We start from the raw sequence: 56,364 nt of genomic DNA, 5'->3' as shown, positions 1-56,364 counted from the left end.
CCTCCGCTCACCGCCCGGGTAATCCCACTGGGACGCATGCGATCGGATGTGGACCAGCAGCGATCTACATCCGGGCAATCCATCCTAATCGGAACAACCTAGGTGATTTCAGTTGCATACGGAACCGGTCGCACCCGATCAACCGTATGAGGCGTCGGCTCACTCTTCGTCGCCGGGCGGCGGCGTCGACGTGGTCGCGGTGGGCGGCGCTCACGCCGTGGGCATGTCGTCCGTCCGCTCGCCCTCCGCCTGGGACGGCTCGGTCCTGGGGACGTCCGGGTGTTGCTCCATGGCCGCCCGCTCGGTCGGCTCCTCGCGCTCCCCCTCGGCCTGGGAGGGGGTGTGGGAGTACAGCCAGGCGTCGTAATCCGAGGCTCCGGTTTTCATGGCGGGCCTCCCTCGGTCGCTCATGTCCCATGCTCCTCCGCGGATGGCGGCAGCGCCAGGTCGGCCCCGGTGCCCGTCAGACGCCGCCGGCCACTGCCGTACCGAGAATCAGCAGTACGACGCCGGTGACGATGCTCAGCCATCGACGAACCCCCGGCCTGGACACCAGCGCGCGGTCCCTGCCGAGGGCCCAGGTGAACAGGACGTACCAGCAGGCGTTGACCAGGGCCCACATCACCCCCAGGGCGATGCTCGACAGCATGACCGGACCGTCGGCCGTGACGAATTGGGGCAGCACCGAGACCGCGAACACGCCCGCCTTGGGGTTGCCGAGGTTCGTACCGAGTCCCGCGGAGTAGGCGCTCCACCAGCCCAGTTGCCGTGTCGGCGCGAACTCGGCCGGCGCGGTGGACGTCCGTCGCGCCGCCCGCAGCGTGCTGATGCCGAGGGCGACCAGGACGATCCCGCCCGCGATGCGTACGACCGCGTAGGCACCGGGATTGGCCAGCAGTACGGCCGACAGCCCGGCCGCGGCGGCGGTGGACCAGATCACCAGTCCCGTCGCGTTGCCGGCGATGGTCGCCCGGGCCAGGCGGGAGCCGCCTTCCAGGGTCTGCCGGACCATGAGCGCCTGTCCCGCGCCCGGAAGCATCGCCAGCAGCCATGTGGTGATCACGAATACGGGCAGGTGGGTGGGCACGTCGATCAGACCTTTCTGAAGTTGGTTGCCTTGCCCCACCAGGCTGGCGAGTTCGAAGAATTCAGAGAAGCCGGAGATCAGCGCATCAGCATTAAGATAATTGAATGCCAGACCCTGGACAGCTCCGGCTGCTCGCGTTGATCGAACGCCATGGCTCCCTCACCGCGGCCGCCCACGTCCTGGGCCTCAGCCCCGCGGCGGTGACCCAGCAGGTCGCCCGCGCGGAACGGGACTGGAAAGCCCCCCTCGTCCTGCGCGGGCCACGCGGAGCGGCCCTCACCGCCGCCGGCGCCCTGCTCGCCCAGCATGGACGCGTCATCGGCCAGCACATGGACGACGCCGCCGCACAGTTGTCCGCCCTGCTCGGTCATCTCGCGCTGCGCCTGAAAGTCGGAGCCTTCCAGGCCGCCGCGCTCCACGTGCTCCCGCCGGCCCTGACCGCTCTGCGCCACCGCCACCCCGACGCCGACGTGTCGGTCCAGGACGTACTGTCCGAGCACGGGATCGAGGAGATCGCCGCGGGCAGGCTCGACCTGGCGGTCATCGCCTCCTGGGGCGCGTTCCCCGAGGCGCCCGCGCACATCACCCTGCACCCGCTGCTGCTGGACCCCATGGTCGTCGTCCTCCCCGACGACCACCCCCTCGCCGCACGGACACCCCACGACACCCCGCTGCGCCTCGAAGATCTCCGCGACGAGTCATGGGTGACCATCCTGGCCGGCCACGCCGCACGGGAGCAGTTCGACCAGGCCGCGGCCGACGCCGGCTTCACGCCCAGGATCAGGTTCCAGACCGCCTCGTACGACGTCGCCCAGGCCCTGGTCGGCACGGGCATCGGCGTCGCACTGGTCTCCCGTCTGGCCCTGACCGGGGTCCCCGGGACCACCCACCGCGAGCTTGCCCGACCGCGGCTTCACCGCCGACTCCACGCGGTCACCGCGACCGAGACCACCCTCACTCCCTTGGTGGACGTCTTTCTGACTCTCCTTCGGGACGTTGCCGAGGACCTGACCGCGACATGGACACGTCCGGCGGCAGATTGAACGGCGTGACCACCTGGATCGCCGAAGGGAGGGTCGGCCCGTCGTCGGGCAGCGCCTTCTTGGCCCGCATGACGGTCTGGCAGGCGCGGCGCACGTCCTGGCGCAGGTCGTGGTGAAGCACTGCGGAAAGGCGGCGCTCCCGCAGCAGCCGCGTGTTGTCGTGGTCGAGGTCGTGTGCGACGAACACGGCACATGACCTCCCCAGGGCGTCGAACGCGTCCAGGGTCGCGAGGTTGCCTCCGCCCATCGAGTAGACCGCGACGATCTCCTCGTCGCGCTTGAGCGCCTCCAGGACCAACTCGCGCTGGGTGGCGTCCAGTCCGTCGCTGTCCGTCACCTCCACCAGGGAGCGCTTGGGGTCCGCGAGGCGCATCGCGCTGCGGAAGCCCATCTCGCGCTCCTCCTCGCCGCGGAAGGAGCCCCGGCTGATGGTGGTGAGCACGTTGCCGCGCCGCTCGCCGAGCCATTGCTGAAGGAGGTAGGCGGCGGTGGCGCCCGCCGCGCGGTTGTCGATGCCGACGTATGCCAGGCGTGCACTGTGGGGCAGGTCGGTCACCAGAGTGACGACGGGGATGCCGGCCGCGACCAGCCGCCCCACGGCGGCTCCGATCTCCGGCAGGTCCGGGGCCTTCAGGAGCACGCCCTGTGTCCCGCGCTTGGCGATCTTGTCCAGGATTCCGATCAGTTCGCCGGGCGGACAGGCCTCACGGAAGTGGAAGCGCGAGCGCACCACCGCGGGCTGCAGGGAGGGCAGTTCGGCCTCCAGCGCCTCGCGGACGGCGGTGGAGAACCGCTCCGGTGCCTGCATCACGATGTCGATCATGAAAGTACGGCCCCCGATACGGACCTGGCTCTGCTGACGGTCCAGGTCCTTGATGGCTTCGTACACCTCCCTGACCGTGCCCTCCCGCACGTTGCCCCTGTTGTGGAGAACACGGTCGACCGTGGCCGTGCTCAGCCCGGCCTGGCGGGCGATTTCCCTGATCGGATAGGGGTGGCGCATGAGTGATCCCCGGAGACGGTGATGGACTTTTGATGTATTGCTGAGGCTTGAATGATGGGTTCTGGTTCCCAAGACTGGCAGAAAGGCAGGCACTGCGAAGGGACCCGAATGTCCTCCACGACTGCGGGAGAGCCGACCTGGTTCACCGAGGCCGACTGCGATCTCGACGCGTTCCGCTCGCTCGTCGAGCAGGAGACCGACGCCCATGACCACCCCTCGGCCGAGCGGGCGGAACAGGGCGTGCTGCTCTACGACAGCGACCGGCTCCGCGGCCTCACGGACACCGCCGAAGGCCGTAGGAACGTACAGAGCGAACTGGTCCGGGCGCTGCTCGACGGTCCCGGCATCGTGGTCCTCAAGGGCGCCTTCGCCGACACGGCCGTCGTGGACCGGACATCCGAAGCCTTCAACGCGCTGATCGAGGAAGAGCGCGCGACTGGTGCCGCCCGTGGCGACCACTTCGCCGCGCCGGGCGCCAACGACCGGGTCTGGAACGCCCTGGAAAAGCTCGCCGTGCGCGCGCCGGAGGTGTTCGCCGACTACTACGCCAACGACATGCTGAACCTGATCGCCGAGGCCTGGCTCGGCCCCGCCTACCAGGTCACCTCACAGGTCAACGTCGTCAATCCGGGCGGGGCCGCGCAGCGCGTGCACCGCGACTACCACCTCGGTTTCCTCTCCCAGGAGCGCGCCGCCGCGCATCCGGCGCACGTCCACCGTCTGTCGCCCGTACTGACCCTGCAGGGCGCGGTGGCCCACTGCGACATGCCCGTCGAGTCGGGCCCGACGCTGTACCTCCCGCACTCGCAGAAGTACGGCCCCGGCTACCTCGCATGGCGACTCCCGCAGTTCGTCGAGTACTTCGAGTCCCACCACGTCCAACTCCCCCTGGACAAGGGCGATGCCGCCTTCTTCAACCCCGCGCTCTTCCACGCCGCCGGGCACAACCGCTCCACCGGCATCCGACGCATGGCGAACCTGCTGCAGATCTCGTCCGCCTTCGGGCGGGCCATGGAGACCGTGGACCGGGAGACGATGACGAACGCGCTCTTCCCGGTGTTGCTGCGCCGCAGGGCAGAGGGCGCCTCGGAGGACTGGCTGCGCCGCGTGGTCGCCGCCACCGCCGAGGGCTGTCCCTTTCCCACGAACCTGGACCTCGACCCACCGGTCGACGGCCTCGCGCCTCCCTCCCAGGCGGACACGGTCTGGCAGGCCGTCGTCGGGGACTGGCGCCCCGAGCGGTTGCGCAAGGAACTTCAGGAGGGTGCCAGGCGCCGTCGGAGCTGAAGGGACACGGTGTTCACGCGTGGATGTCAGGTGGGCGTGTCCGGACGGGGGGCCGGGGTCGGGGCCCAGCGTGGGGGGTGGGTATCTGCGTGTACCAACTGGTCGACGTCAGCGGCTCGGGCGACCCCGTGACATCCGCGTCCACGCCGCGGGCCGCCAGAACTCCGCTCAGGACCGGAAGACACAGGAACAGATCGGCCGAGTACCACCCGGCCGGATGGCCGCGGGATCCGGACGCGCCGGCACACGCGAGTCGGGGAGGATGGGCCCGTGACTGACATGGGCGGGGACCGGGACATACTTGGCGGCGACGTCGACCAGTTGGCCGCCGAGTGGCTCAGTGGACTGATGATGAACCCGGCACTGCCGGGCACGGCGCTGGCACGGCTGCTCACAGTCGAGCAGTTGCCGGGTCACAACCCGTCGTGGCTCACCTGGCGCCCTCTCGATGCCGAGTCCACCGCCATCTTGGTGAACGCCACGGAGGTCGAGCGTCGGATAGACGCTCTGGCGAACCCGAACGCCGACGTCGAGATACTGGCGCGGCTCGTTCATGACCCCGAACCCCGGGTGCGCCGCGTCTACGCCGCCCTCGTCGGTGAGTTCGGCCGGCGCATCCCGGAGGGGGTCCTGGAGACCCTGGCCGCGGACAGTCATCCGCGAGTCCGGCGGATGGTGGCCACTCAGCAGGAGCTGCCGGTGGCCACTCGGGCACGGCTGGCCGAGGACGACGACGACCCCTCGGTGAGGGCAGCCGCCCTCAGCCGGGAGCTGTGGCTCTTTCTCCCGGCCGACGTGCGCGAAGCCCTACTGGCCGACCGGGAGCCGGAAGTCCGGCAGGCCGTGGCCGAGCTGCTCGCCCCCGAGAGCGAGCCCGGACCCGATCTCGAAGCCGATCCCCATCTCCGCGTCCAGGATCCCGATCCCTGGGTACGCCACTCCGCGGCCGAAGACCCTCTCGTGCCGACCGAGGTGGCACTGCTGCTCGCGGACGATCCCGACGACAACGTCCGGCTCGCCCTGTCCATGCGTGAGGACCTCACCGAGGAGCAGCGCTCCGCGATCCCCTACGTCGTACCGGGCGGCTACCACACGCCCCCGCGCTGGGTGGTGGAACGCGGTCACGAACCGGAGGTCGCCCGCCGGGCGGCCGCGTCCGGTCATGTCCTGCTGCGGCGCAGCATCGCCATGCACAAGCATCTCCCGTCCGATGTCGTGGACCGGCTGGCCGAGGACGAGGACTTCTTCGTCAAGCTCACACTCTGCCAGTCCTGCGCCGATGCCCCTCATGAGCTGGTGGTCGAGATGTACACCTACTGGCACGGTCTCAAATGGAGTTTCCTTCGCGCACACCCGAACTTCGCCAAGCCTGGCCTCGCCCGCTTCGCCGACCATCCCAACCCCCGGCTGCGGCAAGCCGCGCTCGACGACCCGGAGGGCGGACCGGATCTGGTCCTGCGGCTGGCCGACGACCCGGTGGTCGGCGTCTGGGCGGTACGCGACCCACGACTGCCCGCCGGCGAACTCATGCGACGGCTCACCGACCCCGACAGCGCGTCGGCGGCCGCGGCAAACCCCACCCTGCCTCCTGCCGTGATGCACCGTCTGCTGGACCTCGCCGGTGTGGCCAAGGGGTGACTGGAGCACCGCCGGGCCCGGAGGATCGTAGGGTGCGGGCATGACCTCGCAGGCGTACCTCTCCGAACTGTTCTCGCTGGACGACCGGGTGGCCGTGGTGACCGGCGGCAGCTCCGGCATCGGCCGAGCCATCGCGGGAGCTCTCGCGCGCGCGGGTGCGAGCGTCGTGGTCGTGGCGCGCAAGGAGGAGGAACTGGCGGCAACCGTGGGCGAGTTGGCGGCCCATGGCTGCCGAGCGGCCTGGGTGAGCGCCGACCTGAGCACTCGGAACGGTGTGCGTGCGGCGGCCGAAGAGGCAGCCGAGGCGTTCGGGGAGCCGGACATCCTCGTCAATTCCGCCGGGGTCAACCTGCGCCCTCCCATGGGAGAACTGGGCGAAGAGGTGTGGGACACCACCATGGCGGTCAACCTGGAGGCGCCCTACCTGCTGGGACAGCGGTTCGGACCCGGCATGGCCGAGCGCGGCTTCGGACGCATCATTCACATCACCTCCCAGCAGGCCCATCGGGCGTTCGTCCAGAGCGGTGCCTACGGCGTCTCCAAAGGCGCACTGGAGTCGCTGGCCCGCTCGCAGGCCGAGGCGTGGTCGCCGTACGGCGTCACCTGCAACACGCTCGTACCGGGCTTCGTCATGACGCCGCTCAACGCACGGCTGTCGTCCGACCCCGAGAGGGTGGCGGCGCTCGCCGCACGCACGATGATCGGGCGCAACGGCCTGGCCGAGGACTTCGCCGGCGCGGCGGTGTTCCTGGCGAGCCGTGCCTCGTCCTATGTCACCGGGCAGGCGATCTTCGTCGACGGCGGACTCTCCGTTCACTGAGCCCATTCGGCGATCGGGTGCTCAGATGAGCACCCCTGGATCTCACCGTTGACATTATGCAGGCAGATACCTGCATAATGAGAAGGTGAGCGACGAAGCGACGGCGATGGACTCGGCCTTCAAGGCGCTGGCCGATCCCACCCGACGACTGCTGCTCGACCGTCTGCGTGAGCACAACGGCCAGACGCTGCGCGAGCTGTGCGAGCGCCTGGACATGGCGCGCCAGTCGGCGACACAGCATCTCGACATTCTTGAGCGGGCAAACCTCGTGACTGTCGTACGGCGCGGGCGGGAGCGGCTGCACTACCTGAACCCGACGCCCATCCACGAGATCGAGGAGCGCTGGATATCGGGGTTCGACAGGCCCCGCCTACAAGCGCTCAGTGCCATCAAGCACCAGGCAGAGGAGTACGCCATGACCAACGAACCCACATCGGTGCCGACGTATGTCTACGTCACCTACATCCGTGCCGCCGCGGAGCAGGTGTGGCAGGCCCTGACCGACGCGGACCTGACCGCGCGCTACTGGGGACACGCCAATGTGTCGGACTGGCAGCCGGGCTCACCCTGGGAGCACCGACGCGTGGACGGATCGGGCGCCGTCGACGTCGTCGGCCGGGTACTGCAGGCTGAGCCTCCGACGCGCCTGGTCATCACCTTCGAGGACTCCCCCGACGCCGAACAGCCGAGGGAACCGTCGGTCGTCACCTTCCTCGTCGAACCGCACCAGGACATCGTCCGCCTCACCGTGACCCACGAGAACCTCGCCAACTTGGACATGTACAAGGGCATTTCGCAGGGATGGCCGGCCGTGTTGGCGAACCTCAAGTCGCTGCTCGAAACCGGCGACGTCCTCCCGCAGGCGCCCTGGGAAATGCATCGCGCGCACATGTGAGACGGCAGTGGGACGCCAGACACAAGGAGTCATGAAGGAGTCATGATGGACACCAACCCCCTCCGGGACGCCTACCGCACGCTGCTGGACGCCGCCGCCACCGTGGCCGACTCCGGCGCCCCGAGCCCCGTTCCGCCGGTCGGCGAGTGGAACGCCGACCAGATTCTGGCGCACGTCTCCCTCATCAATGCCGCCACCATCGCCACCGTCTGCGTCGTGGCCTCGGGAGCGAACACGACGTACGACAACCGCATCGCGCTCGACCCCTGGACCATCGAACGCGTCATCGCGCGCGCCGGCGGCAACGCGGGGCTCCGGGACCGCATCCGCGCCCAAGGAGACGCCCTCTGCACACTCGGCGGACCGATGCTGAGCGAGGCCGAACTCGACACACTCGTACCCACATTGCTGCTGTCCGACGACACCCTCATGGTCGATCAGCCCATGCCACTGAGGGACCTCGTCACGGGCCTCGCGGAAGTGGAGCTGCCCGGCCACACCAAGCAGCTCCTGTCCCTTCTGCCGGACGGTGCCGGGGCCGGGGCCGGGAAGGCGGCCACGGCGTGACATCCCGGTCCGCCACCGGGACACGCACAGGTCGCTACGACCGGGCGAAACGGCGCTGGACGTCCGGCCGCGTCCGCAGCCGCTCCGGGTAACCGGGCCCCATCCGCGGGGAGGTGTCCTCGGAGCGCATCGGCTCACCGCACGCCGAGCAGACCGTCTCGGCGTGGGCGTCGTGGCCGCACACCTCATGATGGAGGGTGACGGGCACGCCCTCCTCCCCCGCGAGCCATCTGTCGCCCCACCGTGTCATCGCGGCCAGGACAGGGAAGAAGTCCCGCCCCTTCTCCGTCAGCACATACTCATGACGGGGCGGCTCGCTCTCGTAGGGCCGCTTCTCCAGCAGTCCCTCGTCGACCAGGCGCCGCAGCCGGTCCGCCAGGGTGTTGCGGGCGATGCCCAGCTCCTGCTGGAACTCGTCGAAGCGACGGATGCCGTAGAACGCCTCCCGCAGGACCAGGGCGGTCCAGGCGTCACCGATCACATCGACCGTGCGGGCGATGGAGCACGGCCAGTTCGCGAACGAGGGGCGCGCCGGACTCATGACTCTTCGCTCACTTCGCGGACCAGCTCGATCGCCCGTCCCAGAGTGTCGAGTTCGGCTTCCATGGTCTCCCCGGCCGGATAGAGGCGTACGGTGTCCACACCCGCGTCGCGCCACACACGCAACCGCTGCCGCACCATACCCTCGGTGCCGATGAGCGTGGTGGCCAGCACCATGTCGTCGGTGACCAGCACCATGTCGTCGGTGACCAGGCCGGCCGCGCCCTCCCGGTCGCCCGCCCGCCTGCCAGCGTTCGCGTACCTCCGCGGCCACCTCCGACCAGCCCTGGCGGCTGTAGGCCCGGTTGTAGTGGTTCGTCGACGCCGATCCCATTCCGCCGAGGCTGAAGGCCAGTTCCTTCTTGCGGCCGGCGACCATGGCGCCGAGCGCCTCCTCGTCCGGCGCGAAGGCGACCTCGGCGCCCTGGCACACGTCGAAGTCGGCACGGGTGCGGTTGCCGCGGCCCAAGCCCTCGTCCAGCGGGGCGAAGTAGGCGTCGCCGGCGCCTTCCGGTACGAAGCTGGTGCCGAGCCAGCCGTCCGCGACCGTGCCGGTGAGCCGGAGCATGGCGGGTGACAGCGCGGCCAGGTAGACGGGGACCGGGTGTTCGGCCCGCATGGACAGCCGCATCGGCTTGGCTTCCCCACCGGGCAACGGAATCCGGAACTCCTCGCCCGAGTAGGAGATCCTGTCGCCTGCCACCACCTGGCGGACAATCTCCACGGTCTCACGGACCCGCACCAGGGGGCGGGCGAACGGCACGCCGTGCAGGCCCTCCATCACCTGGGGACCGGAGGGGCCGAGGCCCAGCAGGAAGCGTCCACCCGAAAGATTGGAGAGGGTGATCGCCGCCTGTGCGAGCGCCACCGGGGTGCGTGTGCCGACCTGCATCACGGCGGAGCCGAGCAGCATCCGTCGGGTGCGGGCCGCGTAGAAACCGAGGGCCGAAGGTGCGTCCGAGCCCCATGCCTCGGCCACCCAGCACACGTCCATGCCCAGCTTCTCGGCCTCGACCACGAAGTCCGCCTGCCGGCTCCAGGAGTCGAAGCCCGACGCCTCGACCGTCGTCGCGGTCCTCATCACGCCTCCGCCAGCTTCTTGATGTGCTCCAGGGTCACGCCGATGTTCCGCTCGAACTCGCGCATACGGACGAACACGATCTTCTGCTCCTTGTCCGGCATCGCGTCGATCGCGAACGACAGGCCCGACCGCCCCGGGCCCATCTGCATCCACTGCGTCAGCGACGTCCCGCCGTTCTCCGGTTCGCGCCGGAATCGCCAGACCGCGCTGGGCTCGTCCGGATCCTGCACCGCCCAGGCGAACACCTTGGGGGGTTCGCACTCGATGACGGTGGAGGTGGTCTCCCACTCACCGAACGACTCATGCCTGTTGCGGCCCACGAACCGGCTGCCGACGGACGGACGGCCGACTCCGTCGACTCCGTCGAGTCCGCGCCTCCTCGCCCTCAAGGGGTTCCGAGGGGGATAGTTTCGTAATGAGACTTTCCTGCTCAATAGCTGGACTCGACTGTGCGTCGGCACCTTACACCCCATAAGCACCCACCCCGGGAAAAATCGTCCACCACAGATCGCCGACCGGAGCGGACAGATCAGCCGCAGGTTGATGCATGGCACGGACGCCCGTCTCGCCGTACGAGCAAGTAATAGGCGCTGACACGTGAAACGGATAACGATCTCGGTGCGCACCTTGCGGAACCGCTCCTCCCATCTAGCCTCCGTGCATGGCATTCCTCTCCAGTCGTCGCAGAAGGGCACGCCTCGCCCCCGAGCTCGATGACGCTGCCCTCAGCAAGCTGCTCAAGTCCCTCCAGGCGACGATGAGCACGGGCACGATCGCGACGACGGATCTCTGCACAGCCCAGATCTCCCGCCTCCTGGACGCAGACACGGAGGACTGGGACCGCCGCACGCACCAGATGTCCGTCCTGGCGTACCGCCTGTCGGAATCACATGTGCCCCGGGCCTGGGCCACGCGTGAGCCGCGCAATGTGAGCGCGCTGGTGCTGCACGCATGGGCGAAGCTCATACGCGGACGCTCGCAGGGGCACCTGGAGGACGCCGCCGCTGTCGCCGACTCCTGTCTGCGGGCCGCGGAACTCGCCCCGGCGGATCCCACCCCCTGGGTGGTGCTCCTGGGTCTGGCACGGCTGCAGCGCCTCAATCAGTCAGAGGTGTTCGGCCTGTGGAACGAGGTGCTGACGCGTGACCGCTGGAATCGCGAGGCGTACCTGAACATGCTGGCCTATCTGGGTCCGGAGGAGATGGGGTCGCGCATCCAGGTACTGGACTTCGTCGACGCCGTCCGCGCCCGCACCCCCGAGAACGCGCCCTGCGCCGCGACGGAACTCACCGCCCAGGTCATGCAGTACCAGTCCGTCCTCACCCTGGGCGGGGTGGAGGCGCTGATGGCGCGCAAGCACTGGGACCACCCACCGGCCGCCGAGGCCCTCGACCGTGCGGCCCGGACGTGGGCCCAGCCGGGGTTCTTCCAGCACGCCGGCGCCGTTGCCGACCTGAACCTGCTCGCGTACGCGCTGCTGGCCGCGGAGCGGCGCGTCCTGGCCCGTCCGGTCTTCGAGGCGATCAACGGCGCGGTCGCCGCCTGGCCCTGGCGCGTCGGCGGCGATCCCGTCTCCGAGTTCGAGAAGGCACGGAACAGGTCCATGGCCGGCATGTGACCGGGAGATGCCGGGGCATGCCGACCGCGAACTCACCGGCGCGCGTGCTGGGCGCACAGGGGTGAGTCGTGCCCGTGCCGTGCCTCTGCACGCTCTTCGCCACGGGTGTCCCCCGCGGGACGATTCCGGGGCCACCATGATGCGGACGAGGAGCGGAACATGGCCGTAGTGATGTCCATGAGCTGGGCCGGGGTGACCCCCGAGCAGTACGACACGGTGCGGGACGCGGTGGGCTGGGAGGAGACCACGCCGGCAGGCGCACAGGTACACGTGGCCTGGTTCGACGCACAGGGGCTCCACGTGGTCGATGTCTGGGAATCGGAGGAGGCCTTCCAGACCTTCTTCGCCGAACGGCTGGCCCCGGCAGTCGAGAAGGCCGGCATCACCGGCGAGCCCGAGAGCGAGTTCTGCCCGCTGCACCGGCGCTTCATCGCCCCCGGAGTCAGCGGCGCCGAGTGAATCGGCCACGGGGCGCTCCCTGTGGAGGAGGACCCGGGGCATATCGGCTCCGGGTCCTCCGGCTTCGGGTACTCCGGCTTCGGTGACCGAGATATGGCGACAGTGCGCCGACATCGCCGGCCCGGCGTGCGGAGTTGCGTGCCGCGCTGCCCCTCCGACGGGTCGTCGGACCGGCGGACGTCGCCGCTCTGGGCCTGCACCTCATGTGCAACGGCGTTCCCCTCGGCGCACGTGGCGACGGACGAGGTCCGGCTACGGCTTCTGCCACACGGAGACATGTGCACGGCTGTCCGCCGTGAACGGCGCGGCGTTCCAGTCGGCCCACCGCTCGGTCGGTTCGAGTCCCGCGAGTCGGGCCATCAGGTCCAGCTCGGAGGGCCATACGAACCGGTGGTGGGAGTGGAAGATCTCGGCCCGGCCTTCGGTGATGCGATAGTGGTGGGAGACCAGGCGCTGGTTCACCAAGTCGTAGGTGTCGAAGCCGACATGGTGCTCGCCGACGTGGAACGGCCGGGCGGTCTCCCCCGGCGGCAGCCGCTGCAGATCCGGCACGCCCAACTCGATCACGAAGCGGCCACCGGGGCGCAGATGGCTAGCGGCGTTGCGGAAACAGGCGACCTGTTCGTCCTGCGTGAGCAGATTCCCGATGGTGTTGTAGACCAGGTAGACGAGGCTGAACTCGCCCGGCACCCGCACGACGGCCATGTCCCCCAGCGTCACCGGGATGCCGTTCCCGCCGGGCTTGCGGCGCAACTCCCGCACCATGGGCTCGGACAGCTCGATCCCGGTGACGCTGACGCCCCGCTCCCGCAGCGGCAGTGCGACCCGGCCCGTCCCGATCGCGAACTCCAGCGCCGGACCGCCCTCGGCACGCCGGGCGAGGAATTCGACCGTCGGCTCCAGCACCTCCGGCGAGAACATGTACGCGGACGAATCGTCGTACGTCCGGGCCACTTGCTCGGTCCACACGTCCTGTTCCATGACGCAACACGCTGACACGCCGGCGGGTGCTCCGCCAACGAATTACGTCTCCACCCGCCCAAGTCGTCGGGCGCGCCGGCCTCACAGGCTCAACGTGACGGCAGCGCCAGCACCTCCCAGGCCGAGGGCGAACGCGGCCTCGCCCCAACCGCCCGTGCCCCACGGCAGGAACCGGTCGACGGCGAGTCGGCCCGGTCCGATGGCCGCGACGGCCAGGGCGACCACGGTGATGCCGACGTTGTACTCCACACCGCCGTCCGTATCCCACAGACCGTGGGCGCCGGTGACGGTCGCCATGGCGTTGATCATCACGCCGATCAGCGCCGCGGACGCCAGTGGAGTGAGCAGTCCGACGGCCAGGCCGAGGCCACCGAGGAGTTCGGACAGGCCGGCCATCAGGGCAAAGAGCTTTCCCGGGCGGTAGCCGAGGCCGGCGAACGACTGACCGACCGCCGTAAGACCATGTCCTCCGAAGATCCCGAACAGTTTCTGCGCGCCGTGCGCGGCCATCAGCAGTCCAAAGGTCAGTCTGATGAGCAAAAGGCCCCAGTCGGCAGCGGACGACGTCGGTGCGGTGGTGACGTCTCCGTCCTCCGTGGGGCTCGAAGAACGACGCAAGATGTGCTTCACATTCATGTCAGTGCTCCGGTAACAACGCCGGGAAGGGCGTCACCCCCAGCTCGGACGGACGCCGAGGCACCGGTCGGCGGCGAGCCCCGCGCAGCACCGCAGGGCGCGGACCACCCCTGCCGATCCTTCCGCAGCGGCCATGATCATGCATCTGGGCGGGTGCGGGGCCGTACCGTTCCCCGAGTCCCGGATCGGGTCCGGCGGTAGCCTGCTCGGGAGGGCAGCCATGGCCGAAGAGGTACGTATCCGGCTCCTCGGCGGCTTCGCTGTGGCGGTCGAGGGCCGCCCGGTCGCCGCCGGGGCGTGGCGGCTGCGCAAGGCCCGGAGCCTGCTGAAGCTGCTGTGTCTGTCACCGGGCCACCGGATGCACCGGGAGCGGCTCTACGACCTTCTGTGGCCGGATCTCGACGGGACGGCCGCGTCGAACAATCTGCACCAGGTGCTGTACGCCGTGCGGCGCGCACTGGCCTCCGCCGGGACGTCGGGAGACGTCGTCGTGCTGCACGACGACATGGTGCTGCTGGGCCCCGACGGCGGTGTGCGGACCGACCTCGACGAATTGGACGACGCGGCCCGGCGGGCCTCGTCCGGCGGCGCCGCCGCGGACTACCGTGCCGCGCTCGCCCTGGCCGAACCGGGGCTGCTGCCCGAGGACCGTTACGAGCCCTGGGCGGGCGAGGCGGCCGAGGCGCTGGAGGCGCGGCGTACGGCCCTCAGGCTGGGACTGGGCGAGGCGCTCGAGCGCGATCACCGCACGGCCGAGGCGATCGACGTGCTGCGGGCCCTGGTCGCCGAGGAGCCCCTGCACGAACCCGGCCACCGGGCGCTGATGCGGGTCCTGGCGGACGCCGGGCGCCGCCGGGAGGCGCTGGCCGACTACGAGTGCCTGCGGGACGCGCTCCGGCGTGACACGGGCACCGATCCCGACCCGCAGACGCGCAGCCTCTTCCGTGGGCTGCTGGCCGACTCCGTCGAGGCCCGGGAGCAACGGCCGGAACCCCCACAGCTCCATCTGCCGGCACCGGCGACGGCCCTCATCGGCCGGGAGCGCGAGATGGCCGAGGTGGAGCAGTTGCTCGCACGGAGCCGGCTGCTGACCCTCACCGGGGCCGGGGGCTGCGGCAAGACCCGGCTCGCGCTCGCCGTGGCGGCCCGAAGGGGCGCCGACTTCCGGGACGGGGCCTGGTTCGTCGACCTCGCCGGGCTGACGGAGACGCACCTCGTCCCCGAGGCGGTCGCCGCGGCCCTGGGCCTGCAGCTCCCGCCGTCCGGCGTGGGCCGCGACGCGCTGATCGCACAGCTGGCCAGCCGGGAGCTGCTGCTGGTGCTGGACAACTGCGAGCACCTGATCGACGCGTGCGCGGCCCTGGCCTCGGAGATCATGGCCCACTGCCCGGGGGTCCGCGTACTCGCGACCAGTCGCGAGCCGCTGCGCAGCTACGGCGAGCGCACCTTCAGGGTGCCCTCACTGGGTCTGCCGGACCCGCACCAGGTGCCGCCGGTGGCGGAGCTGGGCCGTTTCGCCTCGGTACGGCTGTTCGTGGAGCGGGCTGCCGACGCGGTCCCCGGATTCCGGCTGACCGAGCAGAACGCGGAGGCCGTCGCGCAGATCTGCTTCCGGCTTGACGGGATGCCCCTGGCCCTGGAGCTCGCGGCGGCTCGGGTGCATGTGCTGGCCCCACGCCAGATCGCGGCACGGCTCGACGACACCCTGGCCCTGCTCGGACGGGGCAGCCGGCGCGGCGCGACCCGGCAGGAGACACTGCTGGCCACCCTGGACTGGAGCCATCGGCTGCTCGACGACGAGGAACGGCGTCTGTTCCGCCGGCTGGCGGTCTTCGCGGGCGGGTTCTCCCTGGCCGCGGCGGAGGAGGTGGGCGCGGACGGTGCCGGCGACACGCCGGTGCTGGACCTGCTCGGCAGGCTGGCCGACAAATCCCTGGTGTGGGTGGAGCCCCGGCAGGACGAGGTCCGCTACCGGCTGCTGGAGACGATCCGGCAGTACGCCACGGAGCGCCTGCGCACCGCCGGGGAACTGATGACGACCGAGGCCCGCCACCGGCGCTTCTACCTGGCACTGGCCGAGGCGCAGGACCGGGAGCCGCCCACCGGGGTCACGGGGGCCACATCGCTGGAGCTGGAGGCCGACTACGACAATCTCCGCGCCGCCCTGCGCTCCTTCCTGCGTCACGAACCGGACAGTGCGCTGCGCATGGCCGTCGCGCTGCGCCTGTTCTGGCCCGAACGCGGGCGCCTCGCCGAGGGCCGCCGCTGGCTGGAGGACACCCTGGCCGCCGCACCGGAGCCCACCCCGCAGCGGGCCAGGGCCTTGATGGGGCGGGCCGTGCTGGCGATCCGTCTGGGCGACGCCTCCTGCTTGGAGGACAACGCCGAGCAGATCGTCGAGATCCACCAGCGGTGGCCCGACCCGGCGGCGCTCGCCCGCGCCCACTGCCAGCAGGCGATCCTGCTCTGGATGTGCGGCACGTGGGACCGCGCCCGCACCGCCCTCGACCGGGCCGGCACGCTCGCCCGCGAGGCGGACGCCCCCTCCGTCCTCGCCGTCGCCGCGCACCTCGAAAGCGTCTGGGCCGTCTGCCGTGGTGAGGGCACGGTGGCCCGCGAGGCCTGCGGGGAAGGCCTGCGACTGCTGGACGACGTCGAAGCAGGGACCGGTCGGTTCTTCCCGGTCATGACCCCCGGATACGCGGTCGCGGACGACGAGGCGGGACAGGTCACGGTGCTCTTCGAGGAAACGGTCCTGGCCGGTCGCGCGGTCGGCCCGTCCCGGGCACGCGGCTACCTCCTGGCGAATCTCGCCTGGGCGACCCGGCTGGAGGGCGACACCGGCGCGTCCGTCTCTGCGGCCGAGCGCAGTGTCGACTGCTTCCGTACGCTCGACGACCCGCACGGCGAATCCCTGGCCCTCAACGCTCTCGGCAACATCCACCGAAGCCGGGGCGACCACGACGCGGCGAGGAAGCACCTCGACGCGGCACTGGCGATCAGGCGCCGGCTCGGCGACCGCCGGGAGGAAGGCATCACCCTCGGCTGCCTCGGCCTGCTCCAGCTCGCCGACGGGGACACCGAAGGCGCGCAGGCGACCTTCGCCCGTGTCCTCGCGGGCTTCGAGGAGTCCGACGACATCCCCGGCACCACCAACACGCTGCTCCACCTCGCGCACGTGGCCCGGAACGCCGGTGACACGGCACGAGCCCGCGCCCTGCTGACCCGCGCCCAGAACCTGGAACACATCGCCGGTTCGACCTCCGCCACCGCCTGGGTCCACCTCATGCTGGCGCAACTCCTGCGGGTAACGGGCGACCGCGACGCCGCCGAGACGGCCGCCGCCCGCGCCGCCGGCCTGTTCAACCGCCTCGGCGACACCCGTGGCCCGGCCGTCCTGCGACGCACGCTGCCACCGGCGCCCACCGGGCAAAGCGGCTGCTGAGTGGATGCTAAGAGCCGCTGCCTACGGTCCTGAGCACCGGTTCAACCACTCAAGCTCAAGGAGCCGACCATGTCGATCGACACGGCAAAGGGCATCCTGGGGGACGCCACCGTCGCCGAACTGGAAGCATGCCTGCGCGGCAGCGTCGTACGCCCCGGCGACGACGACTACGACGAGGCCCGCGCCGTATGGAACGCGGCCCACGACAAGCACCCGGCACTGATCGTGCGCTGCGCGGGGACCGCGGACGTGATGCGCGCCGTCGAATTCGCCCGCAGCCAGGACCTGCTCGTCGCCGTGCGCGGCGGCTCCCACAGCATCGCTGGCTTCTCGACCTGCGAGGACGGCATCGTCATCGACGTATCACCCATGAAGGGCGCCGTCGTCGATCCCGTACGCCGCCGGGTGCTCGCCCAGGCCGGCCTGACCTGGGGTGACCTCGACCATGAAACGCAGGCCTTCGGCCTGGCCGTCACCGGCGGTCTGATCTCCACGACCGGTATCTCCGGCTTCACGCTCGGCGGCGGCGTGGGCTGGCTCCTGCGCCGCCACGGTCTGACCTCCGACAATCTGACGGCGGCCGAGGTCGTCACCGCGGACGGCCGCGTGGTGCACGCGGACGAGCGGGAGCACCCCGAGCTCTTCTGGGCCCTGCGGGGCGGCGGCGGCAACTTCGGCGTCGTGACCTCGCTCGAGTACCGACTGCACCCGGTCGGGCCCCAGGTCCTGGCAGGCCTGATCTTCTATCCCGTCGATCAGGCGCGGCAGGTCGTCACGGGCTGGCGCGAGCTGACCGCAAGCATGCCCGACGACCTGACGACGCTGATCAACCTGACCACCGCCCCGCCGCTGCCCTTCCTGCCCCCGGAGGTGCACGGCAGCCGCATCGTGGTGCTGGCCGGCATGTACGCGGGCGACCCCGCGGCCGGTGAGGCGGCCGTCGCTCCGCTGCGGACGCTGGGGACGCCCATCGCCGACGTCATGGGACCCATGCCGTACACGGCCATGCAGACACTGCTGGACCCGCTGTGGACGGCCGGTGCCCACAACTACTTCACGTCGGCGTTCATCGAGCCGACCGACACCGCGCTCGACGCCGTACTGCGGCACCATCTGACGTCGCCCACGCCCGGAGGCGAAGTGCATCTGCACCAACTGGGCGGTGCCTTCGCCCGGGTGCCCGCCGGGTCAACGGCGTTCAGCCAGCGGGACCCGAGCGTGCTGTGCAACGTGATCGCGCGATCCGTCGACGCGACGGACTTCGACTCGCATGTCACGTGGGCCCGCACCGCCCGCGAGGAGATCGCACGCCACGGACGCGGGACGATGTACGTCAACTTCACCGGCGACGGAGCCGAGGACAAGGTGCGCGCCTCGTATCCGGACGCGGTCCACGAACGGCTCGTACGGGTCAAGGACACCTACGACCCCACGAACCTGTTCCGACTGAACCAGAACATCCGCCCCTCGGGGGGCAGTCGGGGGTGAGCAGTCGGGGGGTGAATGTCACGCCCCGTCAGTGGTTCATCATCATCTTGGTGCAGGTGACCGTGGTCTTCCCGTTGGGAGTCTTGACGACCCACTTGCTCCCGCTGAGGCCGCCGAGGTCGAACCGCCCCGTCTTGCTCGTGGAGACGGTGCCCGAGGAGGATCCTGAGTAGGTCACCTTGGTGCCGCCGGGGAAGCCCATGCCCCAGACGTGATACTTGCCGTTCGACTCCTTTTCCACATGACATACCGCGCGGGACGTGGCGCCGGGCGCGACGCCGGTGGAGGCGTGGACGGCAGCGGCGGGGCCCACCGCGAGCGCGGGGGTGACGAGGAAGGCAAGTGCTGCGAGACGAGTCCGGTTCATGATTCAACCTGCTTTGGTTGCTGGCGATGCGACCGGTGGGACGTGACGGCTCCGTCACCCGCGGCAGCGGTCGCACAGAACACCGTGGCCGGAATCCTCGCTCCATCACGCCGTGCGCGTATCACCCCACATGGACGATGCATGCCGTTCGCTTCGCGGGGCATTTATGAGGTTCGATACGGCTCCCATCGTATCGTCCGGAATGTCGCGCAGCATCTCGCGGAACAGCGGGGGCCGGCCCTCAACTGCCCACAAGCGCCTAAAGAAACGGTGTCTTCAGGAACCCACGGCGTGCGGAGTCCCTCTGCAGAGATGACACTGCGCAGCGCCCGCGTCCTCGGCCGTCCCGACGCCGAAGGCGGGCGGACGGGAAGGACGGATCGTGCGGAACCGGGAGACGGCGGCGGCCGTGCCCAGGGACGGGGCGCGGATCGGCCGGATCGGCCGCTATCCGGTGCGGTGGCACAACGTGCTGCTGACCTTGTGGACGACCGTGTGGTTCGTCGTGGCCGAGCGCCATGGAGGCGTGTCCTGGCACTATCTGAGAACCGGCCAGCAACTGCTGTTCAACCAGGTGCCCGGCGGCGGTCTCGCGCTCTACGCCAACCACCCCGAACTGCAGATAGGGCCGGTCAGCTTCCTGGTCGCCGGGCTCTTCGCGCCGTTCCCCGCCGACGTGGGCGAGAAACTCGCCGACGCGTTCATGTCGGGCCTGGGCCTGTACTTGCTGGTCATGGTCGGGCGAGCCGCCGCCGACCACTACCGCGGCACCGGGCTCAACCACAAGCGCCTCCAGCAGCGCGTGCTGGTCGCCGGTGCGGCCTTCATCCCCATGTGGGTGGAGGTCTCGGTGCGATTCGCGCACCTCGACGACGTCCTGGCGCTGTTCTTCACCGCGCTCGCCGTGCGCGCGCTGGTCCGCGGCAAGGCCACCGCCGTGGGCGTGTTCCTGGCGCTGGCTGTCGACTCCAAGCCGTGGGCGGTCGGCTTCCTGCCCCTGCTCCTGGCACTGCCGCGCCCCGCGCGTCTGCGCGCCGCCGCATGGGTCTTCGGTCTGGTCGCCGTGGCCTGGCTCCCCTTCTACCTCAGCCACATGGAAACCCTGGCCGCGGCCCGCTTCACCATCCCCAACCAGCCCGCGTCGTCGCTGCGCTGGTTCGGTGTGTACAACGCCGCCACCCCCTGGTGGGACCGTCCCGCCCAGATGGCCCTCGGCATCGCCCTGGGGACGCTGGCCGTACGCCGGAACCGCTGGCCGGCCGTCGTCCTGCTCGCCGCCGACGCCCGTATCGTCCTGGACCCCAGCGTGTACACGTACTACAACGCCTCGGTCCTCCTGGGCACCCTGATCTGGGACTCGATCGGCCAACGCCGACTGGTCCCCTGGGTCAGCTGGATCGCCCTCATCTCCCTGTACGGCAGCGCCCTGCTGATCCCCTCCGCGTCCACCCGAGGCCTCATCCGCCTCGCCTTCGCGCTGGGCTCCGCCGCGTACGTCCTGTGGTGGCCCCAGCGCACACCCCGGGGCAAGCGGCGCGGCAGACGGTCACAGGATCCACAGACGATCCCGGCGGCGGTCACCCATGACTACTTCCCTCGGCACACACGGTGAGACCTCCTCGAACTCCCGCTCCGGAAGCAGCCGCTGCACGGCGAGATCGACAACAGGCCGCGCGGCACGAGCCGGAGGTAAACTACCTGGGTGTCCGGGCTGCCACGTGGCCGCGAACAGCACCAGCCTCGGTGAGGTGGAGCGATGAGCACGGACTTCGATGTCGTGGTCCTGGGCGCCGGCCCGGGCGGATATGTGGCGGCCATCCGCTGCGCCCAGTTGGGACTTCGTACGGCCGTCGTGGAGGGCCGGTTCTGGGGCGGTGTCTGTCTCAACATCGGATGCATCCCGGCCAAGGCCCTGTTGCGCAATGCCGAGGTCGCGCAGTTGTTCCTGCATGACGCCGAGAAGTTCGGGGTGAAGACGAGCGGGGACATCACCCTGGACTACCGGATCGCGTACGAGCGAAGCCGTGTGGTTGCCGAGGGGCGCGCGAAGGGCGTCTCCTATCTGATGCGCAAGAACAAGATCACGCAGTTCGAGGGCCAGGGCACCTTCCTCGACCCCCACACCATGCAGGTGCGGATGAGCGACGGCGAGGAAACCAACCGCGAGGAAACACTGTCCTTCCGCTCCTGCATCATCGCGACCGGCGCGACCGTGAAGCTGCTTCCCGGCACGAGGCTCGGCAAGCGCGTCGTCACCTTCGAGGAACAGATCCTCGCCGACCACCTCCCCACAAGCCTGATCATCGCGGGCGCGGGTGCCATCGGAGTCGAGTTCGCCTATCTGTTGCGGTGCTACGGCGTCGAGGTGACGTTGGTCGAGTTCCTGGACCGCATCGCGCCCTTGGAGGACGAGGAGGTCTCGGCGGAACTCACCAAGCGCTTCAAGCGACTCGGGATCAACGTGCTGACCTCTGCGCGCGTCCAGTCCATCGAGGAGGCCGAGGACCGCGTCCGTGTGGTGGTCGAGCGGGGCGGCAGCCCCCAGGTCCTGGAGGCGGAGAAGGTACTGCAGGCCACCGGCTTCCAACCGCGTACCGCCGGCTACGGCCTGCCCAGCACGGGGGTACGGCTCACCGAACGGGGCGCCATCGACGTCGACGGACACTGCCGTACCAGCCGGCCGCACATCTACGCGATCGGCGATGTCACGGCGAAGCTGATGCTGGCGCACACCGCCGAGGCGATGGGCATCGTCGCCGCCGAGAGCATCGCCGGCGCCGAGACCATGGAGCTCGACTACCGCATGATCCCGCGCGCCACGTTCTGCCGACCCCAGATCGCCAGCTTCGGCTGGACCGAGAGCGAGGCCCGCGCCGAAGGCTTCGACGTGCGCGTGGCGAAGTTCCCGTTCACCGCCAACGCCAAGGCACACGGATTCGGCGACACGGCCGGATTCGTGAAGCTGCTTGCCGACGCCCGCCACGGCGAACTGCTCGGCGCGCATCTGATCGGCCCGGACGTGACCGAGCTCCTGCCGGAACTGACTCTGGCCCAGCAGTGGGATCTGACGGTGACCGAGCTGATCAGGAACGTCCATGCGCATCCGACGCTGAGCGAGGCCGTCCAGGACGCCCTGCACGGCCTCGCCGGACACATGATCAACCTATGACCAACCAGCAGTGAGGCAAGGACATCACACTGTCGTTCTGGGAGGTTCGTCATGCAGCACCTGCCCCCGCCGCCCACTCCTCGGCTGGAGCCCGCGGCGAAGGAACTCACTGACGCCACCGCACCCCACCCCCGCATTTACGAGGTCCCGCCCGAACAGGGACGAGACCTCCTCGCAGGCCTGCAGACCGGGGAGGGCGTGGAGAAGCCCCCCATCGACGAGGAGTGGGTCAGCGTCGACGCCGGGCCATGGGGCACCGTCCGGGCCCGCATCGTCAAGCCCAAGGGTGCCGACGGCCCCCTGCCCGTGATCCTCTACATCCACGGCGCCGGCTGGGTCTTCGGCGACGAGAACACCCACGACCGCCTCGTACGGGAACTCGCCGTGGGCGCCGACGCCGCGGCGGTCTTCCCCGTCTACGACCGCGCCCCCGAGGCCAAGTACCCGACCCAGAACGAACAGAACTACGCCGTCGCCCAATGGGTCGTGGCCCACGGAGCCGACCATGGCCTCGACGCCTCGCGCCTGGCCGTGTGCGGCGACTCCGTCGGCGGCAACATGGCCGCGGTCCTCGCCCAGATGGCCAAGGACCGCGGCGACGTCCGCCTCACCGCGCAGGTGCTGCTCTACCCCGTGACCGACGCGAACTTCGACACACCGTCGTACCTGCAGTTCGCCGACGGCTACTACCTCACCCGGGACGGGATGATGTGGTTCTGGGACCAGTACACGACCGACAACTCCCAGCGCGAAGAACGCTATGCGGCACCACTGCACGCCTCACTCGACGACCTGAAGGACCTTCCACCCGCCGTGGTCATCACCGACGAGGCCGATGTACTGCGCGACGAGGGCGAGGCCTACGCGGCACGCCTGCGGGAGGCCGGCGTCCCGGTCACCGCCGTCCGTGTCCTCGGAATGGTCCACGACTTCCTGATGCTCGACAGCCTCCGCGACTGCCACGCCACGAACGTGGCCCGCCGAATCGCCATGGGCGCGCTACGAAACGCCCTGCACGGCAAGTGAATGACGCCGACGCCGGCGCCTGTCAGGCGGTAGTACGGTCATCGCGTGATGTCGATTTTCGTCGACGACCCCCGGTTCACCCCGGGTTGACGTGTGAGCAGGTGTTCGCTGCGATCGTCGACAAGGACGGTGTACGGGACTGATGAGGCCGCCGAACGAGGAAGGGTCCAGCTGATGGGGCGCCAAGTGCATGAGGTCCCCGCGCTCTCCGGGGGACCGGGCCTCAAACCCCGTTCAGGTGGGTGAAGATGTCCGGCCAGGGTGTTCCGAAGTCGCCGCGGCCGGCCCAGGACGCGGTGCGGCGGAGGGGTTCCAGGAGGGGGGTCGGGGTGCTTGGGTGGCGCATGAGGGCGTACAGCTCCGGGGAGATGTCGCCGAGCGTCTGGGCGGCGACCTCGACGAGATGGCGGGCCATCCACACGTCTCGCTCGGCGTAGTCGAGGATCACTTCCTTGAGCACGGCCCGTTCCACCCGGCTGAGGATGCGCAGATAGGGGCGCCAGGTATTGGCGGCGGGGTTGCGCCACTTCTGCTGGGGCCGGGGGTCGGCCTCGTTCATGGTGCGGATCGCCGTGTCCAGCAGGTCCTGTGCCCGGGCCGGGTGTCCCGCGCCGGACAGCCGTACGGCCAGGGTGGGCAGGTGGCGCAGCCGACGGCGCCAGCAGTGGGGGCGGGCCTCCTTGTCGTCGGGCGGCAGATGGAGGCCGAGTGGGGCGAAGGCGAGTTCGTCGACGCGTGCGAGGGAGGTGTGCAGGGCGGGCGTGGACAGGTCGGCGAAATGGGCGTGCAGGGCCACCTGGAAGAGATGTGCCTCGTGGCCGGCGAGGACGATCTGGCGGGCGTGGTGGTCGGCAGGGTCGTAGTGGCGCAGTTGCTCGTTGCCGAGGGCGATGATCTCTTCGAGGACGGGTGTGAGGACGCGCAGCGGGTCCTCCGTGCGCCACAGGCCGTTGGCCCTGGGCAGGTGCGCCATGGTGAGGTCCATGATCTGGCGGCGGTAGGCGGCTTGCCGGGTGGTACGCAGTTGGTCCGCCGTGTCCTCGGCGGTCGCCGGCACCAGCAGGCCCCAGGAGACCAGCAGGAGGCGCAGCCGCATCCCGGCCAGCCAGTCGGGGCCCGGGACGCTCTGCAGGTGTCGCGCGATGGCATGCAGCTCGTCCAGGTGGGCCGGGTGGTCCAGCCCGTTTCTGAGCAGGTCCCGGTCCAGTTCGGCCAGCCGCCGCAGGCCCTCGCGGCGCCCGGAGACGGCGGCCTCGGCGCGCAGCCAGGCGAGGAGATGGCCGGACCCGTCGGCGGCCCTGCGGGCGACCGCCTCCCGCAGCCGGGCCGTGGCCGGATGCCGGGCGCCGTCGGTGGCGACGAGGGCGAGTTCCAGGGCGAGTCGGGCGTGCGGGTGACCGCCTCCGGCCGCGGCCGCGGTCAGCGCCGGGGACCAGGAGGGGGCCAGCCAGTGCGCGAGTTCACCCGGCCGGGGCTCCACGGGCTCCTCGGTCCCCGGGTGGATGCAGTCGGCGACGGTGGTGCCGGGGAGCGGCACCTTGTCCGTGTCGAGTGCCTTGGCGATCAGGCCGGTGACGCCCGTTTCCCGGTCGGTCCCGGGCACGGCCCGCAGGCGGGCGCGGCACCAGGCGCGCGCCGCGCGCGGGCCCGGGAGGTCGCCGGGTACGGCCAGCAGAGGCGCGATCAGGTACTTGGCGCCGTCGGCCGCGGCCACCGGGGAGCCGACGGCCGCGGCGACGGTGTCGAGGACCTGGTGGACCGTCTGTTCGTCTTCGGCGCCCAGCAGCTCGGCGACCCCGCGCAGTAGGGCGCGGTCGGTCACGGTGGTGGTGCCTCTCGCCAGCGCCTCGGCGCAGGCGACCGCGACGTCCAGCGGCACGACCTCTCCGCGGCGGGCGGCCACCCAGGCGACGGCCGCGGCGACGATCAGGTCGTCGAAGACGCCCGCCCACGGTTTCTCCTGCGGCAGCAGGGCCAGCTCCGCGGGCCGTTTCGCGGCGCTCTCCGCATAGGTGCCGGGCTGCTCCTCGGTGAGCCTGGCCAGGGCGTACAGGGCGCGTTGGTAGACCGTACGGTCACGGAAGCGGGCGGCCGCCTCGATCAGCCGGTCGCAGCCCCGCGCGGTCGCCTCCGGATCGGCCGCGTCCAGTGCCAGCAGCAGCTGGACCAGGGCCCCTCCGGGCGGCAGGCATTTCAGGGACTGCGCATCGGGAAATCGCAGCAGCCGGATGTCCGCGACGAACCCGGCCGCGACGCGGGGCTGTTGGCGGGCGAGGTGGATGAGGGCGGTCAGCACACGGCGGCGGGTCTCCTCCTCGCCCCGGTCCCACAGGGTGCGCAGGAGCACGGGCCAGGCGTACCAGGCGGGCTCGCTGGTGCCGTTGAGAACCGTCAGATAGGTCACCGTCTCCACGGGATCTGCCGTGGTCAGGACGCGGGCGCCCTGCTCGACGGCCTCCTCGGGCGGCCGGCGCAGACCGGCGTGGATACGCAGGGCGGTCAGCCGGGACACCGCCTCCTCGGCGTCGAGCAGCGCGCCCAGCGGCGGATACCAGTCGTAGGAGCCGTCCCGGTCCGCGGTGTGGAAGGCGTGCCGGACGGCCTCGGCGAGGAGCAGGTCCTCCGGGCGCTTGGCCACGCGTGCGGCGGCCAGTGCCAGCGCGCCGGGTCCAGAGTGGCTGAGGGCCCGTCCGGCCGCGTATTCGGCGAACGCCTGGTGGTGGAATGCGAGGTGGTCGCGCTCGAGTGCACGCAGCACACCGCGGCGCAGCAATACGGACAGGATCCTGTCGCCGTCACGCGGTGGGATGCGCAGCCGCTTGGCCAGGACGTCGCGTGCGCCGGTGCGCGGCAGTTCGGGTTTGCCCGCGCGGAGCATGGCCAGCCCCAGGACGCGGGTGGCCGCGGACAGGTCACGTCCCGCCTCGGGTCCCGTCGGTCCGGTGTCGCCGACCGTGTGCCGGGTGTCGGCGACGACCCGGTTCTCCCAGTAGTGGTCGAACAGGCCGGTCGCGTCCAGGTTCTCGTCGCCGGGGCCGGTCGGCGCGTACAGGTCGAAGATCATGCGCAGGGACAGCGGATGCCGGACCAGTTGTCCCAGGGGCAGGCCGCGGGCGACGGCGCCGGCGAGGATCCGGCGCATCTGTCCGGCGCGGGCCGGATCGAGCGGGCGGGCCGCTGTCGTGCCGGCCCCCTGGCGCGGCGCCGGGTCGCCGGGTGCCCGGCAGAAGACGCGCAGGTGTGTGTCGACCGCCCGGCCGAGTTCCGAGTCGGGGGCCCAGCCGTCGCGGATGCCCGCGTCCGCCTCCGTTCGGCCGTCCTCGTAGCTGCCCAGATGCCGTTTGCACAGCAGCTCGGCGATGCGGTGCTCGGTCCCGTCGGCGTACAGCTCCTCCAGCATCCGCGCCTCCGCCGACCGGCAGGCCAGGGCGACGGCCACACCGCTCGCCCGGACGTCCTTGGCCACCGTCACCAGCCGGTCGGCGTCCACGGAGTTGTGCAACAGCAGGTCGGCGGTGTCCAGCAGCAGGGCAGGCGGCCGCCCCGGTTCCTCCCGCTCCAGCCGCTCCCGGTACGCCTCCAACCCCCCGAGCAGCGCGGGCACGCTGAGCTCGGCGGGCTGGTCCGGGCCGCCGAGCAGGGCGGCCGCGGAGATGGTGACCACGGCTCGTCCCTCGTCCAGCAGGGCGCGGCGTAGTCCCCACAGCACACAGCTCTTGCCGCTTCCGGGGTCCCCCAGCACGGCGATGGCCCGCCGGTCCCGGCCGGCCCACTGGGCCCGCAACTGGTCCAGCAGTCCCGCTTGTTCGTCGCGGGTGACGTACAGGTCCGACAGCCGTACCGCCGCGACGTCCGGGGACTCGGTGCTCGGGAGCACCGCCTCCAGGGTGCGGACGGTCCGCCGGTCGACCGCCAGCAGCGCGGCCTCCGCCTCCTCCGGCCGCTCGGCGGACCGGGCCGGGGTGCCCGGTCCGGGCGGAGCGAGGGGCGTCCCCGTGTCGGGCACGCTCAGCCGGTGCTGCTCCAGCAGCGCTCCACCGGCGTGCGCCGCGAGCCGGAAGAACCACCAGCGCCCGGCGGGCAGGAGGTTGTCGTAGGTGGTGAAACGCAGGGCGGTGGCCTGGAGGCTGAGGAGGAAGTGGTCCGTCCAGTGGTCGCGCCAGGTGTCCGGGACCGATTCCGTACACGCTCGACGCACCGCCTCGACCAGCCGTGCCGACTCCGGCACGATCCGTCCCAGGTCTTGGTCCGACGGGTCCACCAGGTGGCGCAGCAGGGCGAGTTCCTGCTCGTCGGGGAGTTTCTCGCGCACTTTCGGTGCCAGCGCCGACAGCAGCAGGGTGGCTATGTCCCGGGACAGCGGGGCGTCCTCGGCGAAGGTCGCCAGGTCGATGAGCCGGAAGCCGTCGTACCGGACGCGTCCGTGCCGGTACGGCACCATGACGTTCTGCAGATGCAGGTCACCGTGCGCCCGGCCTCGTACGACACCGACCTTCACGACGGGGATCCTCTCCGACCCGGCGGCCATGGCCAGCGGGTTGGGCAGGACACGCCCGTCGACCTCGATCCAGGGCGGGTTGGGGGCCAGGGCCGCGATGCGGGCGCCGTAGGCCCGTGCCGATCCCGCTTCGGAGAGCAGCGCGCCGAGTTCGCCCGTGAGTACGTCGGCGGCGGTGGTCGGCACGGCGGTGCCACCCTGGATCCCCTGGTTCCAGCCGGTCAGCAGCCATCGTGTGAGGTACGCGCACGCCTCGTGGAGGTGCTGTCCCGCGAGCCCCGCCAGTGTGTCCACGTCGCGCAGACTGCCGGCCGCGGGGGCCTGGAAGGTCAGCAGGCGTCCGTCGCCCACCGGCCACGGCCGGAACGCCTGCCGCGCCACCCGGTCGCCGCCGGCTCGCTCCGCGCGGGTGTGCGCGTCCGGTTCGGACCGCTGGTCGGCGGCGCACACCTTGACCACCACGTCACCCACGCCGGGGGTGACCGTCACGGCGGTGAGCAGGGCTCCGGTGGCGCTGTCGCCCAAGGGCCGCCAGCGGGGCTCGACCGGGAGGACCGTACCGCCGTGCCCGCCGTGCCGGGCCCAGTCGACCAGGGCGCGTCCCGCCGCCTCGTCGTCGAACAGGTCCGCGAGTTGCGCTGCCGTGTCGACGTCGTCCGGGCCCTCGGCCGGTGGTGCCGACGGCTCGGGGCCCGGTGCGCCGTGGGCGGAGCCGGTGGGCGTGGGGGTCATCGGGTCGCCTCCAGGACGTCGGGGGCGGTCGGGTCGAGGAAGGTGCCGATGGGGAGCAGCGCGCCCCATTCCCGGACGGGGCAGTCCCACATCGCCGGGAAGTCGAAGGCCGCCGAGATCGCGTGGTGGACCGCGTCGGCCACGGTGCCGTGCGCGCCGTGGAGCGCGTCGAGCACCTGCCGTACAAACGCCTCGGCCACCGGGGTGTCGTTGAACTCCCCCACCGTGGCGAGCAGTTCGACCGTCCCTCTGGCGAGGGCGAGGGTGGCGATGCTGACCGGGTCGGTCATCGCGCGCCCGGGGATTCCCGCTCCCCAGCAGGTGACCAGGTATAGCCGCCGTGGCGGGAGACCGCGCAGGACGTCGGCGGGGAGCAGCCAGTTCTCGCCGTCCAGTTCCAGGTAGTGGCCGGTTCCCGGGACCAGGCGTCCGTGGCAGACGACGATCACCGTGTGACAGCCGGCGCCCAGGCGTTCCTTGACCGAGCCTGCGTCGGGGGGCCGCTCCAGCTCGCGCCCGGGGACCGGAAGGGGCTCGTGATGGGTGATGTACGGGCTGCGCCAGAAGACGGCCGGCGCCTCGGACGGGCCGGCCGGGCCGCGCCGGCGCAGCACGCGCTGCAGGAAGAGGGAAGGGCACACGGCGAAGCGGGCGGCCTGCCCGAGGACCAGGTCGTCGCGCAGCGGTACGGCACCCCACGGTACGAGCCACAACTCGCCTACCGGCAGGAGGAGAAGCCTGTGCTCCCCGGGCTCCGCCAGCTGGTCCCGCAGCGGTTCGGGGACGAGCTCGGCCAAGGGTGCCAACTGCACCGGGACCAGGGCGCTGCGTTCGGCGCTGTCCTCCTGCAACACGGCCAGCAGCCGCCGGCAGGGCTCGGAGAGCGGAGCGCTGCCGAGGACCGGGCGCCCGTCGGCGGTGTGCCACAGCCAGTGGACCCGGTCCGGTGCGTCGGGATCCACGACAAATTGGAGAGCGTGACAGCCCGGCGGCAGATCGCGGATCAGCTCGGCGCCGTCCTCGGCGGGTGGGAGGTACACGCTCGCCAGGACGTCCTCGAGCGCCTCCTCGGCCGGCTCGCGCAGACCCTGCGGTACCGCGAGGGCCCCCATCATGCGCAGAATCCGCCGGCGCCGGTCGGTGCCGGGCGGCAGGACAGGGCCGTGCCCCGGGCCGCGCCGGCCGGCGGCCCAGCGCTGGTCGGCGTGCACGATCATCTGCTGCGCGAACTCCGCGTCGGTCACCGATGCGGTGTCCGGGGGCGCCTGGGCGAGTCCCGCCAGGCGCCGGCCGGCGAGGGCCTCGGCGACGACCGCGAACGACGCCGCGTCGCCCACCGCGACCGCGGCCCGCAGCGCGGCCGAGTACACCCCGGCGAACCGGCCCCGGTACTCCTGCTGTGCGGCCGACTCGCGGTGCGTGGCCCGGAACTCCTCGATGGCGAACACCGCGGCCACCCGGTCACGCAGCGCACGGCCGGACTCGGCCAACGCCTCCCGCGCCTCGGCCAGCTTTCCCAGCGCCGTGCACACCCCGAGCAGGTCGTCCAGTTCGCGATAGGCCGCGAGGGACTGTTCGAATCCGCTCACCGCACCGTGCCAGTCCGCCCGGGAGCGGGCCACGCGGGCCAGGTCGTGGAGGGCATGGGCGCGGGCCCGTGGCAGCCCGCGTTCGGTGGCGATGGTCAGCGCGGCACGGTACTGGATCTCGGCGCTGTCGGGTTCGTTCACGCGCAGCAGGAAGTCGCCCAGGTCGCCGAGGACGTTGGTGACTCCGACCGGGTCGTCGTCCGCGTCGAACAGCTGCGCCGCCCGCACCAGCCAGGTGGTCGCCTCGTCGGGCCGGGCAAGGCGCAGCAGCACGGCGCCGAGCCGCTGCGCCGAGTGCGCCTGACCGGTCACGCCGTGGACGGCCTCGAACACCCGGTGGGCCCTCTCGTACGTCTCCGCTGCCCTCTCGGGTGAGCCCAGCCGCTCCTCGCACTCGCCGAGGCCGAGCAGCGCGTTGCCCTCGTACACCGGGTCGGCGAGTTCTTCGGCCAGGGTGAGGGCGCGGGTGAACCGCTCGGTGGCGCGGCCCGCGCTGTGGTGCATCCTCGTCAGGTGGCCCAGCGCGACGAGGGCACGCAGCTCACCGAAGCGGTAGCCGAGCGCCGCGGCGTCGCCCAGGGCGCGCTGGTAGGCCTCGACGGCCTGCTCAGGAGCGTCGAGGTGACGGTGGGCGTCTCCCACGCCGAGCCGGGCGTTGACCCGGGTGACACCGGAGGTGGTGGCCGCGGCCAGGTCCGCGAACACGGTGTGCGCGTGGTCGTACCTGCCCTCGCGGATGGCCGTGTCCCCCTCGGTCTCGGCCCTCAGGGTCCGGTGCCATTCCGCCAGGTCCATGGGCTCCACGGCCGCTGCGGTGACCGTCGTGTCCAGCAGGTGCCGGTAGCGGCAGCGCAGGGCGATCGCCCCCGGGGGCGGGTGTTCGGCGAGCCGCCGACGAACCTGCGGGGAATCCGAGTTCCATGCCTCGAAGATCAGCGGGGCCATGCGGTGCCGAGTGATGTCACCGGCGTAGGAGTCGGAGTTGGCCACTCAGCCGGTCCCTTCCGCGCCCGGCCCGCGCAGCCGCGGCACTTCGCCGAGCAGTCTGCCGCCCAGCGCGACGGGCCGCGTCGGGGCGCGGGCCGCCGGTGGTGCCGAAGTGACGGTGGGCGGCTGTTCCGTGAGCGTGCTCTTGAACGGGTTCTTCAGTGGCCGGGGGCGCTCGCTGCCGATGCGCGCCCCGGTCAGCGCGGCCCATCGCCCGGCGGCCCGGCAGGCCAGGCGCATGAACCACCACCGCAGCTCCGGAGAGAAGCTGGTGAAGGTGGTGAAGCGGAGTGCGGCGGCCTGGAGCGCCGGCGGGTACTGACGCAGCCAGGCGTCGCCGAAGCCCTTGGGCTCCACCAGGCTCCATGTGGCGTCGTGGACACCCGCGATCAGCCGGGCGACGAGGGGGTCCTGCCGCGGGTGCGCGGGGATGTGCGGATGCGTCAGGTCCGTCAGCAGCGCCTGCCTCTGCAGTGCGGAGAGGTCCGGCCACAGCCAGGCCACCGCGGACAGCAGCAGCTGGACCTGGTCCCGTGCGCGTGGACCGACAGAGCGGTATGTCGACAGGTCGATGAGACGGAAGGTCCTTGGCTGGACGCCCTGTTCGCCCTGCACCACCAGGATGTTCCCGAGGTGCAGATCGCCGTGGACGCGTGCGGTCAGGACGTCGAGTTTCCGGTCGCCCCGGCCGGTGTGCCCGAAGGCCGCCGGCAGCGGATTGGGGAGCGGCTCGGGATCCTCCGCCGTGACGATCCAGCGGACGCCCGGGCCGCTGAGCCCCGCGACCGCCGCCCACCGGTCCACCGATCCCGTGCCGCTCAGCGGGCCCCGTAACTCCTGGTCGAGGAACGCGGCCACGGTCTGCTCGGTCCGCCGTACGGAACCGTTCCACTCGGCCGCGACGGCCCGGGCCACCGCCAGACATGTGTCGACCAGTTGCTCGGCCTGACCCGGACGCTCCAGGTCGGCCAGAGGCCGGCACAGCGCGGTGCCCCCGGCCAGGTGCTGGAAGTAGATGATCCGGCCCGCCGGGGTGTCCACCGGTCCGGCCTGCGCCACCAGGCCCACCAGATGCCTGCGGGTGAACTCGGCTGCACCGGGCGCGACTTGGGCGGCCGCGTCGTCGAACGCCCGCCGGTGGGCGTCCGGTTCACGCCGGTTGTCCTGTGGTACGACCTTGGCCACGAGGTTCAGGTCGTCGCCGCCCGGGGGTCGCAGTACGAGGGAGGCGACGAAGGCGTCGGTGTAGCCGCGCGAGGTCCATGGGGCGGCGGGCAGGGACACCGTCCAGCCGGAGGTGCGGCGCCACCGGGCCAGGCCCTCGGCGGCGTCCTCCCCCAGTAGGTCGGCGAGTTGCCGGTCCGTTTCGCCGTCGGCCGCCCGCGTCTCCACGCCACCTCCGCTTGCGCCGGTGTCCAGGCAGATCAGTGTGTCAGATCGGGCGCGGCGGGACATCGTGGTCGCGGCGGTGTGCATACGTTCGCGCTAGGCTGCCGCTCACCGGCCACGGCGGGCCGCGGGGAAGGGAGTTGGCCGGATGAGTGACGGTCCGCAGAGCACGCGAGGACCGGCCGGTCGCCACGAGTTGTACTCCGAGGACGCCGTCATGGGTGCCGCCGACCGCCGTTGGCGGCTGGAGTCGGCCATCCGCTTCGGCCACGCCACGGTGATGGACGCCGACGCCGAGACCCTCGACCGGCTCGTCCACCGAGTCGGCCGGGACCGCTGGGCCTATTCGTACGTCACGTTCCCCTACGACCTCGACCGGCTGGGCGAGGGCCGCCGCTACGAGGGTCTGCGCCTCACGGTGACGTACCGTCATCCCCGTGTCCTGGCCGAATACCTGGCGCCTTCGCACGACAACACCGATGTCCCGATCTCCGAGGCCGTTGTCACGTTCGGGCTGGGGCAGCCCCGCATGACGTGGGACTTCAGCCCGTGCGAAGGCGACGTGGAGCTGGCGCCGCACGGTCGGGTGGTCCACTGCCTGGTCCGGCGCCCGCCCGAGGTCGAACAGGTGGAGGTGGTGCTGGAGGCGGAGGTGACGATCGTCCGCCAGCTGCTGGTGGTGGACCGCCGGACGGCGCTGATCCGGGAACCGGGTCACTATCTGCTGTCCTTCACCGAGGGCACCTTCGAGCCGTTCGACCCGGGCCTCTCGTTCCGCATCTCGTGAAGGGGCTCGGCCCGGTCGGGCAGTTGCCCGCCGTCCGCGTTGCCGCCGTCGCCGGCCATGTGAGCCCAGGGGCCGGAGGTCAGGATGCCCAGGGCGAGGATGGCCAGACCGCAGCCGACGATGATCCACCAGACGGCGGGGCGCGTTCCGGCGGCGATCACGGCACCGCTCACCGCGATGCCGAGCGCGGCGCCGACCTGACGGCTGGTCGCGGCGATCGCGGCGGCCACTCCTGCCTGGGCCCGCGGCAGACCCGAGACCGCCGTGTCGGTGATGGGTGCGTTGACGAATCCGAAGCCCAGTCCGAACAGTGCGTACGCCGCGTAGAGCAGGAGGCCCGTGCCGTCCCCGGAGCGAGTGGCGGGCACGGCCAGCGCGCCGCCGGCGGTGATACCGGCGCCGGCGATGAGCAGCGGGATGCGCGGCCCGCGGCTGCCGACCATCCGCCCGGACAGGGGCGGGCACAGCAGGCACAGCACGGCCATCGGCAGCAGGCGCACCCCGGCATCCAGCGGACTGAGCCCCAAGTCACCTTGCAGATGGAGGGCGTTGGCGAACAGGAAGCCGCCGAGTGCGACGAAGGCGCAGACCGCCATCACCGTGGCCCCGCTGAAGGATGCGCTGCGGAACAGACGCGGATCGATCAGCGGTTCGTCACGTCTCCTCTCGTACGGCACGAGCCCGGCCAGCGCACCCGCCGCGGCGGTCAGGCTGGCCACGATGACGGGTGAGGTCCAGCCCCGGCCCGGCGCCTCGATGACGGCGTACGTCAGCGTGCCGAGCGCCGCGATCACCAGGAGTTGGCTCACCGGGTCCACCCGGCGGGGCCGTGGCGCACGGGACTCCGGTACGCAAAGGGCGGCCAGCACCAGCGCGGCCAGCCCGATCGGCACGTTCAGCCAGAACACCGACCGCCATCCGGCGATCTGCACCAGTACGCCGCCGAGGACGGGACCGGCCGCCATGCTGATGCCGACCACGCCGCCCCACACGCCGATGGCCCTGGCCCGCTCCGACGGCCGCGGGAACGCGTTGGCGATGACGGCCATGGCGACCGGGGTGAGCATGCAGCCGCCCAGGGCTTGCGCCATACGGAAGACGATCAGCCAGTTCAACGACGGTGCCAGGCTGCACAGTGCCGATCCGCCGGTGAACAGCACGAGCCCGAGTCGGAAGACGCGCCGTCGGCCGACCCGGTCGGCCGTGGAGCCGGCGAGTATCAGCAGCGAGGCCAGCACGATGGTGTAGGCGTCGAGGGTCCACTGCAGGCCCGCCACGGAGCAGTGCAGGTCTTGCTGTATCGAGGGCAGGGCGACATTGAGGATGGTGGTGTCGAGGCTGACCAGCAGGACGCCGAGACAGCAGACGGCCAGGACCAACGACGGTCTGCCGCGGTCGGGTTCGGGCACGGCCGGACCTTCCGGAGTCAGGGCCGCGGCCGGTCGGTGGCGTGGGTGTCGGCGAAGTCCCAGACCACGGGGAGGAATTGCTCGGGCGTCTCGGTCTGGGGCATGTGGCCGGTGCCCTGCAGCAGCCGGAACTCCGCGTCGGGGATGGCCTGTGCGTACGCGCGTCCGTAGTCGGCGTCGACGACCTGGTCGCTTGCGCCCCACGCGACGAGTGTCGGGTGGGTGATCTTGGCCAGTCGGTCGGGCAGGGCGGGGTCGGCCATGGCGTTCGTGCCCGAATAGACGCGCAGCGTGGCACGGTTGGCGGCCATGACCGCGCGCTGCGCCTCGGAGAGTGTGCTGGGGTCGAAGCGGAACTTCGAGGGGTCGTGGAAGGAGAGCCGGGACAGTTCGACGGGAGTCAGGGAGAAGGCGTCCGCGATCGGGTGGCCGGGGACGTCGATGCCGACGGCGTTGACGAGGGTCACGCTGCTGATCCGGTCGCTGCCCAGCGCCGCCAGTTCGGCGGCGATCCAGCCGCCGACGGAGTTGCCGACGACGGCGACGTCCCGCAGGTCGAGCGCGTCGAGCAGCCGTGCGTAGACCTGGGCCAGGGTCGTGACGTCGGTCAGCCAGTCGGGACGGTCGGTGCCGTCGAAGCCGGGGTGGACGGGGGTGAACACCCTGGCCGGACGCTGCTCGGCAAGGAGTCCGGCGAACGGGGTGACGGTCTGCGGACCGCCGCCTCCGTGCAGGAGCAGGAAGGGGTGCCCCTGCCGGCCCTGGAGGTCGACGGTGACGTCGAGGGTGCCCTGGTCGACGGTGAGGGTGTGGGTGCTGCTGGTCATGTGGGGCTCCTGAAGTGGGCGGCCGCGACGGGCCGCGGCGAGGGGAAGGGCCGGCGGGACAGCGGCGCCGTCAGGCGTAGTCGGTTGCGGGAACGGTGGCGTAACGGCTCATCACCGCGACGGTCGACTCCGGGGTCAGCTCCTGACCGCCGGCGATCATGTCCCGCAGGTCCCGGAAGTACTGCACATACAGGTCGGGCGTGAAGGTGTTGAGCATCACGGCAGGCTCGTCGCCGAGGTTGGCGAAGGTGTGCGGAGCGCCGGGCGGGATCATTGCGAGCGTGCCGGCCGGGGCCACGTGGGTCGTCTCCCCGACGGTGAAGTGCACGGTTCCGGAGACGACGTAGAAGCCCTCGTCGTGCTGGGCGTGGCGGTGCTGCGGCGGCCCCTGGGTGTGCGGGGCGAGGGTGATCTCGCCGATCCCGAGGCGGTGCCCGGTGGTGCTGCCGTCCTCCAGGATGCGCATCTGTGTCGGGCCCAGCTGGATCGTCTCGCCGTCGTCCGGGCCGACCACGGAAACCGTAGTCATCGCTGCCTCCTTCGTGAGAGCCGACTCTCATGAGAGTAGAGAAGTCGAGGCTCGTTATGCAAGTGAACTCTCATAACGAGAGTCGAGTGCTAGGATGAGGGTGAAAGCACAGAAGGAGAGGTTCCACGATGACGGCGCAGGCGGGCACCGGCCGCACCAACCAGAAGCAGCGCACCCGCACGGCGATCGTGGCGGCCGCCCGCGAACTCATCGGCACGGGCGCCGAGGTGACCATGCCTCTGATCGCCCGCGCGGCGCTGGTCTCCGAGGCCACCGCCTACCGGTACTTCCCCGACCTCTCCTCACTGATCAGCGAGGCCCTGGCCGGCGCCTGGCCGCCCCCCGCCGAGGCGCTCGCGCCGGTCGAAGACTCCACCGACCCCGTCGAGCGGGTCGCCTTCGCCTGCGAGTTCCTGCTCCGCGGCATCATCGCCCGCGAGGGAGCGGTACGGGCGATGATCTCGGCCACCATCACCCGCCCCGATGCGGCGACCGCCCGCCCCGGAATCCGCTTCGGACTGATCGACCACGCACTCCTCCCGCTCGAAGACACCCTCGGCACAACGGACTTGGAAGCCTTCGCACAGCTCAAACGGGACCTCGCGGTCACCGTGAGCGCCGAGGCACTCTTCACCCTCACCGACCTGTGCGGGCTCGACCCCGAAGAGGCGATCAAAAGCGCCGTACGGACGGCGACGACACTCACGGAGGCCGCGGTCCGCTCGCACGGGGCGTCGGCTGACCCCTTCCGGTGACTGACGGACGACGCGCGCATGGATCGCGCGTCGCGGAGGTACAGCGTCTCCGCCGTGAGAGTCCCGGAATCGTGAGGAGATCAGCCGTGTACGCAGCCGTCAGACGGTACGAGGGAGTGACCGATCCGGCCGAAGCGGGGCGCCGGGTGAGCGAGGGGTTCGTGCCGCTCATCCGTCAGATCCCCGGCCTCCTGGCCTACTACTGGGTCGACGCCGGGAACGGAGTGATGATCTCGACCAGCGTCTTCGAGGACGAGGACGGGGCGCATGAATCCATCAAGAAGGCGGCGGTCTTCGTACGCGACCACCTCGCACCGCTGCTCCCCAACCCTCCCCAGGTCATGTCGGGCCAGGTCGTGGCCTTCGCGTAACACAAGGGGCGGCACATCCAGATCGCACCGGGCACCGGCCGCCGGCATGGCCGGTTCCCCTCGTCACGCCCGAAGCGGAATGCAATGATCACCAAAGCGCGGCACTCCCGCGCGAGAGTCCCAGTGGGGGCCGAGAGGCCCCCTTCCAGGCAGGTGACACTGTGGCCGACGCAACGCGTGAAGAAGAGGCCATCCGCGGCGTCGTGGAACGCCTGAAGGGTGCCTTCAGCGCGACGCACAGCCAGGACGAGATCGAGGCGGCGGTAGCCGAGGCACACGCGTCATTCACCGACGCCCCGTTCGCGAGTTCGTCCCTGTGCTGGTTGAACGCAAGGCGAGGGCCAGGCTCCAAGGGGACTCCGGTTGAAGGCGATCCTGCCGTGCGTCTGATCACCGTGAACCCCAGCGTGACGCGAGCCGACGGCACAACGTTCGAGCCCGCTGGTGCGTGGGGGGTGCGCTGCATCCATCCGCGCACCACACATGCCATCGAGTCTGCCGAGTCCGCCCAGGCGACCGCATGAATCGGCCCACACACGGCACGCTGCATCACATCGAGTTGTGGGTGCCGGACCTCCAACGCGCACTCGCCTCGTTCGGCTGGCTGCTTCAGGCGCTGGGTTACGCCGTCCACCAGAGCTGGAACGACGGCCGCAGTTGGCGGCTCGGGCCGACCTATCTGGTCATCGAGCGATCCCCGGCCCTCACTGCCGAACGGCACGATCGCTGCCGTCCGGGACTGAACCATCTGGCCTTCCATGTCGAGGACGCCACCGCGGTCGAGAAGCTGGCCGCCGACGCCGCTGAGCATGGCTGGCAGCTGATGTTCCCCGAGCGGCATCCATACGCCGGCGGCGGCCGGCACTACGCCGCCTACCTGGAGAACGACGACGGCTTCGAGGTCGAACTCGTCGCGATCAACCCAACCGAACGCAACTGAGATCGACCGGACCACAGGTCCCGACGATCACACCTGAAGGTGCGGCGCGGCGGCCGAGGTCGCCGCGCCGGCGGTGCGATGGTTCTCCCGAGAGGCTGTGTGAAGCATGCCGAAAGCCACCCATGGGAGTGCATCATGACGCAACTCGGTCTGCTGGCACGCATCGAGGCCAAGCCGGACTACGCGGACCAGGTCGAAGGCCTGCTGCGCGACGCTGAGCAGCTCGCGCGGCAGGAGTCGGACACCGTCACATGGTTCGCGTTCCGCCAGGGCCCCACCACCTTCGGCATCTTCGACGCCTTCGACGACGAGCAGGGGCGCCAGAGCCATCTGCAGGGCAGGATCGCCGCCGCGCTGATGGAGGTCGCCCCGGAGATGCTCGCCGAGGCGCCCGACATCAAGCCCGTCGACATCCTGGCCGACAAGCTCCCCTGAGCGACCGCTGCTCTCGCCTGCTGCCGGTTCGCCCTCGACCGGCCGGGACTGTGGGGAGTCGGTGTCATCCGCTCGACCGTCGCCGCGGCGGCTCACCGTCGTCCCGCGCAACGTACGCTCACTGGTCATTCCGCCCACGGCCTTCATAACGACCCGATACGGCGCGGCCGGGTACCGTGCCGTGGCACTGCATCCGGAGCTCCGACACTCCGACGCCTGGCCAGGCAGGACGTAGCGGATGGCGGCGCGCATAGTTGGCACCTAAAGGAGAGGATCCACCAGAGCCGAAACGGAGTGTGCGGGTGACGACGCCGCCGATCGACTACCGGGCACTGTTCGCGGCCACGCCCAGCCCACACCTCGTGCTGGACCCCGGCCTGGTGATCGTCGACGTCAACGAGGCCTACTGCCGCGTGACCGGGCGCACCCCGGAAGACCTTGTCGGGCAATACCTCTTCGACGCCTTCCCGGACAATCCCGAAGACCCCGATGCCGACGGGATGCGCAACCTCAACGCCTCGCTCCACCGCGTACTGCACTCACGCGAGGTGGACCCGATGGCCGTTCAGAAGTACGACATCCCCGTGGCCGACAAGCCAGGAGTGTTCGAAGAGCGCTGGTGGTCGCCGATCAACACTCCCGTGCTCGGGCCCGACGGACAGGTGGCATGGATCATCCACCGGGTCGAGGACGTCACCGAGTTCGTGCTGGCCCACCCGTTCCCCCCGCGGTCGGGCCAGACGCTCAGCGAGCGGGAAGCCATGGAGGCCGAACTGTACGCGCGGGCCCAGGAGCTCCAGCAGCTGAACGAGGAGCTGCGCCAGGCCCACGCCCGGGAACGCCAGGTCGCCGTCACGCTCCAGGAAGCGATGCTGCACTCCCCCGACCTGGCCCGGCACCCCGACGTCGTCGTGCGTTATCTGCCCGCCTCCGAGGGGCTGAACGTGTGCGGCGACTGGTACGACCTGGTGGACATGTCCGACGACGTGTTCTCCGTGGCGGTCGGGGACGTGGTCGGCCACGGACTGGAGGCGGCGGCCACGATGGGCATGCTGCGCAGCGCGCTGTCCGCCGCCGTCCGCGCACTCAGCGAGCCCGCCCAGGCGATGGAGGTGCTGGGCCTGTACGCCCGCTCGGTGGAGGGAGCACTGGCCACGACCGCCGTCAAAGCCGTCATCAACACCCGTCTTCGGCACATCACCTACAGCAGCGCGGGGCATCTCCCACCCGTCCTCGTGCACGCCGACGGCACGTTCGTCCTCCTCGACCAGGCCACCGACCCTCCGCTGGGAGCCCGCCCCCTCCATGTCCCCCGCCCGCAGGCCGCCGTCCCCTACAAGCCCGGTGACACGCTCGTGCTCTACACCGACGGACTCATCGAACGACGCGACGAGGACATCGACACCGGCCTGCGGCGCATGACCGACATCCTCGGCGACAACGCCCGCCTCACCCCCGACCATCTGGCGGACACCCTGCTCGCCCGCCTCGGTGTGAGCAGCGGCGGTACCGACGACATCGCCCTGATCGTCAGCCGCCTGTAGCCTGGTCGAAGTCGTCACAGCAGCCTCAAAAATTCACCGAACTCACGTACAACCCTTGCGGTTTGTCGAAGGTCTTCTGATCGCAGCGCCCGGTTCCCGGGAATCCGCCCCATCTGGAGACACTTACGTGAAACACCCTCTGCCCGGAACCACGGCCCTCGCCGCCCTGCTCGTCGCGGGCCTCACCCCTTTGGTCCTGTCGACTCCCGCCTCCGCCGCACCCTCCGGACTTGCGGGCGACTTCAACGGCGACGGCTACCGGGACGTGGCCATCGCGGCCCCCGCGGCCACGGTGAACGGGAAGTCGTGGGCCGGGCAGGTGGCCGTGGCCTACGGCACGGCGAGCGGGCTGAATCCGGCCAAGCACCAGCTGATCAGCCAGGACACCGCGGGCATCCCCGGCAGCGCCGAGAAGGACGACGAGTTCGGCGATCAGCTCGCTGTCGCCGACCTCAACCGCGACGGCTACAGCGACCTCGTCGTCGGCGCCCCGCACGAGAAGGCCGGCAGCGCCGAGGACGCGGGCACGGTCGTCATCGTCTGGGGCTCCCGCAGCGGCCTGTCCGGCGGTACGGCGGTGAAGAACCCGCAGACCCTGTACGGCAGTTACTTCGGCCTGAGCATCGCGGCGGCGGACTTCACCGGCGACGGCAAGCCCGACCTTGCGATCTCCGCGCAGAGCGACTCGGGCAGCCCCACCTGGCGGATCCGGCTGATCCGGGGCCCGTTCAGCACATCGGGCGCGACCGGCAGGGTGTCCTCGTACTCCCCGGGCATCGACAAGCCCGTGCTCACCGCCGGCCGGGTCAGCGGCGACACCAAGGCCGACCTCGTGGTCACGGGCCGGAAGCCCGACCGCGACCAGCTCGCCACCGCTGTCTACTACAAGGGCACCTCCGACGGCATCAGCAGGACGACGACCCTGCGCGCCGCCGAGTCGGCCGCGATCGGCGACCTGAACAAGGACGGCTACGGCGACATCGTCCTCGGCAACCCCGAGGATCCGGCCGACGAGCCCTCGGCCTCCGCCGGCGGCAAGATCCACGTCATCTACGGCACCTCGTCCGGCCCGAGCGGCACGCGCCGCGTCACGTACACGCAGAACACCGCGGGCGTCCCGGACACCTCGGAGAACGGCGACAGCTTCGGCCAGGCGCTGGCGATCGGCGACTTCGACAAGGACGGCTACGGGGACCTCGCGGTCGGCGCGCCGGGTGAGTCCTTCGGGGACGACGCCCACTACTTCCCCTCCGCCGGGGCGATCACCCTGCTGAGGGGCTCGGCTTCCGGCGTGACCACGACGCGCCCGGTGTTCCTGACCCAGGACAGCCCCGGCGTGCCCGGCTCGGTGGAAGGAATCGACAACTTCGGCCAGACGCTCCTCGCCTCCGACGTGAACCACGACGGCCACGCCGACCTCACGGCCGTCGCCGGTCAGGAGAACGACCCCGAGGGCGCGGCCTGGTTCCTGCCGGGCGCAGCGTCCACGCTCTATTCGACGACGGCGTCGACGACCTTCGGTCCGACCAAGGTGGGCCTGCCGGCCCACAAGTACACCGGTTTCGGGTCCGACTTGGCGGGCTAGTCCAGCGGTTCACGCGCAGCCCATCAGCGCGTGGGCAGCTGGTCATAGGTTTTGAAGGTGTAGGCCGCGTCGTACGTCATGAGGTTTCCGCTCGCGGCCGGGAGGCCGAGCCGCTGGTTGAGGAGTCTGGTCAGCGGTCCGCAGTGTTCGGCGGCGGGCGCGATGAACGTGTCGTCGTACGCCGAGAACTTGATCAGCGGCGGGTCCTGCGAGACCCACTGCGAGGGGCCCGATCGCTTCAGCTGGAAGTCGATCGGCGCGTCGGCCCCGATGGTGCAGTTCGGCGCCAGTTGGGGGCTAAGCAGACGGAAGCGCAGGCTGAACTGTCCTGTGTAGAAGTCGGATCGGCCGCCGTACTCCGGCTGTATGGCCAGTCCCCGAAGCCGCGCGTGCTCGCTGACGACGGGAGCGGGGAAGCCGCCCGGTACGGCGGTCGGTGTGCTGTGCATGGCCCCCCACACCTGCCCCTTGGTGCCGTCGGGCAATGGCCCCTCGGCATGGGTCATCGTGATCGGAGCGAGCGTCACGGTCATCTTGCCCATCGACAACTGCGGTGCGGCGGTGTGCACTTCGCACCGCCAGCGGGCCGGGTCCGCTCCTGCCGGGAGGGCCGGGCAGTCGCTGAAGTCGGTCAGGGGCTGGTCCGCGACGGTCGGCCCGGCGTACGCATGACTGGGCGAGTGGGCCCCTGCGACGGCTGCCAGGGCGGCGGCGCCGACGAGGGACACGGCGGCGCGGCGGGCGAGAGCGGGGCGACGGTGATCGGCGGTGGTGTGCGGCATGAGCAACAGCCTGCCGCTCCCTCCCCCGCGTCACCATTGGTGACATCCCCGTCCCTGCCCTGATCCGACCCTGAGGCCGTGTCAGGGGTGCTCCCCCAGACGGGCCGTCCTTCTCTGCCTCCGCCCTCCGTCGGCACCGGCGGCCGGCTCGGTGGTGTCAGAACCGAATGTCCGGGTCCCGGAGGACCACGCGCAGTCTGTCGTCGGCATGGTCGGTGTCGAGCTCGGGGCAGAACCAGACGTTCTGCCTGGGGGCGGCGGCCGGGTCGTCCGCGACCATCACCCACAGCAGCAGACCCCAGAGCACGGTGGGTGGGTGACCGGCCAGTCGAGCGCCCAGCCCGACGGGTACGGCGGCGCCGATGCGTGGTGGCGGCGGGCCGGCCACGTCGGGCGGCGTGAAGTCGCAGGCGCCGTGCCCGGCGAGGACCAGCGGGGTGTCCTTGACCTTGAGCCAGTGCACCTCGATGCCCTGCGCGACGCGGTCGAGCGCGGCCGCCAGCCACCCGCGCACCGACGCCTCCGGATCGAGGAGCCAGTTCAGCGGGCCGTCGGGGTCGGTGGCGTGGCTCAGATCGTCCCGTGGAGGGCCGTACTCGGGGTTCTCCACGGATTCCCCCACCACATTGCCCTCCCTGTCCACCAGCCACCAGCGTCGTACGGACTCCGGCGGTGCCCAGGTCTCCGAGGCGTACTCTGCGTCGATCTCGAACATCCAGCGATCCCCGTTGTCGCTGTGGCTCGGCAGCGGAAGGTTCCGCAGTCCTTCCGGCAGTGTCCCCGGCGGCCACGAGCCCCGCGGCGGGTCCGGTCTCCGTCTGCGCCCGAAGATGCCCATTCCCTGCCCCCACCCCCCGGCCGGTCCAACCCGCCGGGCGTGAACATCCCTGCCCATGACGGCGCCGGGATAGGCCTGGCCGACGCGGCCGAACGCCTGCGGGCGCCCGCGCGGCCCACCATACGAAGTACGCATACCCCGGCGCGGCAGGCCTCGGTGGCCGTAGCGTGATGACGCTATCCAATCCCCATCCGGATCGATCATTCGTGGAGCAGGAATGGGCAACGACGACACGGTCATCGCCGTACTGCGCAAGGGACACGACGCTCTCGCCGGCTCGGTGTCCGGATTCAGCGACGACGACCTGGCCCGGCCGTCGGGCGCGGCCGAGTGGGACCTCTCGCAGGTGCTCAGCCACCTCGGCAGCGGTGCCGAGATCGCGCGGGCCGGAGTCGAAGCCGCCCTCGGTGGCGCGCCGAACCCGGGCCCCGACTTCAACCACTCCGTCTGGGACAAGTGGAACGCCATGACGCGGCGGGAGCGCGCCGACGGCTTCCTCCAGGCGAATCACTCACTGATCACGCGGTACGAATCCCTGGACGCCAGCACCCGCGAGAAACTCCGGATCGACTTGGGCTTCCTGCCCGCCCCCGTCGACGTGGCGACGGCGGCGCGGCTTCGTCTCAGCGAGTTCACGCTGCACTCCTGGGACATCCGCGTCGTCTTCGACGAGCGGGCCGCACTGCCCGCCGACGCCGCCGCGGCACTCCTGCACGGAGAACCGGACCTGCTCGCCTGGACCGGCAAGGCCGACGTGCTCGAAGGCCGGCACACGGCCCTCCACGTCACGACGACCGAGCCCGCCTCCGACTTCGTCCTGCGGCTGCGGACGCCGATCAGCGTGGACTTCGACCTGCCCGAGCGACCCGACGGCACACTGGTTCTGCCCGCCGAAGCCTGGCTGCGGCTGGTCGCCGGACGGCTCCCCGCCCGGTACACGCCCGACGGCGTTGCCACGACGGGCGCCGCGGATCTGGATCTGCTGCGCCGGGTCTTCCCCGGCTACTGATCCACGCGGTGAACCGGATCTAGTCGCCCGTGCGCCCGTCGGTCATCTCGCGCAGGATGTCGAGGTGGCCGTTGTGGCGGGCGGTCTCCTCCACCAGATGCAGCAGGATCCAGCGCAGGTCCACGGCGCTGCCGTCGCGCCGCTTCGTCCGGGCCTTGGTGTCCAGATCGTGCGCGGCCACCAACTCGTTGTAGCGCGCTGACTGTTCGGCGTACTCGTCGAGCAGTTGCGACAGCGGGAAGTCGACGGCTATGCGCATCTCACGGTCGGGGTCCTCGTCGGTCCAGGGGCCGTTGTCCTCTTCGCCGAGAAAGACGACCTGGAACCAGTAGTACTCGACCCAGCGCAGATGGTTGATCAAGCCGCTCAGGGTCATCAGCGGCGAGCCGGGGAGGAGTGCCTTGCGGGCGTCCTCGTCGGAGAGTTCCTCGCACTTGGCACGCGCGGTGGCGCGGACGTAGTCGAGGAAGGTGGTCAGCTGAGTGCGCTCGTCCCAGGCGGGAGGCGTATCGGTGCGTGTCATCGGCCGCAGCATCTCCCGCCGCGCAGCGCGGTGTCGAGGAGATTTCCCAACTCGTCGATCTTGCCCGCGGATTGCTGAGCAGCCGCAGCGCCTTTCACGGCCAACTCCCCCTCCCCGAACAGGCGTGCGCGGCATCCGTATGCTCCGCGCATGAAATTCTTCCGGTCGCGCGGTCAGCGTCTGGGCGCTGAACCTCGCCGCGATCGCGATGAACGCGCAGGGCCGCCACGCCGAGGCCTGCGCCGCACACGACGCCCTGCTGCCCGTCTTCGGCAGGATCTTCCGCGCCGAACACCCGCAGACCCTGAAACTGCTCTCGGACCGCGCCCAGACGCTGACCGCACTCGCCCGGCACGCCGAATGCGAGGCGGAGTGCGCGGCCGTCGCCCGTGTCGCGGCCCGCGGCACGGGGCCGGAGATGCCCTTCCTGGCGGCAGCCGCCCGCAACGGACAGATCTACGCCCTCAACGCGCAGGACCGCCACGGGGAGGCCGAGACGCTCGCTCGTGAGGCCCTCGCCGCCCACCGCACCCCGGATCGGTTCAGCCTGGTCCTGCGGCTCGGCCTGGTGCGAAGCCTCAACGGTCAGGGCCGCCACGAGGAGGCTCTCGCCGAGGGCGGAGCGCGCCGACGACCCTGCGCCGCGGCCGGCCCCAGGACGAGCACCGTGCGGAGACCGGCGCCGTCGAGCCGACCCTGGCCACGGCCCTGCTGGGGCTGGGCCGTGGCACCGAGGCCCGCGCCCGGGCCGCGGCCGCCCACTACGCCTGCCTGGCCAGCTTCGGCCCGGACCATCGCCGCACCGCCGAGGCGCTGGCGCTGCTCCACCGCATCGACGGCACCTGACCGGGCCACTGTGCGCATTGCGGCACGCGCCGCAGGGCGCTACAGCCGGAAAGCCGAACTAGTGTTGGTGTGTGAAATACGACTTTCCTGACGATCTACGCAAAGCACAGAGCGATCTCGAACAGGTGCGTGGCGATCTCGCCCGCCTGATCGCGCGGCTGCCGTATTCCGTGGAGCCCATCGAGGCCTGGGAGCGCCCGGAGGGCTATTGGCGCGACGGCTCCCCCGCCTACCCCGACTCCCCTGGTTGGACCCCCGAGGAGCAGTCGCAGGTCGCCGCGCTTCGAGAGCGGGAGCAGGAACTCGCCGTCACGATCGTCACCCACTCCTACTGGGCCACGCTGGAGCCCGCCGAGCGCCCGGCCGCCCGCGACGCGCTCAAGCACACCCAGGACACCCAGAACGCCCAGGACGCCTAGGACCGGCAGGACCAGCGGGCTTGGCGGCCAGGAGGACGAGACCCAGCGCTAGGACGGCCAGCCCGGACCAGGAGACAGCCGGAAGGCGCTCACCCAGGACGGTGACGCCCAGGACCGCTGCGACCGCGGGCTCGGCCAGGGTCAGCGACGTGGCCACCGATGCGGGGGTGTGGCGCAGTCCGTGTCCGAAGAGCCGGTAGGCGAGGCAGACGGTGAACAGGGCGAGGTACACGGCCACCGCCGCGCCGCGCGGGGTGGCGAGCCAGCGCACGTCGGTGAACACGACGACCGGGAGGACGAGCAGGCCGGCCGCGCCGAACAGGACGCCCATCACCGCGTCGGATGCGTGCCGGTGCGCGATGAGCCTGCCGCCGATCATCGAGTAGACGGCGTACGACAGCCCCGCGCACATCGCGAGCAGGACTCCCGTCAGGTCAACCGGCGTACCTTCCCCGGCCAGTTCGGGGCCGAGGACGAGGAGCGTGCAGCCCACCACGGCGGCCGCGGTGGCACCGGTCCAGCGTGCGGTCGGCCGTGCCTGCCCGGTGATCCAGGACAACAGCCCGGCGAAGACCGGCGCGCTGCCCAACGCGATCACGGTGGCCACGGCCACGCCGGTGCGTGCCACGGCCGGGTAGAAGGTCACCGGGTAGCCGGCAACCGCCAGCGCGCCCAGGACGATCAGCCATCGCTCGGCACGTGTGCAGGCGGCGGGCAGGGAGCGGGCGCCCCGCGAGGTGAGGAACAGCAGGATGCCGCCGAGGCTGAGACCGGCGCAGCCGATGGCCGCCGCAGCCGCGCCGGACGGTGCCAGGGAACTGGCGGTCCCGGTCGTGCCCCAGAGTACGGCCGAGGCGAGGATGGGCGCGGGGCCGCCGAGGAAACCGGTGCGAGAGGGGCGCGGGGCGGCGGTGGCCGGGCGCGCGGGAGCCAAGGGGGAAGTGCGGTTCGGCACAGTCGTGATCTTCCGTCGTCGAATGCGTCTGGGACTCGATCAGAAACGGGCGCACGACACGAGCCCCTGACCGCCCTGCGGGGTCGGTCGGGGCCGGAGATCAAACTGTCAGCGTCTGCGCCCGGTCAGGCGCAGAGCGGCGGCAGAACGACGTGCCAGTAGGTGTTCACCCGGCGATCGTACCTGTCGGTGACGCACCCCGGAGACGTCGAGGCGCTAGCTGGTCCTGCTCGGCCGGTCGAGGTCGAGGGAGTGGGAGTGGGAACGCCTGTGGGCGGCGACCCGCTCTCGGGTAGCGCAGCGGCGGGAGCAGTAGCGGCGTTCGGGGCCGCTGCCCTGGCTGATGAAGACGTTGTCGCAGCTGGGCGACGCGCAGATCCTGCCGGGCGGGCGTTGGCGGTCCCAGACGAGGACGGTCAGCGCCATGCACGACGAGGCCAGGAACCACTCGCTCCAGGGGGCGTCGTCGTCATGGTCGAGGTGGGGGTGCCAGGGGGTGCTGCCGCCGTGCGAGGTCAGGCGGAGCGGTCCGGTGTGTTCCCGCAGCAGACGGTTCAACGCGGCGGCCGCTCGGTCGACGTGCTCGGCGGCGAACACGTCCCTCAGCAGCGCCGCGGCTTCGCGCATCCGGGAGAGTTCACGGCGGGTGAGGTCGACGGGACCTGTCTCGCCGTATGCGCGCAGCACCTCGGCGACGTCGCCGGGCTCGGTGTGGTCATCGGCGAGGGCGTTGACGAGGGCGGCGGTGCGCCGGGCCATCGTCAGCACGGAGTGCCGGGTCGACCAGTCGTCGTCGGTGGACACCCTCGGAATGTAACGCATATTGCATGGTTTTGAGTTACCTCCATAACGTCCTGTGGGTGAAAAAGCGTTACTCGATGGGTCCCGGTCCCCTTCTCGCCGGAGCGGTGGCAGCCCGCACCGGGGACGAGATGTCGGGACCGGCGCTGATGCTGGCGGGATTCACCCTCGCCGGATCGAGCGCCGAAGCGTCGGCGCTGCTCGCGGGCATCACGGTCTCCGCCGTGGCAGGGGGGCCGGTGCTGGGGGCGCTCCTCGACAGACATGAGCGGCCCGGACGCCTGCTCGCCGGAGCCCTCGTCCTGTACGCGGTGGGCCTGGGGGTGATTCTCGTGGCGCTCGGCCGTCTTCCGTTGGCCGTCACGGTGGTGATCGCGGTGCTCACGGGACTGATGGGGCCGGCGTTGTCGGGCGGCTGGACGGCTCAACTGCCCCGGACGGTGCCGGGCGACCGTCTGCCGCGGGCGAACGCACTCGATGCGATGACCTTCAGCGCGGCAAGCCTGGCCGGTCCGGTTCTCGCCGGTGGCGTGGCAGAGGTCCTCGGGGCACCGACGGCCGTGCTGGTCTCCGCACTGCTCATCGGCTCGGCGATCCCGGCGGCGTGGCTGCTGCCCGCGCAGCCCCGTCGGCCCCGGGTCGCCCGGCCGACCTCGGTGATCGGCGTCCTCGCTGCCGGAATACGCGTCATCGTCGGGAGACCCCGCTTGGCACGAGCGACGGTCTCCTCGGTCGTCTCCTGTGCCGCTCAGGGCATGGTGACGGCTTGCGTTCCGCTCCTGGGCGAGCGTGTCCTCGGCGGGTCCGGCCGGGGTGCCGTGCTGCTCTCCTGCGCGGCGTTCTCCGCGCTGATGGCCAATGCCGTACTGGTGCGGTTCCCGCGTTCCTTGACCCCCGACACGATCATCTGGGCCGGCGCCCTGGTCCAGGCAGCCGCATTCGCGTTGGCCGCCTCGGGCCGGCCGGCCGTGCTAGTCGTGGCCCTGCTCATCGCCGGGATCGGTGAAGGGCCGCAGCTCACCGCCTTGTTCGCGGTGCGCCATCGGGAGGCTCCCGAGCAGCTGCGCGGACAGATCTTCACCACGGGCGCGAGCTTGAAGATCACCGGGTTCGCGGTGGGAGCGGCGGTTGCCGGGCCCATCGCGACCTGGTCCCTTCCGGGCGCACTGGCGGCGGCAGCCTGCGTGGCGGTCCTCGCGGCACTGGCCTTCTTCGCATTCCCGTCGGCCGCCTGACGCAGACGGCCGCCGCGGGCGTCAGCCGAGGGGGTTGCCCGTGTCGCGCAGGGCGGCGAGTACGGGGGCGTACATGCGGGCCTTGATCGTGCCGAGGGTGTCGCCCGCCTTGCCCGACTGGGCCTGAGCCATCTCGACGGCGGCACTCCGGACGGCGTCCTCGGCGACGGCACGGTCGACGATCCCGGCGGCCGCCGCGTCCTGGCCACCGTAGCGGCGACCCGTGACCATGGCCTCATGGGCGGTCTGCGGGGCCAGACGGGCCTGGATGAGCGCGGACATGCCCGGGGTGAAGGGGATGCTGATGTCGACCTCGGGCAGACACCAGAATCCACGGTCGGCACGCATGACACGGAAGTCGTTGGCCAGGGAGAGCATCGCCCCGGCGGCGAAGGTGTGTCCCTGGAGCGCGGCCACGGTGATCACGGGCAGCGACAGGAAACGGGTGAAGAGCTCGTGCACGGACACGACGTAGTCCTGGTACTCGTCGCTGTGGGCGAACAGCCACTCCAGGTCCAGGCCGTTGGAGAAGAACTTGCCCGTGGCGGCGGTCACCAGGGCGCGCGGCCCCTCCGCCTTCTCCACCTCGTCCAGGGCGTCGTTGACGGAGGCGATCCAGTCGGGGTGGAAACGGTTCTCGCTGTCTCCGAGGTCGAGGATGTAGACGCTGTCCTGGCGGTCGAGTGCGGGCATGGTGGCTCCTCGGGTCGGGCGGGGTCGGGACGGCGGGGCAGCGGGTTGGGACGGCAGGTCAGCGGGTTGGAGCAGCGGGTCAGCTGGTTGGAACGGCAGGTCAGCGGGTTGGAGCAGCGGGTCAGCTGATTGGAACGGAAGGTCACGGACCGCGGTCCGTGTCGGGCCGGTCCCGCAAGGCATGGGCCAGCAGGTCGTTGATCTCAGCGGCGGCCGCGTCCAGCGGAGCCGTACTCCGCTCGGCCCGGCACATGATCACCGCGCCTTCGACCGCGGCGATGACGAACACCGCCAGCCGCCTGCCGCGCTCCTCGCGCAGGCCGTGGCGGACGAACAGGGCGGCCAGCGCTTCCTGCCAGCGGGCGAACACCTCGGCGGCGGCGCGGGCGAGTTGCGGGGCCTCGTCGTTGGTCTCCACGGCCACCGCCACGATCGGGCAGCCGGCCCTGAAGTCGCTCTCCACGAGCCGGTGGCGCCACAGCGCGAAGAAGGCGTCGATCGCCTTCAGCGGGTCCTCGGCCCGTGTGGCGGCGTCGATGGCACCCGTGATGAAGTCACCGGCGAGCGCCACGGCCTCGTCGATCAACTGCGCACGCCCGCCCGGGAAATGGTGGTACACCGAGCCACGGGGGGCACCGCTGTGCGCGAGGACCCGGTCGATGCTGGTCGCGCCGGCGCCGTATTCACGCAACAGGGCAGCGGCACTGAGAACCATCCGCTCCCGGCTGTCGCTCTTTCGCCGACTCACCTCGCAGACGCCGCCCCTCTGAAGTCCTTCAGCCTTTCGAGCGATTACCTGCTAGTAACTTATGGTGTATGGCATAGAACATGCAAGACCCGACAGGCAAGGCTGTACCCTCCGTCCGGCCTAACAGCACGTGCGCGCCCGGCGGCCCACCGCATGTGATGGATGCACCCCACCTTCGACAAGGGAGACCACATGCGCATCCGCACCGCTGCCGTGACCGCCGTCCTCACCGGCGCCCTCGCTCTCACGGGGACCACGGCCGCCTTCGCCGCCGACCCCAATCCCGTCGGCGTCGCCAGCGACAGCCCGGGCGTACTCTCCGGGAACGTGATCCAGATTCCCATCGACATCCCGGTCAACCTGTGCGGCAACACCCTCGACATCCTCGCGTTCATGAACCCGACTTCCGGCAACACCTGCACCAACAGCTAGCGCGGCCGAACAGGCCTCCCGCCGGACCCGGCTCGGGAGGCCGCAGGTCGGCAACGAGGCCCCGGGCCCACGACGGGCTCGGGGCCTCGTTGGTCCGCCGAAGTCGCCGGGCCGGGCCGCCGGCATTTTCGGCCATGGGCAAGCGGCTTCCTGAGTCACGGCGTCGCCGTCGTCCGATCCTGGAGCGATCCGAAGCGTTCATCGGAATTCATTGAAGGAAATAGCGTGATTTCGCGCCCGACCTCCATGGCATGTTGGCCTTCCTTTCTTCTCCCCATGGAGGCCACGCGTGCGCAATGTTGTGCCCGGCTCCGGGACGACGCCCGTCCATCCCAAATGGTCGGACCGCCTGATACGGCAGATCGACACCTTCGTGGCCCGAAGGTCCAGGGCGGCGAAAGTACCGGCTCTGGTGCTGGTCAGACAGGACGGCGGCGACGTCCGGGCACCGGCCCATCTGGTCCGGGAGTATGAGCACCGGCTGACGCGAGGCCGGGGCAACTCCCTTTTCCAGGTGCCGCACGCCGTGGTGGACGACGCCGAGTCGAGCGGCGGGTTCATCGAGGCGATGGATCAGGTGGCGCTGCGGCTGGAACTGACCATGCCCTCGGGGAGCCTGAACCTGTCGGCCTTCCATACCTGCCGGGCCGTACTCGACCTGGAGCGTGGCGCGGGAGATGTCCGGGCCCGGCAGAAACCCATTCTGGACGGGCTGCATGCCGCACTGATCGAGCGGCGCCGGGTGCTGGGTTTCGGCGCGAAGATCGCGGGATTCTTCGGACAGCATTTCCTGACCGGCTGGATCCAAGGACTGGTGGCGGCACTGATCGTCGGCATTCCCAAGGCCTTCTACCGGTTCCGGCTACGGCACTGGGGCCTGCGCTGGGTCGCCGACGAACTCCACGCCTCGTGCTTTCTGGACGCCGCCCTCGCGTTCTGCCGGGAGAGCGAGCTGGACCGGGAGGACCCGCGCGTGCGCCGGATCCTGCTGCGCGCCCTGCTCAGCGATCTGCGCAGGGCCACCCGGCGCCGGACTCCCCTGAGCCATCGCTGGGCCCGCCGCCGGTGGGCCTTCGTGGTCCTGATTCCCGAGATCGACGACGTGAACGGACCAGGGCGCGCGTTTCTCGGCACATTCGAAGAACTCGCTCGCGACGAAGCGTCCTCGCCGCTGTTCATTCTGGCCGCGAGCGCGGGGGCACCACCGGACTACGCCGTCCCCCTCGGCGCGGACCTGACCCGGCCGAACGGTATCGCCGACAAGATCTTCACCTGCCTGAACGAGGGCAGCGCCGAGCCGGTACGCCTCGTCACGCTGCCCGCCGAGGACGACGACGCGGAACGCTCGGCGGAGAACGGGCTGAAGACCCATCCCAGTGTCAACGCCCGCAAGGACAGCGGCCTCGACTGGCTCCGACCGAGCGCGGTGCCGTTCCTGGCCGGGCTGATCGCCCTCTTCGTCATCGCCCCTGCCTACATCTGGCCGCCGCCGTCCCCGTCACCGTCCGCGCCGCCCTCGTGCAAGACGGTCGCGACCGGTGAGCGCGTCGGCATCACCGACGGGAGCGAGTGCGACCTGGCGGTTCAGGGAGAGCGCGGAAAGGAGCTCCGGGAGCTGGAGCGGCAGGTCGCCGAACAGAACGCGCAGCTCACGGACGGGCGGTATCGCACCCTGGTCTTCCTGGCACCGCTGAGCCTCCAGGACGGGGTCTACGACGACCCGCCCATCGGGCTGCAGGTCCTGCGCGGGGCGATCGCCCAGCAGCGCAAGCTGAACGGCGAGGACCGGCAGAACAAGATGCCGATCCGCCTGCTGATCGCCAACACCGGTCAGTACTTCCGCTACGGATCGCACAACACGGCGGCGCCGAACGCCCCGGACGTCAGCCGGATGATCATCGAGCGTCAGGAGCGGGACCACATCGCCGCCGTCGTCGGGCTCACCCAGAGCCGGCCCGAGTCCCTCGACGCGGCACGCGAGCTCGACCAGGCGGGCATCCCGGTCATCGCCAACGGAGTGACCGGCAGCGCCATGGTCGGCCCCGACTCTCCGCAGCGCTACTTCCAGATCTCCGCGCCCAACACACGGGTCGCGCCCGTCCTGGCCGACTTCGTCCGTCACTCCCCCGAGGTCCGGTCGTTCACCGCCGGCACCCCGCACGCCGTGGTCGTGTACGACCCGACCGACGCATACTTCAGCACGGACCTGAAGAACCTGTTCGTCGATGCCTACCGGGCTTACGGCACGGTCGACGAAGTCACCTACAGCGAGAAGCCCGGCGCCACCACACCGGCCACCATCGCGACCGATGTGTGCAACAAGGTCACGGCGACCCAGGGCATCGTCGTCTACCTCGGCCGTTCCGGAGTGCTGCCGAGCCTCCTCAACGCCATGCAGAGTGCGGGCGGCCAGTGCCAGCCCCCGCAGGGCACCACGATCCCGCTGATCGCGGAGAGCGCCCCCATCGACTTCCAGACCGAACCGCAAAAGACGGCGCAGGCGTACCCGTACATGACGATCTTCTACGAGACGGCGAACGCGCCCACGCAGGATTCCCGTGACCCCTACGCCCAGTTCGCCCGGAACTTCGCCAAGGTCTTCGGTGACCGGGGAGCCGACGCCGATGCCGCGGGCGGCTACGACACCGTGGGAATCGTCACCCAGGTCATCGAGAACGTGCTGCCCACGTCCCCCGACTCCGACATCAAACCCAATGACATCTATCTCTGGCTGACCGCCCACGGTGTGTCCCAGTACCCGGGCGCCTCCGGAGTTCTCCAGCTGGACGGCCGGAACAAGTATCCGCCCGACAAGGCGGTGTTCATCCGCGAGATCCGGCAGCCCGACGGCATCACCGACACGCTGCTCAGCTGCGGACTCCTGCCCAACCGGCAGAATCCCGCCCGGTGGGGCACCGAAGGCCGGACCTTCCCCTGCCTCCGGGACCACGACTGACCCCGCCTCGCTCCTCAGGGTGCTCCCGCGCCGGCGTCGAGGGGCGGGAGCCAGCGCCTGCGGCTGCCCTCGGTGCGCAGGAGGGTGCCGACGCGTACCGTCTCCCGGACCATGTCGGGCCGGCGGCTGCTGTCGGCGATCGCCAGCAGATACGCGGCCGGTTCATCGGTGCGCTTGCGGATGCCGGCCCTGATCAGCAGCCGCAGGAGCTCCTCGGGACCCTCCCAGGACCCCTCGACGAGCTGCTTCCACTGCTCGGCGGTGGCCCGTTCGACGAGGCGGGAGACCGGGCGATACCAGCGCTGGGTCAGTGACATCACCTTGCCTCCGGGCAGTGCGCGCAGGGTCCCTGCGGCCACGTTGACCAGCTCGACGGCGTCCTGTGGCGCGGTTTCGGTGAGGCGCTCGACGAACCGCCCCAGTACGGTCACCTCGTCCACCTGGGTGGCCTTCGCCAGGTAGCGCAGTGCGCTCGCACGGGCCCGGGCGACGCGTTGCGGCGTGTCCAGCGCGTGGTGCCGGCACACCAGGCCCATCAGGCATCGGCCGGCCACCGCCGCGACGCCTTCGTGCCGTCGCCTGCCGGGCCCGGTGCGCTCCGCCGAGTCCTCGGCCTGGGCGAAGTCGCGCAGGGTGGCTTCCAGTTGGTGCCACTCCTGTGTGTCCAGGGAACCGTTCGGGCTGTGGTTGATGACGGTCTCGACCATCAGCAGCGCGGCCCTGAGGTCGTTCGGATGCCCGAGCAGGGCAAGGATTTCACCGATCCGGCCGGCGGTCGGGGGGCCGAGGACACCCCGGGCGATGAGTTTGCCGCGCAGATGGAAGGACTGCTGGGCGACCGTGGAACCGTAGTCACGGGTCCATGTGACGTCGCACAGTCGCTCCAGGGTGTCCGCGTGCCGGTGCAGCGCGGCGGTCAGCCGACGGTCGACGTCGGCTCCGGGCCGCCGCAGCGCCTCGTTCAGCCAGCCCGGATCCAGCCGCGGGTCGATGGTTCCCACGGCGAACAACTGGTCCAGCAGTTCCGGGTGTTCGGGGAGCAGTCGTTGCAAGGTGCCGGAGATGTCGGCGTCCGCGTCGGTCACGCCCGTGCCGCGGGAGAGTCCCTTGACGTCCCCCTTCTCGGCCCGGTCGGCCCGCCACAGCCGCAGGGCCTGAAGTGCGTGGGGGTGCCCGGCTGCCGCGGCGGCGATCAGCAGCTTGGCCGCGCCCTGGTCGGACAGCCAGTTCCGGCGCAGTCGTTCCTGCGTGCCGGGCTCGTCACGGACGTCCGGTCCCTCCGCGCCGCTCGTGGGCCAGGCTTCGGCGACCAGTCGTGCCGTGGTGACCACATCCAGGTCACGGCCCCAGGTGTGCACCGCGAGGCGGTGGGCGAAGTCGACGGGACCGGGGCGGTCGAGGGCACGCAGATTACGGGCCAGCCAGCTCCGGACCACCGCCGTGGCAACGGGCTCCGCCCCTGCCGTACGGCTCGGCTGTGTGTCGCCGCCGATCGTGTCCACGGCCCCCTGCTCGGCGGTGAGCAGGGGCAGCAGCAGGGCGTCGGTGAGCAGCGGCATCGATGCCGGACGCGCGACCTCCTCCACCACGTCGAGCAGGTGCCGGACCTCCTCGGGCGGCGCCTGGAGCGCCAGTTCGCCCACGGCCCGCACCTGCGGGTACGACATGGTTTCCTCGGGGTGCCGGGCGGCGGCGGTCAGGACGGCGTCCAGCGAGGGTGGCCGGCGGCTGGTCGGCCAGCCGCTCGCCATCAACCGTCCCAGGGCCGCCTGGAGTTCGCGGCCGTTCTTGTTGCCCGGGCGGGCACGGCCCCAGCGATGGCGAACGATGGGCCGTACGACGCCATAGGGCCGCTCCGGCCAGTCCTGCCGTCGGGCCGCCAGCCGCAGACAGCGTGCGATCGGCAGCAGGTCCCGGCGCGGGTCCGTCATCAGCGTTCGCAGCCGGGGCCACACCCAGTCGGGGCGCTTCGGCGCGAGTCCTTCGAGAACCGCCAGGAACTTGTAGACCTCCGACTGTTCGAGGGTCAGCAGCCAGGCCCACAGGCATTCCCGGGGAGCGCAGCGCGTGCCACGGCAGGTGTCGCGGCCCTGAGCGGCGTACGGGCAGGTCCGGTCGATGACCTGGATCACGCTGTCGGGCAGGCTCTCGGCGAGCCAGCTCAGGGCGGTGAGCAGCGGCATCTTCAGCTCGTCGTGCCCGGCTCGCCAGATGCCCAGCAGCTCGTCGACGATCCGCGCACCGTCCTGGTGGCAGGTGGTGGGCAGTGCTTCCAGATAGATCCTGCCCAGTACGGGAGGCAGGGCGGCGACCGCCGGTGCGAAGTGCCGTCGCAGTTCGGCGTCGGGGGCGGGCAGCCGGGCGTAGACGCGCATCTGCATGGCCCGCAGCCCGTGCAGCTCGGGCCGGCCGTCCCGGGTCTCGGCGAGCAGCCCTGTCAGCAGTGCCGTGCACGCTTCGGCGGACCGGCCGACCGCCCGTCCGGCCTGGACGAGTGCCTGCTCGGCGACGGCGAGCCGGAACTGGTCGTCGGGGTGGTCCTTCAGCCAGTCGAGCAGCAGACTCAGACGGGACGGGCGGTCGGGCGTCGCGGTGTGGGC

The 56,364-nt window shown here is 70.9% G+C and carries 49 protein-coding genes and 1 pseudogene (1 of these 50 cut by a window edge); 27 read left to right on the top strand and 23 right to left on the bottom strand.

Features of this window, described 5'->3' with window-relative positions:
- Positions 1-210 precede the first annotated feature (210 nt).
- Together AB0I54_RS11730 and AB0I54_RS11725 are read right to left on the bottom strand one after the other, a co-directional pair.
- Complete coding sequence (locus AB0I54_RS11730; protein ID WP_363295768.1) at positions 211-387, bottom strand: hypothetical protein; 177 nt, start codon at positions 385-387, stop codon at positions 211-213.
- Positions 388-463: 76 nt separating this feature from the next.
- Positions 464-1,087, bottom strand: coding sequence for a LysE family translocator (locus AB0I54_RS11725; protein WP_363295767.1), 624 nt, complete (start codon positions 1,085-1,087; stop codon positions 464-466).
- A 104-nt stretch (positions 1,088-1,191) separates the two neighbouring features.
- Between AB0I54_RS11725 and AB0I54_RS11720 the strand changes: the two genes are divergently transcribed.
- A complete protein-coding gene (locus AB0I54_RS11720) occupies positions 1,192-2,130 on the top strand; it encodes a LysR family transcriptional regulator (protein WP_363295766.1) in 939 nt (312 codons plus the stop codon).
- Here AB0I54_RS11720 and AB0I54_RS11715 read toward each other — a convergent pair.
- Complete coding sequence (locus AB0I54_RS11715) at positions 2,042-3,133, bottom strand: LacI family DNA-binding transcriptional regulator (RefSeq protein WP_363295765.1); 1,092 nt, start codon at positions 3,131-3,133, stop codon at positions 2,042-2,044. The two genes, AB0I54_RS11720 and AB0I54_RS11715, sit on opposite strands and share 89 nt — an antisense overlap.
- Before the next feature lie 108 nt (positions 3,134-3,241).
- Here AB0I54_RS11715 and AB0I54_RS11710 point away from each other — a divergent pair, with 108 nt between their 5' ends.
- The 5 genes from AB0I54_RS11710 to AB0I54_RS11690 all read left to right on the top strand — a co-directional run bounded on the left by AB0I54_RS11710 (position 3,242) and on the right by AB0I54_RS11690 (position 8,340).
- The gene (locus tag AB0I54_RS11710) at positions 3,242-4,420 is read left to right on the top strand and encodes a phytanoyl-CoA dioxygenase family protein (protein ID WP_363295764.1); all 1,179 of its coding nucleotides are present in this window, start codon (positions 3,242-3,244) and stop codon (positions 4,418-4,420) included.
- Between the two features lie 270 nt (positions 4,421-4,690).
- A complete protein-coding gene (locus tag AB0I54_RS11705; RefSeq protein ID WP_363295763.1) occupies positions 4,691-6,058 on the top strand; it encodes a hypothetical protein in 1,368 nt (455 codons plus the stop codon).
- 40 nt (positions 6,059-6,098) lie between these two features.
- Positions 6,099-6,878 (top strand): SDR family oxidoreductase, encoded by a 780-nt coding sequence (locus tag AB0I54_RS11700; RefSeq protein ID WP_363295762.1) that lies wholly within the window; start codon positions 6,099-6,101, stop codon positions 6,876-6,878.
- 106 nt (positions 6,879-6,984) lie between these two features.
- Positions 6,985-7,773, top strand: coding sequence for a metalloregulator ArsR/SmtB family transcription factor (locus AB0I54_RS11695; protein WP_363296071.1), 789 nt, complete (start codon positions 6,985-6,987; stop codon positions 7,771-7,773).
- A 42-nt stretch (positions 7,774-7,815) separates the two neighbouring features.
- Positions 7,816-8,340 (top strand): hypothetical protein, encoded by a 525-nt coding sequence (locus AB0I54_RS11690; protein ID WP_363295761.1) that lies wholly within the window; start codon positions 7,816-7,818, stop codon positions 8,338-8,340.
- Positions 8,341-8,374: 34 nt separating this feature from the next.
- Here AB0I54_RS11690 and AB0I54_RS11685 read toward each other — a convergent pair whose 3' ends face one another.
- From AB0I54_RS11685 to AB0I54_RS11675, 3 genes and pseudogenes are all read right to left on the bottom strand, one after another.
- Positions 8,375-8,881, bottom strand: a complete 507-nt coding sequence (locus AB0I54_RS11685; RefSeq protein WP_363295760.1) for a helix-turn-helix domain-containing protein — start codon at positions 8,879-8,881, stop codon at positions 8,375-8,377.
- Positions 8,878-9,961, bottom strand: a pseudogene (locus AB0I54_RS11680) (LLM class flavin-dependent oxidoreductase). The gene AB0I54_RS11685 and the pseudogene AB0I54_RS11680 overlap by 4 nt, the downstream one beginning before the upstream one ends.
- A complete protein-coding gene (locus AB0I54_RS11675) occupies positions 9,961-10,350 on the bottom strand; it encodes an SRPBCC family protein (RefSeq protein ID WP_363295759.1) in 390 nt (129 codons plus the stop codon). Before AB0I54_RS11675 ends, AB0I54_RS11680 begins: the two are co-directional and overlap by 1 nt.
- Before the next feature lie 272 nt (positions 10,351-10,622).
- Here AB0I54_RS11675 and AB0I54_RS11670 point away from each other — a divergent pair, with 272 nt between their 5' ends.
- Positions 10,623-11,579, top strand: coding sequence for a hypothetical protein (locus AB0I54_RS11670; protein WP_363295758.1), 957 nt, complete (start codon positions 10,623-10,625; stop codon positions 11,577-11,579).
- 159 nt (positions 11,580-11,738) lie between these two features.
- Positions 11,739-12,038, top strand: coding sequence for a hypothetical protein (locus AB0I54_RS11665; protein WP_363295757.1), 300 nt, complete (start codon positions 11,739-11,741; stop codon positions 12,036-12,038).
- A gap of 252 nt (positions 12,039-12,290) precedes the next feature.
- Here the strand turns inward: AB0I54_RS11665 and AB0I54_RS11660 are convergent, their stop codons facing one another.
- Together AB0I54_RS11660 and AB0I54_RS11655 are read right to left on the bottom strand one after the other, a co-directional pair.
- Complete coding sequence (locus tag AB0I54_RS11660; protein WP_363295756.1) at positions 12,291-13,019, bottom strand: class I SAM-dependent methyltransferase; 729 nt, start codon at positions 13,017-13,019, stop codon at positions 12,291-12,293.
- An 81-nt stretch (positions 13,020-13,100) separates the two neighbouring features.
- Complete coding sequence (locus AB0I54_RS11655) at positions 13,101-13,655, bottom strand: DoxX family protein (protein ID WP_363295755.1); 555 nt, start codon at positions 13,653-13,655, stop codon at positions 13,101-13,103.
- 220 nt (positions 13,656-13,875) lie between these two features.
- On the opposite strand from AB0I54_RS11655, the gene AB0I54_RS11650 reads away from it, so the two are divergent.
- The gene (locus AB0I54_RS11650; protein ID WP_363295754.1) at positions 13,876-17,100 is read left to right on the top strand and encodes a tetratricopeptide repeat protein; all 3,225 of its coding nucleotides are present in this window, start codon (positions 13,876-13,878) and stop codon (positions 17,098-17,100) included.
- 69 nt (positions 17,101-17,169) lie between these two features.
- Complete coding sequence (locus AB0I54_RS11645; protein ID WP_363295753.1) at positions 17,170-18,588, top strand: FAD-binding oxidoreductase; 1,419 nt, start codon at positions 17,170-17,172, stop codon at positions 18,586-18,588.
- A 28-nt stretch (positions 18,589-18,616) separates the two neighbouring features.
- Here AB0I54_RS11645 and AB0I54_RS11640 read toward each other — a convergent pair whose 3' ends face one another.
- Positions 18,617-18,955 (bottom strand): hypothetical protein, encoded by a 339-nt coding sequence (locus AB0I54_RS11640; RefSeq protein ID WP_363295752.1) that lies wholly within the window; start codon positions 18,953-18,955, stop codon positions 18,617-18,619.
- Positions 18,956-19,337: 382 nt separating this feature from the next.
- Between AB0I54_RS11640 and AB0I54_RS11635 the strand changes: the two genes are divergently transcribed.
- The 3 genes from AB0I54_RS11635 to AB0I54_RS11625 all read left to right on the top strand — a co-directional run bounded on the left by AB0I54_RS11635 (position 19,338) and on the right by AB0I54_RS11625 (position 23,150).
- On the top strand, positions 19,338-20,567 hold the full coding sequence (locus AB0I54_RS11635) for a hypothetical protein (protein WP_363295751.1): 1,230 nt from the start codon (positions 19,338-19,340) through the stop codon (positions 20,565-20,567).
- Between the two features lie 144 nt (positions 20,568-20,711).
- Complete coding sequence (gene lpdA, locus AB0I54_RS11630) at positions 20,712-22,124, top strand: dihydrolipoyl dehydrogenase (RefSeq protein ID WP_363295750.1); 1,413 nt, start codon at positions 20,712-20,714, stop codon at positions 22,122-22,124.
- Positions 22,125-22,175: 51 nt separating this feature from the next.
- The gene (locus tag AB0I54_RS11625) at positions 22,176-23,150 is read left to right on the top strand and encodes an alpha/beta hydrolase (RefSeq protein ID WP_363295749.1); all 975 of its coding nucleotides are present in this window, start codon (positions 22,176-22,178) and stop codon (positions 23,148-23,150) included.
- Between the two features lie 223 nt (positions 23,151-23,373).
- Here AB0I54_RS11625 and AB0I54_RS11620 read toward each other — a convergent pair whose 3' ends face one another.
- The 3 genes from AB0I54_RS11620 to AB0I54_RS11610 are packed head-to-tail and all read right to left on the bottom strand — an operon-like array spanning position 23,374 to position 32,432.
- Positions 23,374-28,380, bottom strand: coding sequence for a hypothetical protein (locus tag AB0I54_RS11620; RefSeq protein ID WP_363295748.1), 5,007 nt, complete (start codon positions 28,378-28,380; stop codon positions 23,374-23,376).
- Entirely contained in the window at positions 28,377-30,959 is a 2,583-nt protein-coding gene (locus tag AB0I54_RS11615; protein ID WP_363295747.1) for a tetratricopeptide repeat protein, read from the bottom strand. The genes AB0I54_RS11620 and AB0I54_RS11615 overlap by 4 nt, the downstream gene beginning before the upstream one ends.
- Entirely contained in the window at positions 30,960-32,432 is a 1,473-nt protein-coding gene (locus AB0I54_RS11610; RefSeq protein WP_363295746.1) for a hypothetical protein, read from the bottom strand. It abuts the gene before it with no gap.
- 61 nt (positions 32,433-32,493) lie between these two features.
- On the opposite strand from AB0I54_RS11610, the gene AB0I54_RS11605 reads away from it, so the two are divergent.
- Positions 32,494-33,132 (top strand): hypothetical protein, encoded by a 639-nt coding sequence (locus tag AB0I54_RS11605; RefSeq protein WP_363295745.1) that lies wholly within the window; start codon positions 32,494-32,496, stop codon positions 33,130-33,132.
- Here AB0I54_RS11605 and AB0I54_RS11600 read toward each other — a convergent pair.
- The 3 genes from AB0I54_RS11600 to AB0I54_RS11590 all read right to left on the bottom strand — a co-directional run bounded on the left by AB0I54_RS11600 (position 33,063) and on the right by AB0I54_RS11590 (position 35,897).
- On the bottom strand, positions 33,063-34,541 hold the full coding sequence (locus tag AB0I54_RS11600) for an MFS transporter (protein WP_363295744.1): 1,479 nt from the start codon (positions 34,539-34,541) through the stop codon (positions 33,063-33,065). The two genes, AB0I54_RS11605 and AB0I54_RS11600, sit on opposite strands and share 70 nt — an antisense overlap.
- Before the next feature lie 17 nt (positions 34,542-34,558).
- Positions 34,559-35,368, bottom strand: coding sequence for an alpha/beta hydrolase (locus AB0I54_RS11595; RefSeq protein ID WP_363295743.1), 810 nt, complete (start codon positions 35,366-35,368; stop codon positions 34,559-34,561).
- Positions 35,369-35,438: 70 nt separating this feature from the next.
- Positions 35,439-35,897, bottom strand: coding sequence for a cupin domain-containing protein (locus AB0I54_RS11590; RefSeq protein WP_363295742.1), 459 nt, complete (start codon positions 35,895-35,897; stop codon positions 35,439-35,441).
- A 128-nt stretch (positions 35,898-36,025) separates the two neighbouring features.
- On the opposite strand from AB0I54_RS11590, the gene AB0I54_RS11585 reads away from it, so the two are divergent.
- The 7 genes from AB0I54_RS11585 (at position 36,026) to AB0I54_RS11555 (ending at position 41,527) form a co-directional block, all read left to right on the top strand.
- Complete coding sequence (locus AB0I54_RS11585) at positions 36,026-36,652, top strand: TetR/AcrR family transcriptional regulator (RefSeq protein WP_363295741.1); 627 nt, start codon at positions 36,026-36,028, stop codon at positions 36,650-36,652.
- 86 nt (positions 36,653-36,738) lie between these two features.
- Positions 36,739-37,023: a hypothetical protein gene (locus AB0I54_RS11580; protein WP_363295740.1), complete on the top strand. Its 285-nt coding sequence runs from the start codon at positions 36,739-36,741 to the stop codon at positions 37,021-37,023.
- A 161-nt stretch (positions 37,024-37,184) separates the two neighbouring features.
- The gene (locus AB0I54_RS11575) at positions 37,185-37,547 is read left to right on the top strand and encodes a three-helix bundle dimerization domain-containing protein (protein ID WP_363295739.1); all 363 of its coding nucleotides are present in this window, start codon (positions 37,185-37,187) and stop codon (positions 37,545-37,547) included.
- Positions 37,544-37,963, top strand: a complete 420-nt coding sequence (locus tag AB0I54_RS11570) for a VOC family protein (protein WP_363295738.1) — start codon at positions 37,544-37,546, stop codon at positions 37,961-37,963. Before AB0I54_RS11575 ends, AB0I54_RS11570 begins: the two co-directional genes overlap by 4 nt.
- A 135-nt stretch (positions 37,964-38,098) precedes the next feature.
- Positions 38,099-38,398, top strand: a complete 300-nt coding sequence (locus AB0I54_RS11565; protein ID WP_363295737.1) for an antibiotic biosynthesis monooxygenase — start codon at positions 38,099-38,101, stop codon at positions 38,396-38,398.
- A gap of 302 nt (positions 38,399-38,700) precedes the next feature.
- A complete protein-coding gene (locus AB0I54_RS11560; RefSeq protein WP_363295736.1) occupies positions 38,701-39,942 on the top strand; it encodes a SpoIIE family protein phosphatase in 1,242 nt (413 codons plus the stop codon).
- 127 nt (positions 39,943-40,069) lie between these two features.
- Positions 40,070-41,527, top strand: coding sequence for an FG-GAP-like repeat-containing protein (locus AB0I54_RS11555; protein WP_363295735.1), 1,458 nt, complete (start codon positions 40,070-40,072; stop codon positions 41,525-41,527).
- A gap of 23 nt (positions 41,528-41,550) precedes the next feature.
- Here the strand turns inward: AB0I54_RS11555 and AB0I54_RS11550 are convergent, their stop codons facing one another.
- Together AB0I54_RS11550 and AB0I54_RS11545 are read right to left on the bottom strand one after the other, a co-directional pair.
- Complete coding sequence (locus AB0I54_RS11550; protein WP_363295734.1) at positions 41,551-42,309, bottom strand: hypothetical protein; 759 nt, start codon at positions 42,307-42,309, stop codon at positions 41,551-41,553.
- A 157-nt stretch (positions 42,310-42,466) separates the two neighbouring features.
- Positions 42,467-43,024 carry a hypothetical protein gene (locus AB0I54_RS11545; protein ID WP_363295733.1) on the bottom strand — a complete coding sequence of 186 codons (558 nt, stop codon included), beginning with the start codon at positions 43,022-43,024 and terminating at the stop codon, positions 42,467-42,469.
- 340 nt (positions 43,025-43,364) lie between these two features.
- Here AB0I54_RS11545 and AB0I54_RS11540 point away from each other — a divergent pair, with 340 nt between their 5' ends.
- Positions 43,365-44,156 carry a maleylpyruvate isomerase N-terminal domain-containing protein gene (locus tag AB0I54_RS11540; protein WP_363295732.1) on the top strand — a complete coding sequence of 264 codons (792 nt, stop codon included), beginning with the start codon at positions 43,365-43,367 and terminating at the stop codon, positions 44,154-44,156.
- Positions 44,157-44,175: 19 nt separating this feature from the next.
- On the opposite strand, the gene AB0I54_RS11535 is transcribed toward AB0I54_RS11540, so the two are convergent.
- Complete coding sequence (locus AB0I54_RS11535) at positions 44,176-44,679, bottom strand: DinB family protein (protein ID WP_363295731.1); 504 nt, start codon at positions 44,677-44,679, stop codon at positions 44,176-44,178.
- Between the two features lie 208 nt (positions 44,680-44,887).
- Here AB0I54_RS11535 and AB0I54_RS11530 point away from each other — a divergent pair, with 208 nt between their 5' ends.
- Positions 44,888-45,616, top strand: coding sequence for a hypothetical protein (locus AB0I54_RS11530; RefSeq protein WP_363295730.1), 729 nt, complete (start codon positions 44,888-44,890; stop codon positions 45,614-45,616).
- Positions 45,597-45,944, top strand: coding sequence for a hypothetical protein (locus AB0I54_RS11525; RefSeq protein WP_363295729.1), 348 nt, complete (start codon positions 45,597-45,599; stop codon positions 45,942-45,944). Before AB0I54_RS11530 ends, AB0I54_RS11525 begins: the two co-directional genes overlap by 20 nt.
- Here the strand turns inward: AB0I54_RS11525 and AB0I54_RS11520 are convergent.
- Complete coding sequence (locus AB0I54_RS11520) at positions 45,904-46,899, bottom strand: EamA family transporter (protein WP_363295728.1); 996 nt, start codon at positions 46,897-46,899, stop codon at positions 45,904-45,906. The two genes, AB0I54_RS11525 and AB0I54_RS11520, sit on opposite strands and share 41 nt — an antisense overlap.
- 216 nt (positions 46,900-47,115) lie before the next feature.
- Positions 47,116-47,721: a CGNR zinc finger domain-containing protein gene (locus tag AB0I54_RS11515; protein ID WP_363295727.1), complete on the bottom strand. Its 606-nt coding sequence runs from the start codon at positions 47,719-47,721 to the stop codon at positions 47,116-47,118.
- A gap of 38 nt (positions 47,722-47,759) precedes the next feature.
- Between AB0I54_RS11515 and AB0I54_RS11510 the strand changes: the two genes are divergently transcribed.
- Positions 47,760-48,935, top strand: a complete 1,176-nt coding sequence (locus AB0I54_RS11510; protein WP_363295726.1) for an MFS transporter — start codon at positions 47,760-47,762, stop codon at positions 48,933-48,935.
- A gap of 21 nt (positions 48,936-48,956) precedes the next feature.
- Here AB0I54_RS11510 and AB0I54_RS11505 read toward each other — a convergent pair whose 3' ends face one another.
- Both AB0I54_RS11505 and AB0I54_RS11500 read right to left on the bottom strand, forming a co-directional pair.
- The gene (locus tag AB0I54_RS11505; protein ID WP_363295725.1) at positions 48,957-49,628 is read right to left on the bottom strand and encodes an enoyl-CoA hydratase-related protein; all 672 of its coding nucleotides are present in this window, start codon (positions 49,626-49,628) and stop codon (positions 48,957-48,959) included.
- Between the two features lie 142 nt (positions 49,629-49,770).
- On the bottom strand, positions 49,771-50,343 hold the full coding sequence (locus tag AB0I54_RS11500; protein WP_363295723.1) for a TetR/AcrR family transcriptional regulator: 573 nt from the start codon (positions 50,341-50,343) through the stop codon (positions 49,771-49,773).
- Between the two features lie 225 nt (positions 50,344-50,568).
- Between AB0I54_RS11500 and AB0I54_RS11495 the strand changes: the two genes are divergently transcribed.
- Both AB0I54_RS11495 and AB0I54_RS11490 read left to right on the top strand, forming a co-directional pair.
- Positions 50,569-50,808 carry a chaplin gene (locus AB0I54_RS11495; protein ID WP_363295722.1) on the top strand — a complete coding sequence of 80 codons (240 nt, stop codon included), beginning with the start codon at positions 50,569-50,571 and terminating at the stop codon, positions 50,806-50,808.
- A gap of 289 nt (positions 50,809-51,097) precedes the next feature.
- Entirely contained in the window at positions 51,098-53,764 is a 2,667-nt protein-coding gene (locus AB0I54_RS11490) for a hypothetical protein (RefSeq protein WP_363295721.1), read from the top strand.
- A gap of 14 nt (positions 53,765-53,778) precedes the next feature.
- Here the strand turns inward: AB0I54_RS11490 and AB0I54_RS11485 are convergent, their stop codons facing one another.
- Positions 53,779-56,364, bottom strand: the 3' portion of a protein-coding gene (locus AB0I54_RS11485) for a hypothetical protein (RefSeq protein WP_363295720.1). 2,364 nt of this gene lie beyond the right edge of the window; only the last 2,586 of its 4,950 coding nucleotides appear in the window; its start codon lies off the right edge, out of view; the stop codon is at positions 53,779-53,781.

The sequence above is a fragment of the Streptomyces sp. NPDC050625 genome, assembly GCF_040654755.1.
Classification (GTDB): Bacteria; Actinomycetota; Actinomycetes; order Streptomycetales; family Streptomycetaceae; genus Streptomyces.
Note: the sequence above shows the minus strand (reverse complement) of the source record. Positions and strands in the feature narration are given on the sequence as shown.

Bases quoted from the DNA above. Each gene is read 5' to 3' on its own strand.
- AB0I54_RS11595 (WP_363295743.1), bottom strand. From the start codon at position 35,368: ATGACCAGCAGCACCCACACCCTCACCGTCGACCAGGGCACCCTCGAC.
- AB0I54_RS11700 (WP_363295762.1), top strand. From the start codon at position 6,099: ATGACCTCGCAGGCGTACCTCTCCGAACTGTTCTCGCTGGACGACCGG.
- AB0I54_RS11515 (WP_363295727.1), bottom strand. From the start codon at position 47,721: ATGCGTTACATTCCGAGGGTGTCCACCGACGACGACTGGTCGACCCGG.
- AB0I54_RS11640 (WP_363295752.1), bottom strand. From the start codon at position 18,955: ATGAACCGGACTCGTCTCGCAGCACTTGCCTTCCTCGTCACCCCCGCG.
- AB0I54_RS11590 (WP_363295742.1), bottom strand. From the start codon at position 35,897: ATGACTACGGTTTCCGTGGTCGGCCCGGACGACGGCGAGACGATCCAG.
- AB0I54_RS11690 (WP_363295761.1), top strand. From the start codon at position 7,816: ATGATGGACACCAACCCCCTCCGGGACGCCTACCGCACGCTGCTGGAC.
- AB0I54_RS11540 (WP_363295732.1), top strand. From the start codon at position 43,365: ATGGGCAACGACGACACGGTCATCGCCGTACTGCGCAAGGGACACGAC.
- AB0I54_RS11670 (WP_363295758.1), top strand. From the start codon at position 10,623: ATGGCATTCCTCTCCAGTCGTCGCAGAAGGGCACGCCTCGCCCCCGAG.
- AB0I54_RS11650 (WP_363295754.1), top strand. From the start codon at position 13,876: ATGGCCGAAGAGGTACGTATCCGGCTCCTCGGCGGCTTCGCTGTGGCG.
- AB0I54_RS11685 (WP_363295760.1), bottom strand. From the start codon at position 8,881: ATGAGTCCGGCGCGCCCCTCGTTCGCGAACTGGCCGTGCTCCATCGCC.
- AB0I54_RS11605 (WP_363295745.1), top strand. From the start codon at position 32,494: ATGAGTGACGGTCCGCAGAGCACGCGAGGACCGGCCGGTCGCCACGAG.
- AB0I54_RS11655 (WP_363295755.1), bottom strand. From the start codon at position 13,655: ATGAATGTGAAGCACATCTTGCGTCGTTCTTCGAGCCCCACGGAGGAC.
- lpdA (WP_363295750.1), top strand. From the start codon at position 20,712: ATGAGCACGGACTTCGATGTCGTGGTCCTGGGCGCCGGCCCGGGCGGA.
- AB0I54_RS11565 (WP_363295737.1), top strand. From the start codon at position 38,099: ATGACGCAACTCGGTCTGCTGGCACGCATCGAGGCCAAGCCGGACTAC.
- AB0I54_RS11695 (WP_363296071.1), top strand. From the start codon at position 6,985: ATGGACTCGGCCTTCAAGGCGCTGGCCGATCCCACCCGACGACTGCTG.
- AB0I54_RS11620 (WP_363295748.1), bottom strand. From the start codon at position 28,380: ATGACCCCCACGCCCACCGGCTCCGCCCACGGCGCACCGGGCCCCGAG.
- AB0I54_RS11730 (WP_363295768.1), bottom strand. From the start codon at position 387: ATGAAAACCGGAGCCTCGGATTACGACGCCTGGCTGTACTCCCACACC.
- AB0I54_RS11545 (WP_363295733.1), bottom strand. From the start codon at position 43,024: ATGTTCGAGATCGACGCAGAGTACGCCTCGGAGACCTGGGCACCGCCG.
- AB0I54_RS11715 (WP_363295765.1), bottom strand. From the start codon at position 3,133: ATGCGCCACCCCTATCCGATCAGGGAAATCGCCCGCCAGGCCGGGCTG.
- AB0I54_RS11495 (WP_363295722.1), top strand. From the start codon at position 50,569: ATGCGCATCCGCACCGCTGCCGTGACCGCCGTCCTCACCGGCGCCCTC.
- AB0I54_RS11720 (WP_363295766.1), top strand. From the start codon at position 1,192: ATGCCAGACCCTGGACAGCTCCGGCTGCTCGCGTTGATCGAACGCCAT.
- AB0I54_RS11550 (WP_363295734.1), bottom strand. From the start codon at position 42,309: ATGCCGCACACCACCGCCGATCACCGTCGCCCCGCTCTCGCCCGCCGC.
- AB0I54_RS11505 (WP_363295725.1), bottom strand. From the start codon at position 49,628: ATGCCCGCACTCGACCGCCAGGACAGCGTCTACATCCTCGACCTCGGA.
- AB0I54_RS11665 (WP_363295757.1), top strand. From the start codon at position 11,739: ATGGCCGTAGTGATGTCCATGAGCTGGGCCGGGGTGACCCCCGAGCAG.
- AB0I54_RS11610 (WP_363295746.1), bottom strand. From the start codon at position 32,432: ATGCACACCGCCGCGACCACGATGTCCCGCCGCGCCCGATCTGACACA.
- AB0I54_RS11585 (WP_363295741.1), top strand. From the start codon at position 36,026: ATGACGGCGCAGGCGGGCACCGGCCGCACCAACCAGAAGCAGCGCACC.
- AB0I54_RS11530 (WP_363295730.1), top strand. From the start codon at position 44,888: ATGAACGCGCAGGGCCGCCACGCCGAGGCCTGCGCCGCACACGACGCC.
- AB0I54_RS11625 (WP_363295749.1), top strand. From the start codon at position 22,176: ATGCAGCACCTGCCCCCGCCGCCCACTCCTCGGCTGGAGCCCGCGGCG.
- AB0I54_RS11660 (WP_363295756.1), bottom strand. From the start codon at position 13,019: ATGGAACAGGACGTGTGGACCGAGCAAGTGGCCCGGACGTACGACGAT.
- AB0I54_RS11710 (WP_363295764.1), top strand. From the start codon at position 3,242: ATGTCCTCCACGACTGCGGGAGAGCCGACCTGGTTCACCGAGGCCGAC.
- AB0I54_RS11570 (WP_363295738.1), top strand. From the start codon at position 37,544: ATGAATCGGCCCACACACGGCACGCTGCATCACATCGAGTTGTGGGTG.
- AB0I54_RS11535 (WP_363295731.1), bottom strand. From the start codon at position 44,679: ATGACACGCACCGATACGCCTCCCGCCTGGGACGAGCGCACTCAGCTG.
- AB0I54_RS11645 (WP_363295753.1), top strand. From the start codon at position 17,170: ATGTCGATCGACACGGCAAAGGGCATCCTGGGGGACGCCACCGTCGCC.
- AB0I54_RS11500 (WP_363295723.1), bottom strand. From the start codon at position 50,343: ATGGTTCTCAGTGCCGCTGCCCTGTTGCGTGAATACGGCGCCGGCGCG.